Here is a 51749-nt window from a genome sequence, read left to right as displayed (position 1 = left end):
GCCGCCAGCGTTCAATCTGAGCCATGATCAAACTCTTCAATTTAAGATTTTGTTCGGCTCAATGAATACTGAACATTCCTTTCGCTAATAAATAGCAGAAGTAATGTTTGAATTGACTGTGCTGAATCTTTCGATTCAATGGTCACTTCGTATCATTGAAACCTAATTTGATACCGAAGTATCGAATTGGATTATCATCAACGAGTGCCCACACAGATTGATAGGTCTATATTGTTAAAGAGCAACTCTTCTTTGTGATTGACATCACTTCGGAAGAGGCGGCCATTCTAGCGAGATAATTTATTGTGTCAAACACTTTCTTCAAATTATTTCGTTTTTCTTTTCAGCCTTATCAACTTCGCTTAAACCCTTGTGAGCCCTTGCCCTGTCGACGAGGAGGCATTATAGAGATCGCGCTCACATTGGCAAGTGTTATTTTTCAAAAATTGCAAAAATAATGGTTAAACGATGAGTTTTCGATCAAACCTTTATTTATTCAACTTTACCCCAAACTCTCACACAACTTATCCACAGAGTTGTTCTTTGAGACGTATTTTTCAAGTACCATAAATAAAGAAAGCTGCTTTATTGCAGCTATCTTTATTAAACTTAACCTAAACTCTATTTAAAGAGCATTATGGCTATATGCCAGACCCATCTTGTTCAGAGCCATCATCTTCGTGTAGGCCACATTCTCGCTTTAAGCCAAAGAATCGAGTTTCTTCCTCTGACATTCCCGGCTCCCATTTACGAGTGGTATGTGTATCACCAACTGAAAGGTAACCTTCATCCCATAATGGGTGGTATTTAAGGCCGTGTTGTTCTAAGTAGTAATGAACGTCTTTATTAGTCCAATCAATTACTGGTAGAAATTTAAACACACCGTTCTGAATTGATAGAATCGGTAAACCTGCACGAGATTTACTTTGCTCTCGACGCAATCCAGAGAACCACGTTCCAACATTAAGCTCTTTTAACGCTCGACGCATCGGCTCAACTTTATTGAGCTTGTTGTATTTTTCAATTCCCTCTACACCCTGCTCCCATAATTTTCCATATCGAGCTTCTTGCCAATTCGCACTTTCTTTGGCTCGATAAACTTTTAAATTTAGGTTGAGAGCATCTGTCAGCTCATCGATAAATCGGTACGTCTCAGCAAACAGGTAACCAGTATCGGTTAGAATGACGGGGATGTCCGCTTTGGCGCGAGTAACTAAATGAAGCATAACCGCGGCTTGAATACCAAAACTAGAAGAAACCGCGAACTCGCCTTCTAGATTATCTAAAGCCCACGCTACTCTCTCTTGTGCTGAAAGCTTTTCGAGCTCGACATTAATTTGAGCAAGACGGAGGATTTGCTCCGTCTTTGTTAATGTCAGTAACTCTGTGAGCTCCAGCTTGGATGCTACAGAATCAAGCATGAAAGTCCCTCTTTGATACGAGCACTTCTTGGATAATGCCAGCACGAATAGTGAAATCGCCAAAGGCTTCGCCTTCTTCACGCTCTTTCGACCATCGAGCCACCAGCAGATCAATCTCTTCTAAGATTTGCTTATCCGTGATGTTCTCTTTATACATTTTTGGTACTCGAGTACCGGCACGGTTACCACCTAGGTGCAAGTTGTAACGACCCGGCGCTTTGCCAACTAGACCAATTTCAGCCAACATTGCGCGACCACAGCCATTTGGACACCCAGTTACACGCAAAATGATGTTGTCATTTTCTGGTAGGTTGTGCTTCTCCAGAATCCCCTCCACATCAGTAACAAACTGAGGAAGGAAACGTTCAGCTTCTGCCATCGCTAGCGGACAAGTTGGAAAAGCAACACAAGCCATTGAGTTCTTACGCTGTTCACTTACGCCGTCGTCCATTAAGCCATGTTCACGAGCGATCTTTTCAATCTTCGCTTTTTCGTTTTTAGGTACACCCGCAACAATTAGGTTTTGGTTTGCTGTCATGCGGAAATCGCCTTTGTGGATTTTGGCAATTTCAGCAACACCCGTCTTAAGTGGTTTACCTGGAAAGTCTAATAAGCGACCGTTTTCGATGAAAAGCGCTAGATGATATTTACCATCAATTCCTTCTACCCAGCCAATACGGTCACCACGTTCTGTGAATTCATATGGACGGCTTTGCTCAAACTTAACACCAGCACGTTTCTCGACTTCCGCTTTAAAGACATCGCTACCTACACGATCCAATGTGTATTTGGTTTTTGCGTTCTTACGGTTTGAACGGTTACCCCAGTCGCGCTGAGTTGTTACTACAGCTGCGGCAACATCAAGTGTCTTGTCCAGCGGAATAAAGCCAAAGTCGTCAGCGCGGCGCGGATAAGTTGATGTATCGCCATGCGTCATCGCTAAGCCGCCGCCGACCAGGACGTTAAAGCCTACCAGCTTACCGTTATCTGCAATCGCTACGAAGTTGAGATCGTTAGCGTGTACATCTACGTCATTTTGCGGTGGGATAACCACTGTAGTTTTAAACTTACGTGGTAAGTAGTTCTTGCCTAGAATCGGTTCGTCTTCTTCCGTGCTTTCTACTTTTTCACCGTCTAGCCAAATCTCTGCATAAGCGCGCGTCTTTGGTAATAGATGCTCACTGATCTTCTTCGCCCATTCGTAAGCTTCTTGGTGTAACTCTGACTCCACTGGGTTAGTGGTACACAACACGTTACGGTTTACATCACCCGCGGTTGCAATCGAATCAATGCCAATACTGTTGAGCGTTTGATGCATCAACTTAATATTCGGTTTTAATACCCCATGAAACTGGAACGTTTGGCGAGTCGTCAGACGAATACTTCCATATAAAGAGTGCTCCGTTGCGAACTTGTCGATCGCTAACCATTGCGTTGGCGTGATGATGCCTCCAGGCATACGAGCACGAAGCATCACATTATGTAATGGTTCCAGTTTTTGCTTTGTGCGTTCATTACGGATATCACGATCGTCTTGTTGATACATACCGTGGAAACGAATTAACTGGAAGTTGTCGGCAGTAAAGCCACCAGTAATACGGTCCTGTAAATCTTGCTCAATGGTGCCACGTAATAAGTTGCTTTCTCGCTTCAGGCGCTCGTTATCAGATAGCGGCCCTAACTCTTCACCTAATACAACCTGCTTATTATTGTCCGTAGAAAAAGTCATTAGTACACATCCCTCTGATAACGTTTCGCTTTACGTAGGTCATTAATAAATTGTTCTGCATCGTCACGCGGCATCTTGCCTTCTTGTTCAGCAACGATAACCAATGCGTCATGCACATCTTTTGCCATACGCGTTGCATCACCGCAGACATAGATATAAGCGCCTTCTTGGATCCACTGCCACACTTGAGCTGCGTTTTCTAAGATGCGATGTTGTACGTAAACCTTTTCTACTTGGTCACGACTAAAGGCAACATCCAATCGGCTTAGTACTCCTGACTTGAGATACTTTTGCCATTCCACTTGGTACAAGAAATCTTGAGTGAACGTGCGATCACCAAAGAACAACCAGTTTTTGCCTTCAGCATCGCGGTTTTCACGTTCCTGAATAAAGCTACGGAATGGTGCGATCCCTGTGCCAGGACCAACCATGATAATTGGAGTACTATCATCTTCCGGCAGTTTAAAGTTGTTGTTATGCTCAACAAATACTTTAACTTCATCTCCCTCTTCGAGACGCTGTGCTAAGAAACTAGACGCACCACCATATCGTTTTTCGTCGTTTTGTTCGTACTCAACCAAAGCAACCGTTAGGTGTACTTCTTCATCGACCTCTTCTTGGCTTGATGCAATAGAGTAAAGGCGTGGAGTAAGACGACGAAGCAAACCAATCAACTCATCTGCGGTTAACTTGGTTTTCTTTTCTGCCAGTACATCAACGATTTGAGTATTTGCAGAGTACTCGCGAAGCTTATCTTTATCTTCAACTAACTTTTGTAGCTTCTTGCTACCGGATAACTCGGCAAACTTTGTGATGAGCTGCGGGTTAGATGTTGTGATTTCATATTTACTCACAAGAGCACTGTGGATTGACAAGCTTTCACCATCAACGTCAACAGTCTCAACCCCAGACAAACCGACCTTACCAAGAATGGCATTTGCAAGTTCCGAGCTATTTTCAAACCACACACCTAGTGCATCACCTGGCTGATACGTTAAGCCCGAGCCTTCTAAGTCGATTTCTATATGACGAACGTCTTTTCCAGAGTCACGGCCCGTGATTTTTTGACTGGTCAGTAACGTCGCAGTGTACGGATTTTGTTTATTGTAAGGAGAGTGCGCAGTCGCAGCTTGACCCACAGGAAGTTGAACCACATCCGCTTCAGAGCCAGAAGAAAGTGTATCTTTTACCTTGTCTAACGCATTCTTACGCCATTCAGTTGCGCGGGCTTCATAATCCACATCGCAATCAAGACGCTCGATAAATGGAGTCGCGCCTAGCTTTGATAGGTAAGTGTCGAAGTCTTTACCGGTCTGACAGAAGAACTCGTAGCTAGAATCTCCCAATGCAATAACACCATATTGCAGGTTTGGCAGCTTAGGAGCCTTCTTCGATTGCAAAAACTCATGTAGCTCAATGGCATTGTCTGGCGCTTCGCCTTCGCCGTTAGTCGATGCCACAATAATGACATGCGTTTCTTTGGCTAAGTTTTTACCTTTGTAATCGCTTGCATCAAAAAGTTCGACTGCAATTCCTTCTGCTTTTGCTTCCTGTTCCAGAGCTTCAGCAACACCTTTAGCATTGCCCGTTTGGGAAGCAAAAATAATACTCAACTTACCTGCTGGCTTCGCTGATACGGCTGCCGTTGCTTGTGCAATTGGCGTTACCGCTGTGTTTGGTTGATTTTGAGCTAATCCCCAAAAATACCCACTGACCCAAGCAAGTTGCTGTGAAGACAACTCAGAGACAGTTTGTTGGAGTGAGCTAATTTGTTGGTCATTCAGAGGGCTTGCGATTGGAGGATTTCCTCCTTGCCCATTATTATCTTCAGACACATTCTTGTGAGAATACTCATTCTTTTGAAAAGACATTATCACGACATCCCTATTCATTGCGTGACGATAGAGTACCCACTCTCCTTAATAACAAGAAAGAATAGAAGTGAATGTTTTATAACTTTTTGGAAGTAAGAACGGCTTACTTTTTGCTCATCGATCTTCAATGCGGACTTGTTGAAAGCCTACTGCCATTGCCGATTTTGACGCAGTATCCAAATCTTCATAAAGACATTCTTCGCCGTGACTGTCCGTTAGAAAAACAAAACCACCGCGCGCATGTCTGAACTCTACAACCCAACCACCCTCTTGGATTGCAGGCTCAATAATCGCTTCGATAAGCTGATTTTCACGGAATAGATGTCTTAGTTCATTTATTGTCATCGCTATCCCTGCTTTAACTTTCACATTGCTCCTAGGTAAGCATGGTCTAAGTCAGCCAAATAGGGAGAAATTTCGATTAGATATAATGAAGTGATATAAAAAAACGCCGCTTATAAAGCGACGTTTTAAGTAAATCGAATATCTAACATGGCTGAATTTAGAACGCGTATTCCGCACTCACAAAGAAGCCGTTAGCAAAAATAAACTCTTTCCCTAGATCCGACATGAATTTATCGGACTCTAAATCAATCACACGGTAACCTCCACGAAAAGCCAGTCGAGCTTTTTCGAGCGGTACATTGTATTGAACACCTGCCATGAAATCGGTGCTTTTGATACCTTTGTTGTCACCAAAGTTTATCTCACCAATCACATCAAAGTTTGTATCCGGAACTTGAATTTCTGCGTAACCATACCAAGCCCAAATCAGCTCATCAAATTCTTCTACACGCCTGCTTGAGCCAGCATCAATGTATTTAGTGTCACTTAAATTACTGAACGTGAGACCCGCATCAAAGTGCAATAAATCATGCTCTAGAACGTGGTAATACAAGGTTAAATCGAGCTTATCGAACCCCATGTAATCCGCATCAACACTTGAGTAACGAAGGCGCGCATTAGGGACATATTTAACATCATGTTCAATCGCCGCGTAAAAAGTGCCTGCGGTACTGCTATCTCGTCTCACTTCATTAACTTTAGTGTCGGCAGCCCATACCTCTGCGCCGACTTTTGTCGATACAGAGTACTCTGCAAAAACAGGAAAAGATACTGCCAACGATAATGCCGTTAAAGCGATGTTCGCTTTATTTGTCATGTAGTATTTACTCCGAGATAGCTGATATTCACGTAGAGGACGTGAGAGGAAATATACCATATTCTCACGCCTCTCCATCAACTAAATGATGTTACTCATTATTTATAGCGGGGCTGAGCGACGTAATTCTTGAAGAACCAAATACCCAATGCAATCACGATTAACCATGGTAATAGTTTAAGTACCGCTCCAACCATTCCCAGTAAAAACATCACAACTAACGCAATACCAGTTGCTGCGAATACGGTCATCATTGTGATACCCGTAACCAACAAGGTCGCCGCGAAGACTAAAATAAAGATTAGCTCCAACATAATCACTTCTCCATTTGTTTTCAATAAACAGAGCAGTTTCCATACCAACTTACAGAAACGAAGTTAAGATTATGATTTTTAATAAGAAAAACAAAGCCAGAGGCATTTCTGCACTCTGGCTTTATCATTCTTTAGTTGGTAATTTTAGCCATTCACTGGCGAATTTTACACATTCAATTCTTTTGGAATCTTAGCTAGCGCGTCTTGCAATACTTCTAGACCAGAACCTGGTTTGTGCGCATTTTCACTGATATGACGACGCCATTGACGAGCACCGGGCATGCTTTGGAACAAACCTAACATGTGGCGGGTAATATGACCAAGGTACGCACCTTTCGCTAATTGCGCTTCAATGTATGGATACATCTCTTCAACAATTTCGCTGCGTTTCTTCACTGGAGCATTAGAGCCAAACAACTCTTGATCTACCGATGCCAGTAAATATGGGCTTTGGTATGCTTCACGACCAATCATCACACCGTCAAGATGCTGAAGATGTGCTTTTGCTTCTTCTAATGATTTCACGCCACCGTTAATCGCAATCGTTAGGTGTGAGAAGTCTTGCTTCAATTGGTAAGCGCGTGGGTAATCCAATGGTGGGATCTCACGGTTTTCTTTTGGGCTTAGACCACTTAACCATGCTTTACGTGCGTGGATAGTGAACTGCTCACAGCCACCCTTTTCTGAAACAATAGAAACGAAATCCGTTAGGAATTCGTAAGAGTCTTGATCATCAATACCAATGCGAGTCTTGACTGTTACAGGGATATCGACCACGTCTTTCATTGCTGCGACACAATCCGCAACTAACTGCGGTTCAGCCATTAGGCAAGCACCGAAGCGACCATTTTGTACGCGGTCAGATGGACACCCCACATTTAGGTTAATCTCATCGTAGCCACGCTCTTGCGCTAGCTTGGCACACGTAGCCAAATCTGCTGGGTTTGAACCACCAAGTTGAAGGGCTAACGGATGCTCTTCTTCGTTATAAGCCAGGAAATCTCCTTTTCCATGAATGATCGCACCTGTCGTCACCATTTCAGTGTACAGCAGGGTTTCTTTGGTCATTAAGCGATGGAAGTAGCGACAATGACGATCAGTCCAATCTAACATTGGTGCTACGGAGAGCCTGCAAGAATGAGTCATGATATAAACACCCGTTTTTATGTTGCCAAGGTCGAGCGCAGCAGTACGCTCAAAAAATAAGTCGGGTATTGTATACCCAAGCACCTCTGGGTGCTAGTTTCAGCGAGAATGATTTGGTTGGCTGACTAGCCAAGTGCTTAGGAATACGCAGAAGTAATACGAATCTGTCATTCGTTGATTCATTCTGTGATGATTATTCCGCCTTCACACCACCACCGACTTGCTTTAATTCATGATTTTCGTTCTGATAGTGGGTAAAATGAAGCATTTCTAAACGAACTTCGTATAGAAATGATTTATCATAGAGCACGTCCGATAGTTATGGTGAAAGGTTTGAACCCAACAATCATTGAACAAATTGAAAGTATCTGCGCAGAGCGTGGAGTACGACTGACTCCGCAACGCCGACGCGTATTTGAACTCATTTGTTCTAATCGCCGCGCCTCAAGTGCGTATGAGCTATTGGAGCAACTAAAAGAGAGTGAGCCTCAGGCTAAGCCGCCCACTGTTTATCGAGCATTAGATTTTCTCCTAGAGCAAGGCTTCATCCACCGAGTGGAATCGACAAATAGCTTTATTACTTGTTGTTCTTTCAATACTCAGCAGCACTTTTTCCAATTACTAATTTGCGATAAATGTGGTGATGTCGTTGAACTCGAAGATGAGACGCTGATATCCTTGTTAGCCGAAAACGCCGAGAAGCATGGATTCAAACTGACCAACCAAGTTATTGAAACTCATGGTGAATGCCAGGCCTGTTCCTCCGAGACGAAAGAAAAAGTATAGAAGAACGTTATGCGCGCTGAATTTGTAAACCCGTTTTTAGCTTCTTTAATGAACGTGCTAAAAACTATGGCTTCTCTTGAGCTGAAGCCACAAAAACCGCGAATCAAAAAAGATGAGATCGCACGAGGTGACGTTTCTGGTCTGATTGGTATGGTAGGCCCACAAACTCGTGGTTCAATGTCGATCACCTTTGATGAAGCACTCGCCCTAGAAATCATGCAGAACATGCTTGGTGAACGTCCAAATGGGCTCAATGAAGAAGTGACCGATATGGTGGGTGAGATCACCAACATGGTTACTGGTGGTGCGAAACGCATTCTGGCAGAAAGTGGTTTTGACTTTGATATGGCAACACCGGTTGTGGTTTCGGGCCGAGGTCATACGATTCGCCACAAGTGTGAAGGCTCAATTATTATCATGCCTTTCTCTTCCCAATGGGGAAATGCCTTTATCGAAATTTGCTTCGAATAAAAGAGAAAAATAGGTTGGCACTGGCCAACCTATTTTGTTTTTGCCTCAGGCAATAAAAAGGTCAGCATTTGCTGACCTTTTCTTTATCTATTCAAACATTAAGCTTTGAACGCTTTAAATGCGTTGATTAGACCGTTTGTTGAGCTGTCATGCGAGCTGATTTGAGACTCATCTGCAAGCTCAGGTAGGATTTGGTTAGCCAGTTGTTTACCTAGCTCCACGCCCCACTGGTCAAAGCTGAAGATATTCCAGATAACACCTTGTACGAAAATTTTGTGTTCGTACATTGCGATCAAGTTACCTAGCGTACGAGGCGTGATTTGCTTCACTAGAATAGAGTTTGTTGGACGGTTACCTTCAAACACTTTGAATGGCGCAATCGCTGCCACTTCTTCAGCATTCTTACCAACTTTCACCAACTCTTCTTTCACGGTTTCTTCATTTTTACCAAACGCTAGAGCTTCAGTTTGCGCGAAGAAGTTAGACATCAGTTTTTGGTGATGATCGCTAGCTGGGTTGTGGCTAATTGCAGGTGCAATGAAGTCACATGGGATAAGCTTAGTACCTTGGTGAATTAGCTGGTAGAACGCGTGCTGACCGTTGGTACCTGGTTCACCCCAAATGATTGGGCCAGTTTGGTAAGTTACAGCATTGCCGTCACGGTCAACGTATTTACCGTTTGATTCCATGTTGCCTTGCTGGAAGTATGCTGCAAAACGGTGCATGTATTGATCGTAAGGTAGGATAGCTTCTGACTCCGCACCGTGGAAGTTGTTGTACCAAATACCAATCAAAGCAAGAATCACTGGAATATTGCTTTCTAGATCTGTTGATACGAAGTGCTTGTCCATCTCGTGAGCACCATCAAGCAACTCAACAAAGTTGTCGAAACCTACTGCTAGTGCAATTGATAGACCGATCGCAGACCATAGTGAGTAACGGCCACCAACCCAGTCCCAGAATTCAAACATGTTCGCTGTATCGATACCAAATTCAGACACGGCTGTCGCGTTTGTTGAAAGCGCAGCAAAGTGCTTAGCCACATGAGCCTGATCACCCGCCGATTCTAGGAACCAATCACGAGCAGTGTGCGCGTTAGTCATGGTTTCTTGTGTTGTAAACGTCTTAGACGCGATCAAGAATAACGTCGTTTCTGGGTTAACTTTCTTCAACGTTTCAACGATGTGTGTACCATCAACGTTAGATACGAAGTGAAGGTTTAGATGATTTTTGTATGGCGCTAGAGCTTCCGTCACCATGTAAGGGCCAAGGTCAGAACCGCCGATACCGATGTTCACAATATCGGTAATTGCTTTGCCTGTGTAACCTTTCCATTCACCGCCGATAACGCGCTCAGTGAATGATTTCATTTTTTCTAGAACCGCGTTCACTGCTGGCATTACGTCTTCGCCATCTACCATAACTGGAGTATTAGCGCGGTTACGTAGTGCAGTGTGAAGAACAGCGCGACCTTCTGTTTGGTTGATCGCTTCACCACTGAACATCGCTTCAATTGCAGATTTCAGCTCGGTCTCTTTCGCAAGAGCAAACAGGTGCTTCAGAGTTTCCTCATTGATGAGGTTCTTTGAGTAATCGACTAGGATGTCTGAGCCGAAACGTGCAGAGTATTTGTCGAAACGCGCTGCGTCTTGAGCAAACAGCTCTTTAAGATCCATATCTTGTGCAGATTCGAAATGCGCCGTTAGCGCTTTCCAAGCTTGTGTTTGCGTTGGATTGATATTTTTCAACATGGTCTTTATCCCGATGTTACAGTAGGTTCCATTCCTTACAGTCTAGCGAAAACTGTGGAATCCCCGATTTAGCAAATAGAATATAAATTAGATGTTTGGGCAAATTGCCACAAAACAAGTCTTTGTAATTTTTTTTCAGGCGCCAATTATGACCGAGAGCTTTTACACTCACATTGAGTTAGGTCACGTTCCCTGCCCTGAAATTGAACATTCATTTACGATGACAAGAATCATATCATTTACTAATGACAGGCTCTAATTGGAATAGGATAGACGCCAATTTATAAATTTCCAAAGGAACACGTATGTGGGCACAAAAAACACTGCAATTAAAAGCGAGAAGCCGCGGTTTTCACCTGATAACTGATGAAATTGAACAACAATTACCACAAATAAACGAACTTTCAGTAGGTTTATTACACTTATTTATTCAGCACACCTCCGCCAGTTTGACCTTAAATGAGAATGCTGATCCAACCGTGCGTATGGACATGGAAGCGCACTTCAATAAGTTTGTGCCAGAGCGTGCTCCTTATTATCAGCACACCTATGAAGGTGACGACGACATGCCGGCACATATTAAAGCATCACTGCTGGGCAGTAGTGTGACGGTACCAATCCAAAATGGTCGATTAGCTTTAGGTACATGGCAGGGTATTTACTTGGGTGAGCATCGAGACTTTGGTGGCGGCCGCCGCGTTATTGCTACGATTAACGGTGAGTAGATAAAACAAAGGCTAACCTTGGGTTAGCCTTTCGTTGTTTATTTTGAGTATTCCATCTCGACGCGAGGCGTTAGCTTAGTCACGAGTTCATACGCAATCGTACCAATGTGACCCGCCACTTCTTCTACTGGGAGCTCTTTCCCCCAAAGAATCGCTTCGTCGCTGACTTTATCCGTTGCGTCTGGTCCCAAATCGACCGTCAGCATATCCATGGAAACTCGACCTGCAATAGGTACTTTACGGCCATTAACCCACACCGGCGTACCGTTTGGAGCACTTCTTGGGTAACCGTCGCCATACCCTACAGCGATGACACCAACTTTTGTATCTCGCTCACTGGTCCAAATACCACCGTAGCCAACACTTTCACCCTTCTTGACTTCACGTACCGCAATAAGGTGGGATTTAAGTGTCATAACAGGTTGATACCCAAGATCTTGCGCCGTTTTGTCATCGAATGGCGACACACCATACATGATAATACCCGGACGAACCCAATCTAAATGGCTTTGAGGCCATGCCAATAACCCCGCAGATGCCGCCAGTGAACGTTCCCCTTGGCAACCAGAAGTCAACGATTTAAACCGCTCAATCTGTTGTGGGGTAATATCGCTATCCAGCTCATCTGCACAGCCAAAGTGGCTCATGTAACGCAACGGTTTCGCTACATTTGGACACTCCTTCAGCCGCGTTACAAACTCGTCATATTGTTCAGGACGAACCCCAAGGCGGTGCATGCCACTGTCAATCTTCAGCCACACGACAACCGGAGTTTCAAGGTCTGCTTGCTCCAAGGCGATAAGCTGCTCTTCACAGTGCACCACAGTTTGGATGTTGTTCGTCACAAGAACAGGTAAGTCACCAGGAGAGTAAAAACCTTCTAGCAATAGAATCGGCTTTACTACTCCACAAGCGCGCAGTTGCAATGCTTCTTCAATACGAGCCACGCCAAACGCATCCGCATGGTTAGCATGTTTTGCGACATGACGTAATCCGTGACCATAACCATTGGCCTTGACGACAGCCATCACTTTACTTTGTGGCGCTTGAGCTTTTACGCGCTGTAAGTTGTGCTGCAACGCAGACAAATCAATGCACGCCTTGGCCGCTTTCATATAACTCATGGAATTACTCATCATCAATATCGAATGCAGGACCCGCGTAGTTGTCGAAACGCGAATGTTGACCTTGGAAAGTGAGGCGAACAGAGCCGATAGGACCGTTACGCTGTTTACCAATAATGATTTCGGCCGTACCTTTGTACGGACTATCTGGGTGATAAACCTCATCACGGTAGATGAACATGATCAAGTCGGCATCCTGCTCGATGGAACCGGATTCACGCAAGTCCGAGTTTACTGGTCGTTTATCCGCACGTTGCTCTAGGGAACGGTTTAGCTGCGACAGTGCCACAACAGGCACATTTAGCTCTTTTGCCAGCGCCTTAAGAGAGCGAGAGATCTCAGCAATCTCAAGAGTACGGTTATCGGTTAACGAAGGCACGCGCATCAACTGAAGGTAGTCGACCATGATCATCGATAGACCGCCATGTTCACGAGCGATACGGCGAGCGCGCGAACGCACTTCGGTCGGAGTTAGACCAGAGCTATCATCAATGTACATATTTTTCTTCTGCATCAGGATACCCATAGTAGAAGAAATACGCGCCCAATCTTCGTCATCTAGCTGACCCGTACGGATCTTGGTTTGGTCTACACGAGACAAAGAGGCCAACATACGCATCATCAACTGTTCAGCTGGCATCTCTAACGAGAAAATAAGTACGGGCTTTTCTTGTTGCATGGCCGCATTTTCACACAAGTTCATCGCAAAGGTCGTTTTACCCATCGATGGACGCGCTGCGACAATCACCAAATCAGAGCCTTGCAAACCTGCGGTTTTCTTATTGAGATCTGTGAAACCGGTATCGACCCCCGTAACACCATCTTGTGGCGTTTTATACAACAACTCGATACGTTCTAACGTCTTTTCGAGGATGTTGTCGACGTTTTGTGGTCCTTCGTTTTCACTAGTTCGAGACTCGGCGATAGCAAAAACTTTACTCTCCGCCATGTCTATTAAATCTTCAGAACTGCGACCTTGAGGGTCATAGCCCGCGTCCGCAATTTCATTCGCGACACCAATAAGGCCACGAACAATCGCACGCTCAGCGACAATATCAGCATACGCATTGATGTTAGCTGCACTTGGCGTATTCTTCGCCAAGTCAGCGAGGTAAGCAAAACCGCCTACATCTTCTAACAACTCGTGACGCTCTAGATATTCCGATAAAGTAATAAGATCGAGAGGTTTACCCGCTTCAAGAATGGTTTTTACACCTTCAAAAATCAGGCGGTGTGGACGACTATAGAAATCACTGCTCACAACACGTTCGGCAACGGTGTCCCAACGTTCATTATCCAGTAAAAGACCACCAATTACTGATTGCTCGGCTTCTAGTGAGTGAGGTGGCACTTTAATTGCGTCGACCTGACTGTCTGAAGGTTTGCGATTTCTGTTTTCCGCCATGACTTTGCTCGATAACTACTATTGACCCACGATTATAACCTTAACCTAACTGAGATGCTTCCCCGAAGCGACAATTACTTGTTAAGAAATCATCATGTGAACCACCCGGGTAATAGCCTGGTTCTTCCGCCTAGCTCTAATAAAAATTAACCTACCATTGACCCAACCAAATATCTGTATCAGTATCATGCCCCTCCTTTTTGATTACGTTCGAGGTTGATGTGTCCCGATACTGGTTACTTAGCTTTAGCCTACTGTGCGCTAGTGCATCGTATGCTGACGAATCAGTACAGCCAGAGCAAAATATTGATGTACCCGACCCACTAAAAACCGAGGTGGAGTTCGGCTATCAAGCTCACACAGGTAACACGGACTCTCGTTCCCTGAATGCTCGTTTGAGTGCTGAATATACGTCAGGTCGACACCGTTCTAATGGTGAATGGAAGTACTACAACTTGTACAAAGACGGTGAAGAAGACAAACGCTCATCCACCTACTCCCTACAGAGTGACTACAAGTTAGGCCCTAAGACATATTTGTATGGCAGCTTTAAAGGAGTGGATTCTCGCTACAGTGCTTATTTTAAAGACTATACGTTGTCAGGTGGTTTGGGTTACCAGTTCTCCTACACTGAGAACTTCATTTTAGAGGTAGAGGTAGGCCCTGGTTTTCGCTATCAAGAGCCAAACTTAGACGAAATAGATGATGACGATATTGTCTTTCCCGATATCGTTAGAGAAGGCATTTTTCGAGGAAATATCAACACAACTTGGCATGCGTTGGATAATTTAAGTTTCGCAGCTGATATTACGTTGGTAACAGGTAGAAGTAACACACGTACTGATAGTGAACTCAGTGTAACCAATGATATTACTGAAGATATTGCACTGAAACTGGCGCACTCTCGTCAGTATCACGATAAAGTGCCTGAAGGCTTAAGCAAAGCAGACAGCGTATTTTCCGTTAATTTACTTTTCGCTTTTTAACCCTTTTTCTCTCAGTTTTAGAAATAAAAAAAGCACCTCCAAGGAGGTGCTTTTTAGTATTTCGTCTTGATACTGAATTACTCAGCAGCAACAACTTGTAGGTTCACAGTTGCGAAAACTTCAGAGTGAAGTTGAACGCTGATCTCGAACTCACCAGTTGTACGTAGAGCACCTTCAGGAAGGCGAACTTCGCTCTTAGCAACTTCAACGCCTGCAGCTGTGATAGCGTCAGCGATGTCACGAGTACCGATAGAACCGAATAGTTTGCCTTCGTCACCAGCTTTAGAAGCGATAACTACAGCTTCTAGAGCGTTAACTTTCTCTGCGCGAGCTTCTGCAGCAGCTAGTTGCTCAGCAACTTTAGCTTCTAGTTCAGCACGACGAGCTTCAAACATTTCAACGTTAGCTTTAGTTGCCATAACTGCTTTACCTTGTGGGATAAGGAAGTTACGAGCGTAGCCAGATTTAACGTTTGCAGTATCGCCAAGACCACCTAGGTTACCAATTTTATCAAGTAGAATAACTTGCATTGCTTAATCCTCTTTCTTAATAAAATGAACCGATTACTGATGCTTGTCAGTGTACGGTAGTAGAGCTAGGTAGCGTGAACGCTTGATAGCACGTGCTAGTTGACGCTGGTACTTAGCGCTTGTACCAGTGATACGGCTAGGTACGATTTTACCAGCTTCAGTGATGTAGTTTTTAAGAGTTGCTACGTCTTTGTAATCAATCTCTTGTACGCCTTCTGCAGTGAAACGGCAGAATTTACGACGACGGAAGAAACGAGCCATGGGCTATCTCCTGATCTTAAATTTGAGTAATGTTGTCGGCGTGTAACACTAATTTTCCCACGCCATTTCGGCCGGTTTGATAAGTGACAAAACCACTTACCTTAATGTTACTGCCTTGAACTAAATTCTGAGTTAGTGCTTGTGACCCAAGCCCGCTGACGACTACCGGCATACGACAATAAACTTGTCGAGGTAAGTCAGCTTCGATAATAGTAGAGCGATGCTCCAGCCAAAACCGACAGTGTTCAATGCCACCAGGGCTTTTACTACGAATGGGCGGTTTGGCAATGGTGCCGCTCAGCTCCATTCGATTGGCCATAAGAAAACTTACTCAGCAGCTTCTGACTTAGCTTCAGGCTTAGCTTCAGAACGCTCTTCACGACGTGGAGCACGCTCTTCTTTTTGCTTAAGCATGATAGATTGCTCAGTGATCGCTGCTTTAGTACGCATGATCATGTTACGTAGAACTGCATCGTTGAAACGGAAAGCAGTTTCTAGCTCATCAATTACAGCTTGGTCAGCTTCAACGTTCATAAGAACGTAGTGAGCTTTGTGAAGCTTGTTGATTGGGTAAGCCAGTTGACGACGGCCCCAGTCTTCTAGACGGTGGATTTTACCGCCAGCTTCGGTGATTGAACCAGTGTAACGCTCGATCATGCCAGCAACTTGCTCGCTTTGATCTGGGTGCACCATGAATACGATTTCGTAATGACGCATTGGTTGCTCCTTACGGATTATTCAGCTTCCACAAATGGCTCAGTCGTCCAGAGGAAGCAAGGAACTAAAGATAATTGACTGAGTTTAAGGAGCACGAATAGTACAGAAAGGGCGTAAAATAGGCAAGTGATTATTTGCTCATCGCAGCGGATATTTAATTTCTTCTAATACTAGAAAACACAAAGGCTGCCAACAACATGGCAGCCTTTAAAATCAGTGTGTTATTGCGCTGGCTTATCGGTGCTTATTTAACTTCAGCCAGTTCAGCGCGCATTTGATCGATCACTTGTTTGTAATCTGGCTCACCGAAAATCGCCGAGCCTGCGACAAACATGTCTGCGCCCGCTTCTGCAATTTCACGAATGTTGTCAACCTTCACACCGCCATCGATTTCTAAGCGGATATCACGACCAGACTCGTCAATCATCTTACGAACGGCACGCAGTTTATCTAGTGTATGAGGAATGAATGATTGACCACCAAAACCAGGGTTTACCGACATCAGTAGAATCATGTCGACTTTATCCATAATAAACTCAAGACTTGCAAGTGGCGTTGCTGGGTTTAGTACCACACCAGCCTGACAGCCGTGCTCTTTAATTAACTGCAGTGTACGGTCTACATGATCAGAAGCTTCTACATGGAACGTAATCATCGACGCACCCGCTTTTGCGAAATCAGGAATAATACGGTCAACGGGTTTCACCATTAGGTGAACATCGATTGGCGCCGTGATGCCATAATCGCGTAGCGCTTTACACACAGGCGCACCAAAAGTCAGGTTTGGTACATAGTGGTTATCCATAACGTCGAAATGCACCACATCCGCACCCGCTGCGAGTACTTTTTCTACATCTTCACCGAGACGAGCAAAATCTGCCGATAAAATGGATGGAGCAATAAGAAAATCTTTCATACCTGACCTCAGTAGTAATGAGCAAACAATCTGCGCGCAATTCTACCGAAGCCAGTGGGGAGATCCACTATTTAGATATAATAGTGTGAGAATTAAGAGTTTGATTTATCCATGTCTGGGGCATGAAAAAGCGCAAGTAGCTCATCAACTTTATTACGACCGTTACCATTACGGCTAATGGTACGCTTTACTTTTACCACATTAAGATCCGCACCGTGATACAACCGACGTGTCAAGGTAGTGTCGTGGTTAGAAATCAACACAGGAATGCCACGTTCAGTCGCTGTTCTTTCAGCAATGTCGGCTAATGCAGCTTGGTCGTCCAACGTGAAACCATTACCTGCGTATGAGGTGAAATTTGCCGTATTTGAAAGCGGCGCATAAGGTGGATCGCAATACACGACGCTCCCTTTGCGCGCACGACGAAATGTTTCAGGATAACCTTCACAAACGAACGTAGCTTTTGTGGCTTTTTCTGCAAAAAACTCCAGTTCCGCCTCAGGGAAATACGGCTTTTTGTAAGAGCCAAACGGTACATTGAAGCCACCTTTTTTGTTGTAACGGCATAGGCCATTAAAACCAAAGCGGTTCATATACAAAAACGCTAAAGAGCGGTACATCACGTCATCGGTTTTATTAAATTCAGCGCGAATGTGTAGGTAGGCTTCTTTGCGGTTGTTCTCAGCGACAAACCAACGCTTCGCTTCAGAGATATACTCTTCAGGGCGTTCTTTCAGCAGGTTGTACAGATTGATCAAATCTGGATTGATATCTGCAAGTAGATAATGGTCATAATCGGTATTCAGAAACACTGAGCCCGCACCAACAAAAGGTTCAACTAGCTTTCGAGCCGGCGGCAAATGACGTTGGATGTCTTCAACCAGTCCGTATTTTCCTCCTGCCCATTTAAGAAAGGCTCGTTGCTTTTTCATCTACTGCTCTATCTATCGACCAAAAATTAAGGCTGCGGAATGTAACATATTTTTCAGGGAAGCTCAGGTTTATTTCACTCGTTCAATTTCACGGTGAACCTGACGGAGTGATTTTGCCCAAGGACTCACCGACTTAACCGAATCTGGCAAGCTTGCGACGGCATCACGAGCCATTTGAATTGTCGGATAATCTTGATATGTGATGATATACCACTCGGTGTCATTACGAACGGTAGGATAAATTCGCACTTGATTATTCAGTTGATGCTCATTGAGAAAGGATTGTACATCTTCCATTGAGGTCATAGCTGCGAGTTGTAAAGTATAAGCTCTTGGCGATAGCGCTTTTAGTTCTTCACGAGCAAATGAAAACTTCACAACAGGTTGGTTTGCCTCACCCTCTTCTGACTGAGCAGGTGCTTGCGTCATATCTTGATTCGGTTTTACGACTTTAATCAAAGGGGAGCTAGTTTCATCGGCGGTTTCTGTCTTCTCAGTACCTACGACATCATCAATCGCTTTTGTGTCTGCTGAATCAGCTTTACCTTCAAGCAATGCATCGACCACATTCGACTCAATCACCACTCTTTGTTGATTGTCATCACTGCCTACGCTCGCTACTTCTTCTGTCACAGCGGGCGGTAATGAATCAGAATCATCAACCGCACCAGACTTATCAAGACTGCTAGAGCCATCGGTTACAGGTTGCAGTGAAGACTGCGCTGCACTGACTCCTGACTCTTCAAAAGTTGGAATAGCCGTTTGCTCTAAACTGCCAGCAATTTGCTGCGCTTTATCATCAGGACTTGGTTGACTAAGCATCCACCAATAGCCACCAGCAGCAAGCAACAGTAAGACTAATACCACCAACGCAATATTCAGGGGTGAACCGACAATCGAGCGGATAATGATCCTTTTTTCCACTTTCATCTCTCCTAACGCCATGATGTCACCCGGTACTGGGTCGACTTTTTTAAATGCATCTCGAACCCGTTTCTCAGACTCATCATCGACGTAGCGCGCAACAAGTGACTCAAAGAAACGACGAGCTTCCACTTCGGACAACATATCAATATCAAGCTCAACAGGCTTTATCTCTTGTCCATAACTGAGACGTGCTAGCAAACCTTCTAAACGTCCAGACTGTGTAAACAGTAAGACATTGATGGTCCAATTTGGCTTATGGTGCGCCTCTAAGACCAGCATCCAAAGCTCAGAGATAAGTGTCTCACTCAATAAATGCGCATCATCTACAACAATTGCAATGTCACACGGCTCATCACCTAAAAGCCTTTCAAGGCTATCAAGTAAAGGCTCTTGCTGATTAAACAATGCGTCCGAAACTAGTTGACTCAAAATAAGGACGCGATGCTGCACATCGTCTTGATTAGAATGACAAAGTAACAAACATTGATTCTTGTTACTGGCACCCACTTCAAGGTATCGCTGCGCTAACCAAGATTTCCCGTACCCATCATGACCATTAATCGCAATGAGATTGGAACCAAAGTTAGTCAGTAGACCTAATCTATCAAGCAACTCGATTTGAGAACCTAATTCCAGTACGTGAGCAACACTCATCTAATAACCTTAATACACTACAAGAATGACGCCCAAAGGCGCCATTACAAGGTTAAATATCGCGACCGAAGTCTATTGCCTGTTTGAGTACGTCTTGTGTCGTATCAGCAATTACCTCGGCAGTGCCAATACCTGTAGGCAAAACCAATCGTAATTGACCAGAGAGGACTTTCTTATCTCGCATCATGTGCTTGATGAAGTCATCGAAATTCATACTGTCTGGAGTATGCACAGGCAGTTTTGCACGACGCAAAATCGCAACAATACGCTCAAATTGCTCTTCCGAGATCAGACCGCGTAGATGCGACGTTTTGGCCGCCATAACAGTGCCGGAAGATACCGCTTCACCATGCAGCCAATTGCCATAGCCAAGTTCCGCTTCAATCGCATGACCAAAGGTGTGACCTAAGTTAAGCAAAGCACGGATGCCCGACTCTTTCTCATCCTGAGCCACCACTTCCGCTTTTATTTCACAGCAACGTGCGATCGCATAAGTTAGTGCTTCTTCATCCAACGCATACAAGCGCTCAAGATTGTCTTCTAACCATACAAAAAAATCTGCATCGTAAATAATGCCGTACTTAATGACTTCGGCGATACCCGCAGCGAACTCACGTTCAGGCAACGTCGACAGGCAGTTGGTATCAATGATCACGGCTTTAGGTTGGTAAAACGCACCTATCATGTTCTTACCCAACGGATGGTTAACCGCGGTTTTTCCACCAACCGAAGAGTCCACTTGGGATAGTAATGTGGTCGGTATTTGAATAAAGTCGACCCCACGCTGGTAACAGGCAGACGCAAAACCCACAAGGTCGCCAATAACACCACCACCTAACGCGATGATCACAACATCACGAGCATAACTCCCTTCCAGTAAGAAGTTCATTACTTGATTAAATACATCCAAGTTTTTGTACTGTTCACCGTCAGGCAATTCTAACAAGGATGCACTACAACCGAGCTGCTCGAGTTGCTTTAAAATTTTGTCTGCATACAAAGGCGCCACTGTGACATTACTGATCACAACAACTTTTTGTTTTGCATTTTTGTTTGAGAGAACTTGAGAGAGGTACGCCGGGTCCTCAAATAACCCGGCGCCAATAGAGATTGGGTAGCTACGCTCAGCTAGGTTGACCGTAATCCGTTCCATCGGTTTGCTCCAATTAAAAAAAAGATAAAGACTTATCTCTCTTCTAGCATTTTTACGATCTGGTTGGCTACCACTTTTGCACTTTGATCGTCAGTGCGAACAGTGTAATCCGCTACTTCTTCATATAAAGGATTACGTTCTTCAGCTAATTGCTCCAATACTTCGCGAGGGTTATCCGTTTGAAGTAAAGGACGCTTCTTGTCGCGGTTTGTACGCGCAAGTTGCTTTTCAATCGTCGTTTCTAAGTAAACAACAACACCACGTGCCGAAAGACGATTGCGGTTTTCTTTGCTCTTAACAGAGCCACCGCCAGTCGCAAGCACGATGCCTTGCTCTTGTGTTAGGTCTTCAAGTACCGCTTCTTCACGCTTGCGGAAGCCTTCTTCACCTTCTACATCAAAAACCCAAGAGATGTCTGCACCAGTGCGTTCTTCGATCACTGTATCGGAGTCAACAAACTCCATATGCAGTTGCTGTGCTAGATGTCTACCAATTGTACTTTTGCCGGCGCCCATTGGGCCAACAAGGAAAATATTACGTTTCTCAGCCATGTTTAGCAGTAATTTACAACATTGATTCAATAAGATCGCCACAAGAAAACACAGCTAAACTGCTGTTCTACAAGGCTTGTGGCACCAGTTCCTCACAGATAATTCGTGATAAGACCCGAAATTATCCAAGCATGGTGCCACTATTGCAACTTTATTTTTGATTTAATCAGTTTTTCCCGAGACAGAACTACTGAATCACCACCTTAGGCGTGACGAAAATTAACAGCTCACTTTTGCCAACATTCTCATAACTTCGACGAAAAAGAGCACCTAATAGCGGCAGGTCGCCCAACAAAGGCACTTTGTCCACCGAGTTAGTAATGCTGTGCTGAAAAATACCACCAAGAACGACCGTTTCACCGTTATTCACTAACACTTGCGTCCCGATACGTTGAGTATCAATCGCAACAGCTTCACCAGTGCCGGTCTTCACTACTTGTCCAGGTCTATCTTGCGTGACACTTAAATCCAATACTAAGCGGTTATCCGGTGTGATTTGCGGGGTTACCTTCAAACTTAATACCGCCTTTTTGAACGTCACCGTCGTTGCACCACTTGATGATGACTCTAGGTAAGGAATCTCTGTACCTTGTTCGATATAGGCAGGTTTCTTATTGGTAGTGATCAAACGTGGGCTCGAGATAATCTCAGCTTTAGACTCTTGTTGCAGAGCAGAAAGCTCAAGATCCAACAAGGTGTCTGAACCTAACTTTGCGACCTGAAAAGCAATGCTGGTCGCATTCGGACTGGTTGCAGCTAAGTTTACATTTAGGAAGTCATCGATCCCCACTCCATCACCGTCACCACCGTCGTCGCCCCCTTCTCCATTATAGAGACCGATCGTGGCAAGGTTGTTCTCAATAGAACCGCCCACTGTATTACTGCCATTAATAGACGTAAAACCCCAACGAATCCCTAACTCATCCATGTTACCTTCATTGATGGTCACAATACGCGCCTCAATTTGAACCTGTTTAACTGGAATATCCAAAGACTCAATAATTTCTCGAATCACCTCGATGTTTTCAGGTAACTCTCTAATCAATAACGAGTTAGTTCGCTCATCAATGGTCATACTGCCGCGCTCTGACAGCATGCTGATATTTCCTTCACCATTGATCATCTCCGCAATGTCTGATGCTTTAGCAAAATTAACTTTGATGATTTCAGATGAAAGCTCTCCCATTTCTTCCGTCAGTTTTTGTTTTTCTAACTGCTGCTTCTCACGCAAGTCCAGCTCATCAGTCGGAGCAACTAAAATCACGTTGCCATCAACACGCTTATCTAACCCCTTAACTTGCAATATAATATCCAGCACTTGCTGCCAAGGGACACCATCAAGACGAAGCGTGAGGTTGCCTTCCACAGAGTCGGAGACAACCAAATTGAATTGGTTGTAATCAGCAATAAGCTGCAAGACGTTTCGCACAGGAATATCTTGGAAGTTAATCGAAATAAGCTTACCTTCTCTTTCTAAAATGCTTTTATCTGGGGCTTTCTCATTAGGTTTGATCTTCGCTACTTTGATTTCCAAAAAACGCCCCGTTAAACGGTAATCATGCTTGTATTCTTCATTGATGTGCGCAACCAAGCGCGTCGTCGAGGTGTCGCGAAACACTTCTACGCTCTCAACCACAGTCGAAAAGTCTTTCACGTCTAGGAGATACAATTGCTCGTCTTTTACTGAAGTGTTAAGCAAATCGATACTTAACCCTTCCTGTACACGCTTGATATCTACAATCGCGGCCGGTGACGCCAATTCGACGACAATCACCGCGTCTTTATCTTTATTAGTTCGAAAGTCGATACTTTTTAGGGCATTGGACGAAACTTCTTCAGCTGCCGCTAAAGGGGCTAAAAATACAAACAACCATAAGGAGAAGAGCCCAGTAAGTATCCTTGGTGTACGTGTTAATCCTTGTCTCATTTTCATTACTCAATATCAAAAATAAATGGGGCTATCTCAAAGCCAACTTAACTTTACGTTTTTGCCAACATCCTAAGCCGTCGGGCAACGTTTCATTAATCAACAAGTAGGAGTGGCTGACATGGGTCACTTTGCCATTATTGCGTCCGAGGTATTGACCCGGCTTAACTTTATAGACGGTGCCATTGGGAGCCTGAACAAGGCCAGAAACCGTGTTATCCATGCCCATGACACCTTTCAAACGTAATTGGCTTAATGGGAATTTTTCTAATTTACCAGTTCGCCTTCTTGAGGGCGGTTGCCAACAATCTTTTCTTGCAACTGGCTGAGTCGCGATAGTGGCTTCTTTGGGTAATTCAAAGGGTGCACGCTGTACTTCCGGTGCGTACGTGACTGCAACATATTTGTCTGCGGGCTTAAGCTTCTCGACCTCTCGACGCGCCTGTGTTTCCACTCCTCGAATAAAATCCGTCAATGATTCATCATTCGCCTGGCAACCCATCAATAGAGAACCCATCAGTACCAGCAACAAAGACTTACTTGTCATTTTTCGTCTCCTCCGGCTTAAACTGATAGGTGTTAGCGCGCACCCGAAAGTGCAGGGTTTCACTCTCTTGGCTGACACGTTGCCAAGTCACATCTTTAAACGTGATGATTCGAGGTAGCGTCGCTATCGCCTGAGAAAAATGGCCGATGTCATGAAAGTCGCCCGTTAACTCTATGTTTAAAGGAAGACGATAAAGGAAGTGCTCTGATTGTTTTTCGCCCCAGTCGATTCGGGTGAAAGTCAGCTTATTGTCGATGCCAAGCTCATTCACTGAAGCGAGCATTGTAGCCAGCTCTTTTTGCGCAGGCAGTTGTTGCAGTAATAACTCGTAACGAGTGGTAAGTTCATCCAATTGAGATTGAAGCTGAGGCAACGCTGCCACTTTGTTCGCTTTGATCTTCAATGCCACCTTGAGTGTCTGCTCCTGCTGGATCAAGTGATTCAACTGTTCTTCTTTCGGTTTAAGGTAAAACCAATAACCTAAGCCTTGAATCGCCATGATCAGAAGCGCGATTACTACAATCTGGGGCAACAATGGCCACTCGGCCATTTCATCTATTTCGAGATCCTGCCAATCAACCACGTTGAGCCTCCAATTTCTTCTCCGTTACTTTGAACATGAAAGACACTTTGAATGTTTGAAACTCTTTCCCAAAACGGGCTTTGCCGTGAACGATGGAATGCATTTCTACGTCGTTCAACTTGGCCGAGCGCTCCATGTTGTCCAGCATCGTGGCAAGTTTTGGAGTGCTATCTGAGATCCCAGAGATCTCAATTTCCAGATCATTCATTTTGATCTTGTCGACATATACACCTTCAGGGATAACGGCAGGCATTAAGTTCATGAACTCGGTCGTTTTGTTTCGTCCGTTTTGTAAACCTTCAACGACCTTTAGACGTTCGAGGATTTTGCTGTGCTCTTGCTCTGCAATTTTCATTGCTTCAATACGCTGGTCGAGTTCGGCAATGTAGTGAGTGAGGTAATCGAGCCGATCCTGTTGTTGATCTTGTTGGTACTCAAAAAACTTTCCAATACCCCACTGGATGCCAACAGCGACCAACATGCCTAATGCGACCAAACTGATGAAACGACGTCGGTGCTCTTCTCTTTGATTCTCTCGCCAAGGAAGTAAATTAATGCGATAAAGCACGGGCGCCTCCTAGCCAATGAATGCCACGAACGGCCAGTCCGGCTGCTGTTGAGAAATGCTGCCAATCCACAGCACGACGCTTACGCTTAGACACCTTCATCTCAAATAGCCCTAGCGGATTTAGCAATTCACACTCTAACGACAATTGTTGAGACAACTCCTCTGCGAGCATGGGAGTGGAGGCCCCTTCCCCTGATAACCAGATACCCTTGATGTTTTGTGAGCCATTGATTGAGGTATAGAGCTGCATCTGGCGCTTTACTCGCTCTATGATTTGACGGTTAAACAGCTCTGTTTTCTCCTGAGCATCATCGGACAGAAAATCGACTGGAGAAGCGCTGTTTGCTCCGCGTGTGCCGTAAGCAAACTCTTTGTGAAACAGTTCACCTTGTTCGGTAAACATGGTGAAGGAGCTCGATAAGGTGCCAATATCGAGTAAGCAGTATTTGTTTTTGTCAGGAAAGCGATCGGCGGTGAGCTTCCAGATATGACCAAGGCTTTGCGAATGCACGTCCACTAAAACAGGTTTTAGTCCGGACTTTTGTAATGCATCGACTCGGCCTTCTACCACATCTTTTCTTGTCGCAAACACTTGATAGCTATCACTGCCACTCTGCCCGCCCTCAGCGCGAAGACGAACGAAGTCTAAACTCAGCTCTTCGACAGGGAATGGCGATTGATGAGAAAAGGCTTGTATCACTGCAAACTCAACTTCACTCTCTTCAAGATTTTGTTCTATTTGCAGTTTCTTGCTAATTACCGAGTTATCAGGAACTGAAATCGCAACTTTTTTAGCGCCAAAAGGCAGTTCTTTTTTTATCTGCTTGAGGGTCTTTACAATTTCTTGATGATTTATGGTGTTATTTTCAGCGACAATACCTTCCTTTAGTAATATTTCTTTGTAACCCAACAGAGCGTAATTGTTGCCTGTGGGTTTAAGTACTACGGCTTTGAGGCTGTTATGGCCTATATCGATGCCGGTAACGATTAGCTTATCCATCTCTTACTCTCGCTCCGAAATTTCTTCGTGCAAAGGTTGTTATTAGCATCCAAATAAGAGTTAATATCTCTTATGTGCTAAATTTTTGACCTAAGAGTACAAGGGTTTGCCGTTACACAGCCTCAACCAATCAGGGATTCTCCGGTGAAGTTCATAAAGCGTTTATTATTTTTAACATTGATTTGCATAATTCTTGGAGTCACCACAATATTTGGCTTCTATCAGTACGTGAAGCCTGAATTGCCAGATGTTGCAACTCTAAAAGACGTTGAATTACAAACACCTATGAAGGTGTTTAGTCAAGACGGGAAGCTGATCGCACAGTTCGGTGAAAAGCGTCGTATTCCTGTTACTTATGACGAAATTCCTCAAGACTTAATTCACGCGCTCATCGCAACCGAAGATAGCCGTTTCTACGAGCATCCCGGTATCGACCCTATCGGCATCACTCGTGCAGCTGTTGTTGTTGCGGTTTCAGGCTCGGCTAAACAGGGTGCAAGTACGATTACGCAACAGCTAGCTCGTAACTTCTTCTTATCTAATGAGAAGAAGATCATGCGTAAGATTAAAGAGATTTTTATTGCTATCCATATTGAGCAGCTTTTAAGTAAGCAAGAAATCATGGAGCTTTATGTCAATAAAATCTTCCTTGGTTACCGCTCATATGGCTTTGGTGCTGCCGCTCAAGTGTATTTTGGCAAGAGCCTTGATGAATTGACGTTAAGTGAGATTGCAACACTCGCAGGTATGCCAAAAGCGCCATCAACCATGAACCCAATTTACTCTCTTGAGCGCGCAACAAAACGCCGTAACGTTGTATTAATGCGAATGCTTGATGAGAAATACATTACACAAGAGCAGTATGACGAAGCACGCAATGAGCCTATTGTGGCGCGTTATCATAGCGCTGAGATTGAGCTTTCCGCACCTTACGTAGCAGAGTTGGCTCGTGCATGGGCAGTAAAAGAATACGGTGAAGAAGAAGCTTACACCTCTGGCTTGAATATCTACATGACTGTGGATTCTAAACTGCAAGATGCTGCAAATACGTCTGCGGTAAATAACCTCTTGTCATACGATGAACGTCATGGCTACCGTGGTGCAGAAAGTGTGCTTTGGAAAGAAGGGGAAGCGGCCTGGGACAATGAGCAAATAGAAAAGCACCTGAAGAAACAGCCAACTTATGGTGACCTTTACCCTGCGGTTGTGACGAAAGTCGATGATAAGACCGCGCAAGTATGGGTTAAGAACCATGAAGAGCAAACCATCCCTTGGACTGGAATGCACTGGGCGCGTAAGTACATTACCGATAACCGCCAAGGCTCAACACCAAAGTCAGCGCATGATGTGCTAGCGACAGGTCAACAAGTTTGGGTTCGCGAAGTAAGTGAAACCGATGAAGATGACAACAAAACACTGAGCTGGAAACTGAGCCAAGTGCCGACAGCAAACACCGCGTTTGTTGCGATGAACCCAGAAAATGGCGCGATATTGTCGCTGGTTGGTGGTTTCAACTTTGTTCACAGCAAGTTTAACCGTGCAACCATGTCAGTGCGTCAGGTTGGTTCAAGTATCAAGCCTTTCATCTACTCGGCAGCAATTGACAAAGGACTGACTCTAGCCACTTTGATTAACGATGCGCCGATTAACAAGTGGGATGCAGGTTCTGGTTCAGCTTGGCGACCAAAAAACTCACCACCAACTTATGGTGGTCCAACACGTCTTCGCCTCGGCTTAGCTCAATCAAAAAACGTCATGGCAGTGCGTACACTCCGTGAAGTTGGCCTCGAGGAGACACGTCAGTACCTTACTCGTTTCGGTTTTGATATTAACCAAGTACCACGCTCTGAGACCATCGCACTCGGAGCTGGCAGCTTAACACCAATGAAAGTGGCACAAGGTTACTCTGTGTTTGCGAACGGTGGTTATTACGTTGAACCATTCTATGTAGAACGCGTGGAAGATGCATTCGGTGAAGTACTGTTTAAAGCCAATCCAAAGAGTGTTTGTCATAAGGATTGTCCGCAAATGAGCGAGCAGCCAGAAAATCGCTACGCTGATGAATTTGGCGAACAAGACGTCGCGATTGATGGCCTTGCAACAGACAATGCCCTTGAAAATGATGAACCTCAATATGCACCGCAAGTTATCTCTGAACAGAATGCATTCTTAATGCGTGAGATGATGTACAGCAACATTTGGGGTGGCGGTAACTGGCGTGAAGGCACAGGTTGGAATGGTACAGGCTGGCGCGCGCAAAAACTTGGTCGTCGTGATATCGGGGGTAAAACGGGTACAACGAATGATTCCAAGGATGCTTGGTACAATGGCTATGGACCTGGTGTCGTTGCCATAGCTTGGGTTGGCTTTGATGATCACTCACGTGCACTTGGCCGCACCACCGTTAACAGCAACCTAGGGCAAGGCCAAATTTCTGGTGCCGAGTCGGGTGCGAAAACCGCAGAGCCTGCTTGGATTGACTTCATGCGTGTTGCGCTAGAAGGGACGCCGGAGCAAAGTAAAAATATTCCAGAGGATATTATTCGAGTTCGTATTGATCGCAACAGCGGTATGCTAACGCACAAGGTAGATAGCACATCAATGTTCGAATACTTTGAAAAAGGCACGGAGCCTACCGAATACGCTGGCGACCGTTTAGAAGATAGTATTTATTCTTCAGGTTCTGGCGCAGAAGAACTGTTCTAAATCACAAAAGCACAAGGGAGAGCATCAAGCTCTCCCTTTTTATTTCTGCTTTTTATGCTGCAGCATTCAATGATGGATAAGAAGCCAACACCTCTTTAATCTTCGCTGCTAAAGCTTCAAACCTAGCTCGTAATGGTGAGCCCGGACGGTATACGAGCACGATATTACGCGAGGGGGTTGGGTTAACAGCTGGTACGTAGCATACGCCATCTTTTTGCTTCTCATTAGGGATAGAAAGCTGAGGCAATAACGTAATCCCCGCACCGGCAGCAACCATGTTGCGTAACGTCTCCAAGCTGGTGGCTTTAAAACGCTCATCGTCTTTTGCACCAGCGGCAAAACAAAAACCTAACGCTTGATCTCGCAGACAGTGGCCGTCTCCCAACGCTAAAACGGTTTTACCATTCAGCTCCAACATATCAACATGGTCGAGAGAGGCCCACTCGTGGTCACATGGCACTGCGACACTTAATGGCTCTTGATACACTTCGATCTCTTTAAATGGCGCAGTTTCATCAACCGAAGCTAAAACTAAGCAATCTAGTTTGCCTTCTTCCAATTGACGCACTAATTGATGTGTTTGAGCTTCGTGCAGAAATAGTTCCAACTCAGGAAATGCTTCTTTTATCTGCGGCAGAATTTTGGGTAGTAGATAAGGCCCAACCGTCGGGATGAAACCAATATGCATCGGTCCAGTCATAGCTCCGCTTTGACCGCTTGCCATATCTCTGAAGGTTTTCACTTCACTTAAGATGCGTTTAGCCTGCTCCACCAGCTGTAACCCTGAATCGGTAAACAAAACACGTCGGCTGCTTCGCTCTAAAAGCGTGGTCCCGAGTTCATCCTCTAGTTTACGAATTTGCCCACTCAATGTTGGCTGGCTAACAAAACATGCCTCTGCCGCTTTACGAAAGTGCTTATGTTCCGCAAGTGCAACTAAGTACTCAAAATCTCGAATATTCATAATTCACGCTTCGCTTCTTTAACAATAGCTAATACCTATCAAAACCATAACACCAAACGATTAGAGCTATCAAAGGATTTTTACAATAATGGGCTCAATAAAACGAAACAGAGCGACGAAAAACGCTAAGCTCTATACGCATAGTTTAAAATAGTTAAAGGAAATCATTATGTTTGTATCTAAAGAAGGTCAACAAGTCCCTCAAGTTACTTTTCCAGTTCGTCAAGGTGACTCTTGGGTGAATGTAACGACCGATGAGCTATTTAAAGGTAAGACCGTTATCGTATTTAGCTTACCGGGTGCATTTACTCCAACCTGTTCATCAAGCCATCTACCTCGTTACAACGAATTGTTCCCTGTATTTAAAGAGCACGGAGTGGATGAGATTATTTGTGTCTCGGTCAATGATACGTTCGTGATGAATGCATGGAAACAAGACCAAGAAGCAGAAAACATTACCTTCATCCCGGATGGTAATGGTGAATTCACCGATGGCATGGGTATGTTAGTGGATAAAAACGACATCGGCTTTGGCAAACGTTCATGGCGTTACAGCATGCTAGTAAAAGATGGCGTAGTGGAAAAAATGTTCATTGAGCCAAACGAACCAGGCGACCCATTCAAGGTGTCAGACGCAGATACGATGCTGAACTACATAGCGCCTGACTACAAAACGCAAGAATCCATCACGGTGTTCACTAAACCAGGCTGCCCTTTCTGTATGAAAGCGAAACAAAATCTGATTGACCACGGTCTTCAATATGAAGAAGTGATTCTGGGTAAAGACGCAACAACAGTTAGTCTACGAGCTATATCTGGTCGCACGACTGTTCCACAAGTCTTTATCGGTGGCAAGCATATCGGCGGTAGCGAAGAGCTAGAAGCGTATCTAGGCTAAGCTGTCCATAGCCTACACCCTCGGTCTCCGGTGCCTTTTGGCTCGGAGGCCAACCCTAAACCACTTCTTCTACTAGTCTAGATAAGTAGTCATCTGCCAATAAGGTGACTACTTATCCAGATTCAACTATCCAATTCACTCTCCAAGCTCAATGTAGCTAGCTTGGCTTAAAACAAAAGCGAGAGTTCACGATGAAACAAGTTAATGTCGACGTAGCGATTATTGGTGGCGGGACGGCTGGTCTTGGTGCTTATCGAGCAGCAAAAGCTCATACCAACAGCGTGGTAATCATTGAGGGCGGTCCCTACGGAACAACCTGTGCTCGTGTCGGATGCATGCCGTCTAAGCTGTTAATTGCGGCAGCAGAAAGTGTTCATCAAATCGAAAAAGCACCTGGATTTGGGATACACCCGCAAGGTGAAGTACGAATTAACGGACGAGAAGTGATGGATCGTGTAAAGCGCGAACGCGATCGTTTTGTTGGCTTTGTGCTTGAAAGTGTCGATGATATTCCCGCTGAAGACAAACTATCGGGCTACGCGAAGTTTGCCGATGACCACACTCTCATCATAGATGATCATACTCAGGTCACCGCACAGCGCATTGTTATTGCGACAGGATCTCGTCCAGCATATCCGGCAGCTTGGAATGAACTGGGTGATCGCCTAGTGATTAACGATGATGTATTTGACTGGGATGACTTACCAGAGTCCGTGACAGTATTTGGCCCAGGAGTCATCGGCCTTGAATTGGGTCAGGCTTTACACCGCCTAGGGGTGAACGTGAAGCTCTTTGGCCTTGGAGGACAAGTGGGCCCACTGACAGACCCAGAGGTGATGGCGTATGCAGATAAAGCCTTTAAGGAAGAGTTCTACCTTGATGCAGATGTAAAAGTCGAAAGCATGAAACGCATTGCTTCATCAGACAATGACGGCGAAGACAAGGTCGAAATCCAATTCATCAACCATGATGGTGAATTAGAAACTTTCGTTGTCGATTACGTATTGGCCGCAACGGGTCGTCGTCCAAACGTCGATAAGCTGGCGATCGAGAACACCAATGTGGCTCTCGATGAACGTGGCGTACCAACGGCGGATCACTATACATTGCAAACTTCGGTAGAGAGCATCTTCATCGCAGGTGATGCAAGTAACCAAATTCCACTGTTGCACGAAGCCGCTGACCAAGGCCGTATTGCTGGAGACAACGCAGGCCGTTTCCCAGATATTCGTGCGGGTCTGCGTCGTTCACCAATTTCAGCCGTGTTCTCCGACCCTCAAATTGCTATGGTTGGAGAAACATATAAGCAACTAGAAACACGTCTAGGCACATGTGGATGTTTCGCAACCGGTGAAGTCTCGTTTGAAAATCAAGGACGTTCGCGCGTCATGCTTCGTAATAAAGGCATTCTGCATGTCTACGGAGAGCAAGGCACTGGACGTTTTTTAGGTGCAGAAATGATGGGCCCGAATGCAGAGCATCTTGCTCACCTTTTAGCGTGGGCGCACCAAAATAGGATGACGATTTCTGAGATGTTAGATATGCCCTTCTATCACCCAGTGATTGAAGAAGGCGTCCGCACCGCTCTACGTGATTTGAATTCAAAACTACACTTAGGGCCAGAAATGGTGAAACATTGTCTTGACTGCGGCCCAGGCTGCTAACGCTTTCGGGCTTCTATCTAAATATAAAGCAAAGCCTCGTCATCAACGAGGCTTTGCTTTACTACTTTGGCGCAATGAAATCTCTCTTACGCTGCCATCATTGCATAGCGACTGACCATACAAATCGCGACAACACCGATCATAAAGAACCCACCAGCGATACTTAGCGCAAGTTTCAACTCTGTCGACATCATTATATTTCCTGTTAAAGACTGACAGCGCACCATACATCAATTACGTGCCACAAAGCTTTTACAAAGCTAACTTTCCATTTTTGGTTGTGTCATAGCGCTCTAAGTCCGGTACAAGAAACGCTTTCCACCATTTAGTTAGATATATAATCTGAAGCAACACTAATGGTTTGGAAAACACTATGACTTGTCGCCGCTGCGAGGAACATTGGTTTTGGAAAAAACTTGGACGTTGCCAACGATGCTTGGATCAATTGACGGTGCTTTCTGTACTGTGTTGGATTGTGTGGTGGTTTACGCTCAAAGATGATCCACAAAGCATCGAGTCGATCGCTTTGATCTTTGCCGGCTTCGCTTTCAACGTTTTGTTGTTTCTACACTTATGGATGCGTTTTGTCATCTTGCCTTGGCAGCGTCGAAAGGGACAAAAAAAGGCGAATAAAAAAGAGAAAAGTGACAGATAGAAAAAAGCCCCAAAACCAATGTCAGTTCTGGGGCTCTCTTAGATTCTTCTAAGAAAAAGCAGTGGTACTTTAATAGACCGGGCTTCCTCTCAAAGGTTCCAAATTTTTTCGATTTTTTTAGCGAATACTGATGTAAGTAAACAGGAAAATGACTATGTCATTGAATGCTAATAAAATCACTCCACAACTTCAGTTCATGCCACATGCGTTTTTTGGATCACTTGCTCCATTAAATTGATCTCAAGCGCTACCTCATCACATGCATGTTGACGTGGGCACTGATCGCAATCTTTCAGAACTTTCTCCGGCAGTAATGACTTCGATGTAGGTAAAAAGCTTTGCTTCATAAAGAACTCAGGCGTTCGCGTTAGAACAAAGACTTTCTTGATCGCCATCTGGCGCGCTTTCTCAACCAAATAGTTCACAATCGCACTGCCCTGCCCTTGGCCTTGCCAGCCCGCTTCGATACCAAGAGAGCGTATTTCTGCCAACCCTGAGTCATACACATATAGAGAAGCGCAACCCGTCACTTCACCATGATGCTCAGCCACCGCAAAAGAGCCAATATCTCTCACGAGCTCATTACGAGAGCGCGGAAGATTCTCACCAAGGTTCGCCCAGTAAGCAACCATACCTTCCAACGTTTCAATGTCCGTCAAACGTGCAGGACGCACTTTCACCGCCGAGCTGTCACGCTGGCTCAGGCGCTTATCCGCTTGTTCTACCGCGTAAGCGACCTGGTGAGGCGAAACACCCCCCAAAGCACAACGCTTTTCCAAACACGAATCGATAGTCAGAATGTCATACACATCCGCTTCAATGACTTCTGAGAAGGCTTTTAACTCTTCGATAGACAGCTCTTCTAGCGCACAACCTTTAGCAATAGCACCAACGACCGCGACACCGACGATGTGGTGAGCTTCACGGAATGGGATGCCTTTCGCCACTAGGTAATCAGCTAACTCCGTCGAGTTTGCGTAACCTTGTTTCGCCGCTTCTAGTGTGCGCTCGCCATTCACTTTAATACCGTCAAAACACAGAGCTGCCATTTCCATGCAGTCGTTCCATGTATCTAAAGCGTCAAACAACCCTTCTTTATCTTCCTGCATGTCTTTGTTGTACGCCAATGGCAAAGCTTTAACTGTCATCATCATGCTCGATAATGCGCCATAGACACGCCCTGTCTTACCACGGATCAACTCAAGTGCATCTGGGTTTTTCTTCTGTGGCATTAATGACGAACCAGATGTCACCGTATCCGCTAACTCAATGAAGTTTGACTCGCCTGAATTGTAGAAGATCATATCTTCTGCAAGACGAGAAAGGTGAAGCATAGAAATCGACGCCACCGACATCAGTTCCATCACATGATCACGATCTGAAACCGAATCTAGTGAATTACGCGTAGCACGGTGGAAACCGAGATTATGTGCTAATTGTTCGCGATCAATCGGATAAGCCGTTCCCGCTAAAGCACCCGAGCCAAGTGGACAAGTGTCGAGACGCTGTAAGGCATCATTCAGACGAGAGTAGTCACGCTCGAACATTTCAACATAAGCCAAGCACCAGTGAGCAAAGGTTACAGGTTGAGCACGCTGAAGATGAGTATAGCCTGGCAATACGGTGCCTTGGTGCTGTTTAGCAACATGGACCATTTGTGCTTGTAGGCGATCTAAAGCAATCAACAATTGCTGACCTTGCTGACGACACCAAAGTTTCAAGTCTGTGGCGACTTGGTCATTACGAGAACGCCCAGTGTGGAGTTTTTTACCTAAATCTCCCACTTTACTGATTAGCTGCTGTTCAACCCAAGAGTGGATATCTTCTGCATCAGAGCGAAGAATTTGGTGAGGGTCTTCCATCACTTCTAACTTCAGCTCATTTAAAGCAAGTTCCAGTTTTTGCTGTTCTTCTGCCGATAGCACATCAACAGAAAGCAGAGCTTTAGACCATGCGATTGAACCTACGATGTCTTGCTCAGCCAATCGGTAGTCAAAACGCAACGAATCATTGAACTCTTTAAATCTGGTGTCTGCCGCTTGGGTAAATCTTCCGCCCCATAATGCCATTGCGTCTCTCCTGATGACTATTGCTTACTCTAACGTTCTCGAATGAGTAGTAACCAATTTGATGGTCATTTGCTCACTTTTTCTTATGTGTGAACGTTACGGCAATTTCGATAAAAAATAAAGTATAAATTCAATATTTTTACATACATATTCAAGCCAAATTTAGGTACCCGCTTTTAGAAACCAAAAGACCCGCCTATAAATGGCGGGTCTTTATTCAATCCAAGATGGATGTTAAGGGATTATTTCTTCTGGCTGTTCAATGCACGAATACGGCTTGATAGCGAGTAAAGACGGATGAACCCACCTGCATGGCTTTGGTCGTACACTTCATCTTCACCAAAAGTCGCGAACTCTTCTGAATACAAGCTGTTGTCAGAACGTTTTTGCGTGACTGTCGCTTGACCTTTGTAAAGCTTAACAACCACTTCACCGTTAACGTCTTGCGCTAGCTCTTCTGAAGCAGCAAGGATCGATTTACATAGTGGCGTAAACCAACGGCCATCGTATACAAGGTGAGACGCTTTTAGACCTAGCTCCTCACGGAATTCGAATGATGATTTGTCTAGCACAAGCTGCTCTACAGCGCGCAGCGCTTCCATCATGATGGTGCCTCCCGGTGTTTCATAGCAACCACGAGACTTCATTCCAACAAGACGGTTTTCCACGATATCGATACGGCCAACACCGTGCTTAGCGCCCTTCTCGTTTAGGTAAACCAGTGCGTTGTATGGTGTCATCGCTTCACCATCAACTTCGACCACTTCACCTTTTTCTACTTTCAGCGTGACGTACTCCGCTTCATTTGGCGCTTGCTCTGGGTCGACAGTCCACACCCAGCAGTCTTCGTTTGGTGCGTTCCAAGTATCTTCTAAAACGCCGCCTTCCGTCGAAATGTGCCATGCGTTTGCATCACGTGAATAGATCTTAGTAAGAGACGCAGAGCAAGGAATATTACGCTCAGCGAGGTAATCCAAACACTCTTCACGGCTCACTAGGTCCCACTCACGCCAAGGTGCAATCACTTGTAAGTCCGGTGCTAGTGCTGCGAATGCACCTTCGAAACGCACTTGGTCGTTACCTTTACCTGTACAGCCATGACACAGTGCGTCCGCGCCCACTTTACGTGCCACTTCAACCTGCGCTTTAGCAATGATTGGACGCGCCATTGATGTACCTAGCAGGTACTTACCTTCGTAGTACGCGCCGGTTTTTAGCGTTGGGTAAATGTAGTCTGCGACCATTTCTTCTTTCAGGTCAGCGATGTAGCATTCAGAAGCACCGGAGGCTTTTGCTTTCGCTTCAATGCCTTCTAGCTCTTCGGCACCTTGACCAACATCGGCAACGAAAGCCACTACTTCACAGTCGTAGTTCTCTTTTAGCCACGGGATAATTACTGAAGTATCTAGACCGCCTGAGTATGCGACTACCACTTTATTTACGTTCACTTTGCTCATGTTTTTTCTCCAAACTTAACTGGCGCTGCGCTCGGCGGTCAGTGCCAACTACGACTTCCTAATATTGAATTCTTTTGCTGATGCTTATTGAGGCAAGAATTGAGTACCAATACTTTCACCAGCGAATAACTGTGCTAATTTTTCTGGGTAACGCCAGGTCGCGACTTCAATTGGACGGCCAAGATCATTGGCGGCCTCCAAAGCGGCTTTAACTTTGACGATCATGCCATCGGTGATCACATGTCCATCGATCAACGAGTTAGCTTGCTGCTCTGACAGGGTTTTGATCAAATGGCCTTTTCCATCTAATACACCACTCACGTCTGATAACAGGACTAACTCCGCATCTAATGCGCCCGCAACCGCGACTGCTGCTTGATCAGCATTCACATTCATCATCTGGCCATCTTTGGTTAAACCAATTGAACTGATGATCGGCAGTGCACCTGTGTTTAGCACCGCTTGTAATAGTGCTGAGTCACCCGGTGATGCTTTGCCTACCGCGCCGAGTTCTGGGTCAAGTTCTTCAACAAGACACAAACCACCATCCGCAAGGCTAAGGCCCACAGCGTTAAGACCGTCCGCAATCGCTTGACCTTGAAGTAACTTATTCGCAGTGCCTGCAAGCGCGCCTGCAATCACAGGAATTTGATCGTAAGGCGTTACGCGTAAACCGTTTTTCTTAACGGTTTCAAGCTGAAGCTTTGCCATCAACTCATCAACTAGGTAGCCACCGCCATGAACGATGGCGATTTGTCGCTGTGCCGATTTTTGGTAAGCCGCAATGGCACCAAAAAGTTGGCTTAAGGTTTGAGTGCATGATAGAGCTGCACCACCTAGCTTAATGACTAAAGGAGCTTGATTGGTTTGCGTCATCGCATTTCCCTCTTTCAACGACTACAGCAACGCTGTCAGTTCTGGGTAACCGTAATGAATATTGAGACATTGCATCGCTTGACTCGATGCACCTTTAAGTAGGTTGTCGATAGCTGAAATCACAATGATGTGTTCGCCTTGTACCTTCCAGCCGATATCGCAGAAAGGGGTATTTTCGACATCCTGAATACGTGGAATACCGTCGCCTTTAAGACGCACCGCAGGCTTGCCTTGATAAGCTTGTTCAAACGCCTGTGCCACTTGTGCTTCTGTCACACCTTGCGCAAGCTTCATGGTGATAGTGGCAAGAATGCCGCGTTTAAAGTTGCCGAGGTGCGGAGTAAAAATCACATCGCAACCCAAGTGCTGAGCAATCTCTGGCTGGTGACGATGGTTAAATACACCATAAGGTTGCAAGCTCACTTCACAGAAGCTGTTAACCATGGAGGCTTTACGCCCTGCACCTGATACACCACTGGTTGCGTTGATCACTGGCCATTGGTTGGTATCGAGCAACGCATGTTCTAATAAAGGTTTGATTGCAAGCTGTGAAGCGGTTGGGTAGCAACCTGCTACTGCAATCAAAGGAGTGGTTTTTATTGATTCTTGGTTCCACTCTGCTAAGCCGTATGCTGCTTTATCTAGCCAGTTGTTATGTTGATGTTCGAAGCCATAAAAAGTGTCGTAAAAGCCTTCACTTTTCACACGGAATGCACCCGATAAATCGAATACCTGACAGCCTGCCTCCAAGAAAGTTGGGGCTAAATCATGGCTGACTTCGTGAGCCGTTGCCAAAAACACCACGTCCGATTCTTGAGCGATTTGCAGTGGATCCGTTAGTGGTAAAACTGGCATATCAATGATGCCCGCTAGCTTACCGTGCAGCTGCGCGATGCTCTTTCCCGCATCAACACTGTTGGCGGAAACGTATAAACCTGATAGCGTGAGTTGTGGGTGTTTATTAACCATTAACGCTAACTCTGCGCCGGTGTAACCGCTGGCTCCAATAATCGTGGTTTTTAGCATTGTGTAACATCCATATACTTAAAGGCTCAAATGACTATTCATATTTAATTTTTGCTTTATTTTGATTTTTTATTCATTAAATATGATTTAATATGTGTTTTACATTTTTGTGGTCTGTCTGTCAACAGGAGATTTGAAGAATCCATGCAATTACCAACTTTTCTAGAGGTCTATGAAGGACTCATCAGCACCTCTTCTATCAGCTCCACGGATCCGAGCTGGGATCAGGGCAATGCAAAAGTCATCGAAAAACTCGCATCTTGGTTTAAAGATCTGGGTTTTAGCGTTGAAGTGATCGAAGTCGAGCCAGGCAAGCACAATATGATCGCACGTATGGGTGAGGGTGAAGGTGGCCTTTTACTTGCTGGCCATAGCGATACCGTGCCATTCGATCAAGGGCGATGGAATTTTGATCCGCATAAACTGACGGAAAAAGACAACCGCTTCTACGGTTTAGGCACAGCAGACATGAAAGGCTTTTTCGCCTTTATTTATGAAGCAGTGAAGAAAGTCGATTGGAGCAAGCAGAGCAAACCACTTTACGTATTAGCCACTTGTGACGAAGAGACCACCATGTTGGGCGCGCGACATTTCACAGCAAACGCCCCATTTAAGCCGGATTACTGCATCATTGGTGAACCCACCAGCCTTGTACCAATTCGAGGTCATAAAGGGCATGTGGCAAATGCCATTCGCGTAACAGGCAAGTCCGGTCACTCATCGGACCCAGCGCTTGGCGTTAACGCTATTGAGATCATGCATGAAGTCATGTTCGCCATGATGCAACTGCGTGACAAATTGATTAAAGAATATCACCATCCGGGTTTTGCCATTCCAAGCCCTACCCTAAATCTTGGACACATTCACGGTGGTGACAGCGCTAACCGTATTTGTGGTTGCTGTGAGCTGCATTACGACGTGCGTCCTCTTCCCGGCATTAGCCTTGATGGTTTAGAGAACATGTTGCGCGGAGCATTAAAAGAAGTCGAAGCGAAATGGCCTGGGAGACTGGAGATTATTCCATTGCATGAGCCTATTCCGGGTTACGAATGCCAACATGACCACCCATTTATTGGTGGTGTTGAAGAGATCTGCCAAACCAGTTCAGAAACCGTGAACTACTGTACTGAAGCACCATTTCTACAACAGTTGTGTCCAACCTTGGTGCTCGGCCCTGGGTCAATCGACCAAGCCCATCAACCGGATGAGTTTCTATCCTTCGACTTTATCGACCCCACAATTGATGTGCTTTCAAAGGCAATGGTCAAGTACTGCTGTTAATACGCGTTTAAGCTCAAAAGTCTGTGCAGCTCGATTGAGCTGCATCTTTTTATCTTCACAATTTAGCGCTAGTCTTAACACTTATTTAACTTGTTATTTTGTAATTAATTTTCACTTCTTACTCTATGGCTGCCGTAAATTTGCTCTAAATCAGGAGACAGCGGAATAATTGCAAACTTAGTCTGCTTTATTTGACTATAACTGGTGCTTTTCGCTAGATTGGAGTCTTAACAAGGACAATGGATGTAGTTTTTTTACGAGGCAGGACGACAATGAACGAGAAATACGCCGCACTCAAAAGTAATGTGCGCATGTTAGGCCACTTATTGGGTAACACCATTCGCGATGCCCATGGCGAAGAAATCTTCGAGAAAGTGGAAACCATTCGTAAATTATCCAAATCAGCTCAAGCAGGGAATCAAGCAGACAGGGACAGCTTGATCGAAGAAATCAAACATCTACCTGATGAGCAGCTAACGCCCGTTACTCGCGCGTTTAACCAATTTCTAAACCTCACCAATATCGCTGAGCAATACCACACGATTTCACGCCATTGTGAAGAGCACATTTGTGAACCAGACGCGATTAACTCGCTATTTTCTAAACTGGTACAAAACGATGTGAGCAAACTGGACACTGCCCAAGCGGTTCGTGATCTAAATATTGAATTGGTATTGACGGCTCACCCAACAGAAATTACGCGCCGTACGATGATCAACAAACTGGTCAAGATAAACGAGTGCTTATCAAAGTTGGAGCTAAGCGATCTTTCTTCTAAAGAGCGCAGAAAAACCGAACGCCGCCTAGAGCAACTGATTGCCCAAGGCTGGCATTCAGACGTGATTCGACAACAACGCCCTACTCCGTTGGATGAAGCAAAGTGGGGCTTTGCGGTCGTTGAAAACTCTCTATGGGAAGCAGTACCGGACTTCCTACGTGAGATGAATGACCGTCTAAAATCTTACCTTGGAGAAGGTTTACCCATTGATGCTCGCCCAGTGCACTTCTCCTCTTGGATGGGCGGTGACCGTGACGGTAACCCGTTTGTTACTCACAACGTTACGCGTGAAGTCTTACTATTGTCTCGTTGGAAAGCCGCCGATCTTTATCTCAATGACATCAACGAGTTGATCAGCGAGCTGTCTATGACAGTTTCAAACGATCAAGTCCGTGAACTTGCTGGCGAAGATCAGCACGAACCATACCGTGCGATCCTGAAGCAATTACGCACTCTGCTCAATGAAACCAAAGATATTCTCGATGCTAAGATCCACGGTCAAAAACTGGCCGTTAAAGCCCCACTGCAAAAAGTCGAGCAACTTTGGGAACCACTGTATGCCTGCTACCAGTCACTAAAGGAATGTGGCATGGGTGTAATAGCCAACGGCTCACTACTGGATACACTACGCCGCGTAAAAGCATTTGGTATCCATCTTGTACGTCTTGATATCCGCCAAGAGAGCACGCGTCACTCAGATGTCTTGTCTGAACTAACTCGCTACTTAGGTATTGGTGATTACGAACAATGGAGTGAGCAAGATAAGATTGCTTTTCTAACTAACGAGCTGGCATCTAAACGTCCGCTTCTCCCTCGTGATTGGGAACCGTCTGAACCCGTCAAAGAGGTTTTGGATACCTGTAAGATTGTTGCAGCACAACCGCGTGAAGCGTTTGGCGCTTACGTTATTTCAATGGCACGTACCGCCTCTGACGTACTCGCCGTTCATCTACTGCTACAAGAAGCAGGTTGCCCTTACCGCATGGATGTGTGTCCTCTGTTCGAAACGCTAGACGATTTGAACAACGCAGAATCGGTCATCAAGCAGCTTATGGGGATTGACCTTTACCGTGGTTTTATCCAAAACCACCAGATGGTCATGATTGGTTACTCTGACTCAGCGAAAGATGCAGGTGTTATGTCTGCTGGTTGGGCTCAGTATCATGCGATGGAATCGTTAGTTAAAGTGGCTGAAGAAGAAGGCGTTGAGCTAACTCTATTCCATGGTCGTGGGGGCACAGTCGGTCGCGGTGGCGCACCTGCGCATGCTGCGCTTTTGTCGCAACCACCAAAAAGCTTGAAAGGCGGTTTACGTGTAACAGAGCAAGGCGAAATGATCCGCTTTAAACTGGGACTCCCAGATGTCGCAGTAAACAGCTTTAACCTATATGCAAGTGCGATTCTGGAAGCCAACTTGTTACCGCCACCAGAGCCAAAACAAGAATGGCGCGACTTGATGGAAGTGCTATCAGAAGTAAGCTGTGAGTCTTACCGAAATGTGGTTCGTGGCGAGCCAGATTTCGTGCCTTACTTCCGCCAAGCAACACCAGAACTCGAACTCGGCAAGTTGCCACTTGGTTCTCGTCCTGCAAAACGCAACCCTAAGGGCGGAGTAGAAAGCTTACGTGCAATCCCGTGGATCTTCTCATGGAGTCAAAACCGTTTGGTACTTCCTGCATGGCTAGGCGCAGGTGAAGCGATTCAATACTCGATCGATAAAGGCCACCAAGCATTGCTCGAAGAGATGTGCCGCGAATGGCCATTTTTCTCAACTCGTCTCGGCATGCTGGAAATGGTGTACTCGAAGTGTAATATTGATATCTCTCGCTACTACGATGAGCGATTGGTGGATGAGTCGCTCCGTCCACTCGGTGAAAAGCTTCGTGCTCAGCTTCAAGAAGACATCAAAGCGGTACTGAATGTAGAGAACAATGAAAACTTGATGCAGCATGACCCTTGGGGACTCGAGTCTATTCGCTTACGCAATATCTACGTTGAGCCATTGAATATGCTACAAGCAGAGCTGCTATACCGCACGCGTCAAACCGAAGAAGCTTCTGCAAACTTGGAAGAAGCGTTGATGGTGACGATTGCTGGTATTGCTGCAGGTATGCGCAACACAGGCTAATCGTTTCATTTTTAATAGAAAGCTGGGCAAATGCTCAGCTTTTTTTTATCACAGGATAATCGCACCAAAACAAAGGCAGTTAAATACACCACTAGAGGCCCAAAAAATACCAAAATAAAAGAATAAAAAACCACAAGTTAACACTATTGATTATTATGTTAGTTTTTTAGGGTAATTTTGTCCTACTATTCCACTTCATGCTTATTATTTATATACTACTTGCCTGCTGAGAGCTCATAAATCCAATCATACCTGCTCCAGCCTTGATGGGACTCCCCATCTCTCTAGGTGATAAACGGCTTTAAGGTGACAGGACCAACATTGTTGGTGCTACTTATACATTAAAAAACTCAAGTGCCAGTAAGAGCGCAGCTGAAAGTATAAGTAGCTTGTTTACAAGTTTATTGACCATTTGGATTGAAGACATGTCATTACCACACGTAATCTTAACTGTTCTTAGCACTCGCGACGCAACCGGTTACGATATCACTAAAGAATTCTCTGCTAGCATCGGTTACTTCTGGAAAGCAAGCCACCAACAGGTGTACCGTGAACTCAACAAAATGGCTGAGAAAGAACTGGTTACTTGCGTATTAGAACCCCAAGAAGGCAAACCAGACCGCAAGGTTTACTCCATTACAGACGCTGGTCGCAGCGCTTTAGGAGAGTGGTTTGATCAACCAACTGCACACCCAACAGTTCGTGATGAGTTTTCAGCGAAATTGATGGCATGTGCCGTTCAACCAGCGGCTCCATTCCGTGACCAACTCGCCGAGCTAGTTGAAGAGTCTCGCAAACTGGTTTCTCACTACAAAGAAATTGAAGCGGCTTACTACGCAACGCCGTCAACTTTAGATAAACAAGCTCGCCTAGAACGTCTAACGCTTCGCCGTAACCTACTGTTACGTGAAACTTGGATCACTTGGGCAGAAGAAGTTCTAACTGAACTTGAAGTGATTGGTTAAACTCCTTTTGCTTTGATAAAACGAAAAAGGCTTGCCACTTGGCAAGCCTTTTATCTTTTTGAAACTAGGTTTACGCACCGACTACTGCGCGAGGACGAACACCCAACGTATGGCATAACGCGTAAGTCATCTCTGCACGGTTTAGTGTGTAGAAGTGAAAATCCTTAACCCCTTCACGACTCAGTACACGCACCATATCAATAGCTTGGCTAGCTCCTACAAGCTGGCGAGTCACCGGATCATCATCCAAGCCATCGAATTGTTTGCTCATCCATCCTGGTACTTTCACATTGTTCTGTGCCGCAAAGCGAGAAGCTTGCTTAAAGTTCGATACAGGCAAAATTCCTGGCACAATCTCTACGTCAATTCCTGCTGCGACACAACGGTCACGGAATCGCAGGTAAGACTCAACGTCAAAAAAGAACTGAGTAATAGCACGGTTTGCACCTGCATCTACCTTACGTTTTAGGTTCAATAAGTCAGACTGTGCGCTTTTAGCTTCAGGGTGAACCTCAGGGAATGCTGCAACGGAGATATCGAAATCGTGGCGTGATTTCAGCAGCTCAACCAAATCCGAGGCATACATATCAGGCGCACCGCCACCTGGAGGAATATCACCACGCAGAGCGACGATATTTTCAATACCATTGTTCCAATAATCATCGGCAATATTAATCAACTCTTCACGAGTCGCATCAATACAAGTGAGATGGGGAGCGGCAACCAATCCGGTTGTGGCTTTAATTTCTTTAATGATGGAGTGTGTTCTGTCACGCTCGCCGGAGTTCGCACCGTAAGTCACAGAAACAAATTTAGGTTGAAGCGTTTTAAGACGGTGCACTGAATTCCAAAGTGTTTCTTCCATCTTAGCGCTGCTTGGCGGAAAAAACTCAAACGATACATTGATGTTATCTGATAACTCAGCAATATTCTGGTTCAAGGCGTCGATATGGCCTGCGTGCGTATATCCCATCTTACTCTCCCTGCGGCACTCCGCCACGAAAACAAATCCTTAAAATCGACGTTTAGACGTCTATATGTCTACAGAATGTATTGAATACGATTTAATGTCAACCTTGTAATTATGAATTTTTCTCAAGTTAATAATGAAGATAGTTCAAGTTTCTACTTGAGCATCATCTCACCATTTTGCACGGGTTATGACTTCAGTATGGCACTGATAGGGGAATAAAAAACCCTGGATTAATTCCAGGGTTTTTAGGTCAATCGCAACTTTAAAATAAACCAGCCAATCGGTTGAGGTCGGATTGAATAGCGCCGGCTGTCACTTCTCTGCCAGCGCCTGGTCCTCGAATGACCAGAGGGTTATCTTTGTACCACTTGCTCTCTATGGCAAAAATGTTATCGCATGGCAATAAGTTGGCGAGCGCGTGCTCACGAGATAACGCTTCGACTCCCACCGTTGCTTTACCATTTTTTTCTAAACGCGCCACATAGCGAAGCACTTGATCGTTTCTCTGTGCTTTTGTCAGACGCTCTTGAAGTATTTCACTCAACAACGCTCCATTATCGAAGAAATCATCTAAGCTCAGTTCTCTTAATTCTTCTGGCACCAAAGACTCAACTTTAACGCTGTCTGGTTCTATATCTAGGCCCGACTCTCGAGCCAAGATGACTAACTTGCGCATTACATCGGAGCCATCTAAATCAGAACGAGGATCAGGTTCGGTTAAACCTTGCTGCCAAGCAAGATCGACTAAATCATTAAATGGCACAGAACCATCAAACTGTTGGAACAGCCATGATAGCGTCCCCGAGAAAATACCCGATAGAGCGACGATTTCATCCCCACTTTCACGAAGATCTCGCACGGTATGGTTTATCGGTAACCCAGCACCAACCGTTGCGTTGTATAGCCAATGACGACCAATTTTAGCGAATGCATCTTGAACCTGATGGTAGTACTGGCTATCTGCGGAACCGGCAACTTTGTTAGCGGAAATCAAATGAATGCCTTGCTGTGCGATTTCTACGTAGCGCTGAGCCAACTCTTTACTTGCGGTAACATCAAGCACGACGGCTTCATCGTAGCTTTTAAGCGCTCCCAAACGTGCCAGCCAATCCCCATTGTTTGCTATGCTTTCATCATCAAATCGTTCAGCAACACTCGCCGCCTCAATACCTTGCTCATCGAACCAATAGGTTTGGCTATCCACAACCGCGACAAGATCAAAGCTCATACCATGACGTTTTTCGAGCTCACTTTTTTGCGTCGCAAATAAATTTAACCAACTAGAACCAATATTACCCTTGCCACATAAAGCCACTGCCACGCGTTTTTGCGCTTGGAACAACTGGCTATGAATCGTTTGAACCAACGCCTCAGTATCAGTACGGCGCAAAACAGCGACTAGGCTCAGCCCTGAGTCTGTTTCAGAGATAAATTCTACCGGAGAGTGCTTTAGCTTCTGATAAAAGCCAAAGCAATGATTGGCGTTTTTCGTAACGCCTGCACCTACCGCAGCTAAGAGCGAGTAACCTTCTTTTAGCTTAATTTCAGCCTCTACCGCAAGCTCTTGCAAGTGTTTCAATGCACCACCGGCGATTTCTGCGGTGTAAGCCAAGCGTAGCGTGTGCTGATCGGATTGAGCTTCAAATGCCAGTGGCTCTAATTGCGCGCGCTGCAACGCTTGTAATACATCACTCTGTGTTTTTTCGAAGTCGTGCCCATGCATGAAAGACAACTGCACCAATAAAACATCATCCAGTGAAGTAATAATTTTAGCGCCACGACCAGATGCCAATACACGCTCAATACGAGTAGAACCCGACTCTGGCAGATAGCTACACTTGAGATTAAGGTCCATGGTACTTTGCGCCACAGGCTGAAGCGTGCGACTGTGTAGCACTGGGGCAGCTAAGCGAGCAAGTTCACTGGCTTCATCCAATCGAAGTAACGGTAATAAACAAGCGTCAGACACCAAACGTGGATCGGCACTATAGACACCAGCAACATCACTCCAAATCGTGACAGTACTGACTTCAGCAAGCGCGCCTATGACCGTTGCAGAATAGTCAGAGCCGTTACGACCAAGTAGAATGGTTTCTCCTGCCTCGTTCTGAGCCATAAAGCCAGTAATTACCACACGTTTATGGTTATGCTGCGCGAGGATCTCTTTAATTAAAGGGTATGAACGAGCGCGATCAACCTCTGGTTGAGTTCCCGCTTCTGCACGTAAAAACGCTCGTGCATCTTGTGCAACCGCAGGGATAGAACGTTGAGATAATAACGCGGCCAATAGGCGAGCAGACCATACTTCTCCGTGCCCCAGTACCGCGGCTTTTTGCGCATTAGTGAGTGGTGCAGTCAGCTCCGAGAGAGTACTGAACTCATCATGTAATAAAGCTAACAGCTCTTCTTTTGCTTCACTCTCCAACAAGCTTTCTATTAGCTCAGTTTGAAACTGTCTTAAGCTTTGAAGCGCCTCATGCGCAATTCGGCCATCTTTATTTAACCCTTCCAAAAACTCAATCAAGCGGTTAGTGGTTTTTCCTGCAGCAGAGACGACCACCAGATCATTTTCTGTCGAATACTCCTTGAGAATACCCACAACGCGTAAGTAGCATTCTGGGTTTGCTAAGCTACTGCCACCAAACTTATGCAGCTGACGTTGTACAGTCATTGTTATCGTCTCCTATTACTGGGTAGCTTTAGCGAACGCTTGTTCTAAATCTGTGATGAGGTCTTGTGCATCTTCCAAACCGACAGACAAACGCAATAGTTGATGAGAGACCCCAGCCTCCGCCAGCGCCTCCTCACCCATTGCACGGTGCGTCATGGATGCTGGGTGGCAAATCAAACTTTCTACACCACCTAATGACTCTGCTAATGAAAACAGTTGGAGCTCTTTCACAAACACCTTTAACTGTTCAAACGAACCAGCAAACTCAAAACTCAACATAGAGCCAAAGCCCGTTTGCTGCTTTTTAGCAATGTCGTGACCTGGATGTTCCGGCAGGCTTGGATGATAGATAGTTTTAACTAACGCTTGTTTCTGTAGGTAAGCTAGTACCTGCTGTGAGCTCTCTTCATGTACTCTCATACGAGCACCAAGCGTACGAATACCTCGCAGTGTCATGTAACTATCGAAAGGTGTGCCCGTTGCACCAATACAATTGCCCCACCATGCAAGCTCTTCTGCATGCGCTTCTGTGTTGGTGATGATTACCCCACCAATTACGTCCGAATGACCGTTGATGTACTTTGTTGTGGAGTGGATAACAAAATCCGCACCTAGCTCTAAAGGTTTTTGGTACACGGGTGTCAAAAAGGTATTGTCCACCGCAACTAACGCGCCGACTTGTTTCGCTTTTTCACAAGTAGCTGCAATATCCACTACGCGAACCAGAGGGTTTGACGGAGTTTCTAGCAAAATGAGTTTTGGTTTTTGTGCCAATGCAGCATCTAAAGCCTGTTCGTCTGATTGATCGACAAACTGAACCTTAAAATCGCCTTTGTTAGCTCGGGTATTAAAAAGACGATAGGTACCACCATAACAATCGTGAGGAGCAATAATGAGATCATCTGGGCCGAGAAAAGCGGAAACCCATAAATTTAATGCCGACGTACCGCAATTAGTAACAACCGCTCCTTTTCCAGACTCGAGTTCAGATAGCGCACTTTCCAACAGTCCGCGGTTTGGATTACCAGATCGTGTGTAATCATACTTGGGCACTTCACCAAAAGCAGGAAAACCATAGTTAGTGGAAAGATAAATAGGTGGAACGACAGCATGATATTGGCTGTCTGATTCAATACCAGTGCGTACTGCAATGGTCGCAGGTTTGCGAGTGCTCATGGGTGTATCCTTTCACGGGTAATGACTTCTAAATAGGAATGCGCTATATCTAATGTGTAACATAAAGTGATCAACACGCTTCCTTTGCTGTTATGTTCACTTTACTCGTCAAAAAATGAGACGTCAACACTTCTAGACGTCTATATGTCTTTGCTTATGGCGGTAAATGCAGCTAAAATCAGCACCTAAATTATTTTTAACCGATTACATAAATGAAGGTGTGCAATGGCTGACTGGAATGGCGAATACATTAGCCCATATGCAGAGCACGGCAAAAAAAGCGAACAAGTAAAAAAAATTACCGTCTCTATCCCGCTAAAAGTTTTAAAGGTGCTAACTGATGAGCGTACTCGCCGTCAGATCAATAACTTACGCCATGCAACCAATAGCGAATTGCTATGCGAGGCATTTTTGCACGCGTACACAGGTCAGCCACTTCCGACAGATGAAGACCTTCGTAAAGACCGTCCTGATGATATTCCAACAGAAGTAAAAGCGCTGATGACGGAAATGGGCATCGAATTTGAGTCATTCGACGAAGAATAAAAAAGCCTGATAAGAGGTTTCAGGTAATAACTCTTGCCTCGAGCCAAATGAATGACATAAAAATGGGACGCAATAGCGTCCCATTTTTGTGTATCACATCTGAAAGATATATTACTCTGCCATGTAGTTTTCAGGCATCTCGATACGAGCTACACCTGAATTAACCGCCGCCTGAGCAACCGCTTTTGCAACACGTGGTAGCAAACGTGAATCCATTGGTTTTGGAATAATATAGTCCGCACCAAACTCTAGCTTATCAACACCTGCAGCCTTCAATACGGCTTCAGGTACAGGCTCTTTTGCTAGCTCACGAATCGCCTCAACGGCTGCAAGTTTCATTTCATCATTGATTTCACTTGCACGCACATCAAGAGCACCGCGGAAAATGAATGGGAAACACAATACGTTGTTAACTTGGTTAGGATAATCACTACGGCCAGTGCCCATGATCAAGTCATCACGAACTGCGTGAGCAAGTTCCGGCTTGATTTCAGGATCCGGGTTAGAACATGCGAATACGATTGGCTTATCTGCCATCAACTTCAACGCTTCCGCTGGCAATAGGTTTGGACCAGATACACCTAGGAACAGATCTGCACCTTCAATCACGTCTTCTAGTGTGCGCTTATCTGTATTGTTCGCAAATAGCTGCTTATATTCATTAAGATCATCACGACGAGTGTGAATCACACCTTTGCGATCTAGCATGTAGATTTTTTCGCGCATTGCGCCGCATTTGATCAGAAGCTCCATACACGCTACAGCGGCAGCGCCAGCGCCAAGACAAACAATTGTTGAATCTTCAAGTTTCTTACCTTGAAGTTCGATTGCATTCAGCATACCCGCTGCCGTTACAATAGCAGTACCATGTTGATCATCGTGGAATACTGGTACATCACAACGTTCAATCAGACGCTTTTCAATCTCAAAACAGTCTGGTGCTTTAATATCTTCAAGGTTAATACCGCCAAAAGTGTCTGCAATGCTCGCAACAGTATCAACAAATTCATCGATCGTGCGGTGCTTAACTTCAATATCAATAGAGTCAAGACCTGCAAAACGCTTAAACAGTAACGCTTTACCTTCCATCACTGGCTTAGATGCAAGTGGACCTAGGTTACCTAGACCTAGAATAGCGGTACCGTTAGAAATAACAGCAACCATGTTCCCTTTTGCAGTGTACTTGTACACGTTATCCGGGTTTTGTGCGATTTCACGCACTGGCTCTGCAACTCCTGGGCTGTATGCAAGGGCAAGATCACCCGCCGTTTCCGCAGGCTTTGTAAGTTCGACAGCAATCTTTCCTGGAGTTGGATAAGCATGGTAATCCAATGCTTTTTGGCGATGTTCTTCTTCTGGAGTGGCTGCTTGGTGGTTGTCTTCAGACATGGACGTTTCTCTTTTTTATTTTTAGGTAAGGGGGCATAAATTCTATCGGATAGAAATCAAACTTCATAGGCAAGATTGCGAGCAATATCCTTAAAAAGCCGATAATAAAAGAGATTAGACCAGATAACGGGGTTAAGCACCTGATTTTCGAGTCAGGTGCTCTTTCTTCTTACTATTATTGGAGTATGCAAACTCAGAAAGTATCGTTACTCTTCGTCCACGTATTGCGCTTGGAGATAATTCTCAATACCAGACATTTCAATCAAGCCAAGTTGCGTCTCTAGCCAATCAACATGTTCTTCTTCATCTTCAAGAATATCTTGGAAGAGATCTCGAGACACATAATCTCGAATGTCTTCAGCGTAGGCAATCGCATCTTTTAAATCTGGAATAGCCGCCATTTCAAGCTTTAAGTCACACTCGAACATTTCCTTGGTATCTTCACCAATCATCAACTTACCTAAATCTTGTAGGTTCGGTAGGCCTTCAAGGAACAAAATACGCTCAATTAGATGATCGGCATGCTTCATCTCATCGATAGATTCGTGATATTCCTTGTCTGCTAGGTGCTTTAAGCCCCAGTCTTTATACATTCGGGCGTGAAGAAAATACTGATTAATAGCGACGAGCTCGTTACCGAGCACTTTATTGAGATGTTGAATGATGATTGGATCGCCTTTCATGACAAAACCCTCCTCTTTGGCTTCATTTAAATGTAGAAGCAAATGAGAAGGTGTCAAAATGTAAGGCAAATAATTACTGCATACTTACAGCAATTAGCTGGCTTGTTTAAATTCCGTGTAACTAGTTTCCGCTAAAATTTCCTTGGCCTGTCTGATGCACTTACCACATTGGCTGCCCAATGCCGTGCACTTTTTGATTCCTTTAATATCTGTTACGCCTTCATCTATCGCCAACTTCCTAATTTTTTTGTCGGAGACACCATGGCAAAGACAAACGTACATACTCAAAAAACCTATAAAACTAATCTGTGACAAACAATATAAACAAGAATAGTTCTTGTTACCAGTCGCATTATGGTGTCCGCTCAGAATATTTGGTTATAAAGATTTTACCGCTGCAGGAAAAGATCAAAGGGTTAAGAGGGGTGAGTAAAAGCGTTAAGAAACAAAGCCGGTAAAACTCTGTTTTTAAATCGAAAAAGTGACGTCTTTTATTTCAACACTTATAACTAAATGTAATCTAGAAATGAAAAAGGGAAGCCTAAGCTTCCCTTTTCGATGCGCTTTCTTCAAAAAGAAGAACAGTGCAAGATTTCGTTTAATTCGTTATGAATTAGTCGAAGATCTTAGCAACAACACCAGCACCTACTGTACGGCCACCTTCACGGATCGCGAAACGTAGAC

Annotated in this window: 47 protein-coding genes and 1 pseudogene; 12 read left to right on the top strand and 36 right to left on the bottom strand. The window is 45.0% G+C overall.

Going from position 1 to position 51749, the window contains the following annotated elements:
* Positions 1 to 641: 641 nt before the first annotated feature.
* The 7 genes from R7070_RS21850 to dusA form a co-directional block, all read right to left on the bottom strand.
* Positions 642 to 1421 carry a phosphoadenylyl-sulfate reductase gene (locus tag R7070_RS21850; protein ID WP_005382748.1) on the bottom strand — a complete coding sequence of 260 codons (780 nt, stop codon included), beginning with the start codon at positions 1419 to 1421 and terminating at the stop codon, positions 642 to 644.
* Positions 1414 to 3150 (bottom strand): assimilatory sulfite reductase (NADPH) hemoprotein subunit, encoded by a 1737-nt coding sequence (gene cysI, locus R7070_RS21845; RefSeq protein ID WP_005382750.1) that lies wholly within the window; start codon positions 3148 to 3150, stop codon positions 1414 to 1416. The genes R7070_RS21850 and cysI overlap by 8 nt, the downstream gene beginning before the upstream one ends.
* Positions 3150 to 5021, bottom strand: a complete 1872-nt coding sequence (locus R7070_RS21840; RefSeq protein ID WP_017633538.1) for an assimilatory sulfite reductase (NADPH) flavoprotein subunit — start codon at positions 5019 to 5021, stop codon at positions 3150 to 3152. Before R7070_RS21840 ends, cysI begins: the two co-directional genes overlap by 1 nt.
* A 117-nt stretch (positions 5022 to 5138) precedes the next feature.
* Entirely contained in the window at positions 5139 to 5369 is a 231-nt protein-coding gene (locus R7070_RS21835) for a hypothetical protein (RefSeq protein WP_005381264.1), read from the bottom strand.
* 157 nt (positions 5370 to 5526) lie between these two features.
* Positions 5527 to 6186, bottom strand: a complete 660-nt coding sequence (locus tag R7070_RS21830) for a TIGR04219 family outer membrane beta-barrel protein (RefSeq protein ID WP_005381265.1) — start codon at positions 6184 to 6186, stop codon at positions 5527 to 5529.
* A 98-nt stretch (positions 6187 to 6284) separates the two neighbouring features.
* A complete protein-coding gene (gene pspG, locus R7070_RS21825; protein ID WP_005381266.1) occupies positions 6285 to 6500 on the bottom strand; it encodes an envelope stress response protein PspG in 216 nt (71 codons plus the stop codon).
* A gap of 165 nt (positions 6501 to 6665) precedes the next feature.
* Positions 6666 to 7646: a tRNA dihydrouridine(20/20a) synthase DusA gene (gene dusA, locus R7070_RS21820; protein WP_017821727.1), complete on the bottom strand. Its 981-nt coding sequence runs from the start codon at positions 7644 to 7646 to the stop codon at positions 6666 to 6668.
* 321 nt (positions 7647 to 7967) lie between these two features.
* Between dusA and zur the strand changes: the two genes are divergently transcribed.
* A complete protein-coding gene (zur, locus tag R7070_RS21815; RefSeq protein WP_005381268.1) occupies positions 7968 to 8432 on the top strand; it encodes a zinc uptake transcriptional repressor Zur in 465 nt (154 codons plus the stop codon).
* A gap of 9 nt (positions 8433 to 8441) precedes the next feature.
* The gene (locus tag R7070_RS21810) at positions 8442 to 8903 is read left to right on the top strand and encodes a chemotaxis protein CheX (RefSeq protein ID WP_005381269.1); all 462 of its coding nucleotides are present in this window, start codon (positions 8442 to 8444) and stop codon (positions 8901 to 8903) included.
* 98 nt (positions 8904 to 9001) lie between these two features.
* On the opposite strand, the gene pgi is transcribed toward R7070_RS21810, so the two are convergent.
* On the bottom strand, positions 9002 to 10654 hold the full coding sequence (gene pgi / locus R7070_RS21805; RefSeq protein WP_005381270.1) for a glucose-6-phosphate isomerase: 1653 nt from the start codon (positions 10652 to 10654) through the stop codon (positions 9002 to 9004).
* A gap of 305 nt (positions 10655 to 10959) precedes the next feature.
* On the opposite strand from pgi, the gene R7070_RS21800 reads away from it, so the two are divergent.
* Entirely contained in the window at positions 10960 to 11379 is a 420-nt protein-coding gene (locus R7070_RS21800) for a secondary thiamine-phosphate synthase enzyme YjbQ (protein ID WP_005381271.1), read from the top strand.
* Between the two features lie 38 nt (positions 11380 to 11417).
* Here R7070_RS21800 and alr read toward each other — a convergent pair whose 3' ends face one another.
* Positions 11418 to 12494 carry an alanine racemase gene (gene alr / locus R7070_RS21795; RefSeq protein ID WP_031780779.1) on the bottom strand — a complete coding sequence of 359 codons (1077 nt, stop codon included), beginning with the start codon at positions 12492 to 12494 and terminating at the stop codon, positions 11418 to 11420.
* A gap of 13 nt (positions 12495 to 12507) precedes the next feature.
* Positions 12508 to 13908, bottom strand: a complete 1401-nt coding sequence (locus tag R7070_RS21790) for a replicative DNA helicase (RefSeq protein ID WP_005382759.1) — start codon at positions 13906 to 13908, stop codon at positions 12508 to 12510.
* A 221-nt stretch (positions 13909 to 14129) separates the two neighbouring features.
* Between R7070_RS21790 and R7070_RS21785 the strand changes: the two genes are divergently transcribed.
* Positions 14130 to 14894 (top strand): DUF481 domain-containing protein, encoded by a 765-nt coding sequence (locus R7070_RS21785; RefSeq protein ID WP_005381276.1) that lies wholly within the window; start codon positions 14130 to 14132, stop codon positions 14892 to 14894.
* Positions 14895 to 14971: 77 nt separating this feature from the next.
* On the opposite strand, the gene rplI is transcribed toward R7070_RS21785, so the two are convergent.
* The 14 genes from rplI to pilM all read right to left on the bottom strand — a co-directional run bounded on the left by rplI (position 14972) and on the right by pilM (position 26160).
* Positions 14972 to 15424 (bottom strand): 50S ribosomal protein L9, encoded by a 453-nt coding sequence (rplI, locus tag R7070_RS21780; protein ID WP_005381278.1) that lies wholly within the window; start codon positions 15422 to 15424, stop codon positions 14972 to 14974.
* A 33-nt stretch (positions 15425 to 15457) separates the two neighbouring features.
* Entirely contained in the window at positions 15458 to 15685 is a 228-nt protein-coding gene (gene rpsR, locus R7070_RS21775; protein WP_000090472.1) for a 30S ribosomal protein S18, read from the bottom strand.
* A 16-nt stretch (positions 15686 to 15701) separates the two neighbouring features.
* Positions 15702 to 16004 (bottom strand): primosomal replication protein N, encoded by a 303-nt coding sequence (priB, locus tag R7070_RS21770; protein ID WP_005381298.1) that lies wholly within the window; start codon positions 16002 to 16004, stop codon positions 15702 to 15704.
* Positions 16005 to 16012: 8 nt separating this feature from the next.
* Positions 16013 to 16402, bottom strand: coding sequence for a 30S ribosomal protein S6 (gene rpsF / locus R7070_RS21765; protein ID WP_005381299.1), 390 nt, complete (start codon positions 16400 to 16402; stop codon positions 16013 to 16015).
* A 244-nt stretch (positions 16403 to 16646) separates the two neighbouring features.
* A complete protein-coding gene (gene rpe, locus R7070_RS21760) occupies positions 16647 to 17318 on the bottom strand; it encodes a ribulose-phosphate 3-epimerase (RefSeq protein WP_005381300.1) in 672 nt (223 codons plus the stop codon).
* 92 nt (positions 17319 to 17410) lie between these two features.
* A complete protein-coding gene (locus R7070_RS21755; RefSeq protein ID WP_213904140.1) occupies positions 17411 to 18250 on the bottom strand; it encodes a Dam family site-specific DNA-(adenine-N6)-methyltransferase in 840 nt (279 codons plus the stop codon).
* A gap of 69 nt (positions 18251 to 18319) precedes the next feature.
* Positions 18320 to 19831 carry an SPOR domain-containing protein gene (locus R7070_RS21750; RefSeq protein ID WP_256900719.1) on the bottom strand — a complete coding sequence of 504 codons (1512 nt, stop codon included), beginning with the start codon at positions 19829 to 19831 and terminating at the stop codon, positions 18320 to 18322.
* 52 nt (positions 19832 to 19883) lie between these two features.
* The gene (gene aroB, locus R7070_RS21745) at positions 19884 to 20984 is read right to left on the bottom strand and encodes a 3-dehydroquinate synthase (RefSeq protein ID WP_005381318.1); all 1101 of its coding nucleotides are present in this window, start codon (positions 20982 to 20984) and stop codon (positions 19884 to 19886) included.
* A 32-nt stretch (positions 20985 to 21016) separates the two neighbouring features.
* Entirely contained in the window at positions 21017 to 21535 is a 519-nt protein-coding gene (gene aroK, locus R7070_RS21740; RefSeq protein ID WP_005381319.1) for a shikimate kinase AroK, read from the bottom strand.
* A gap of 187 nt (positions 21536 to 21722) precedes the next feature.
* Complete coding sequence (locus R7070_RS21735) at positions 21723 to 23468, bottom strand: type IV pilus secretin PilQ (RefSeq protein WP_053307551.1); 1746 nt, start codon at positions 23466 to 23468, stop codon at positions 21723 to 21725.
* 25 nt (positions 23469 to 23493) lie between these two features.
* Entirely contained in the window at positions 23494 to 24009 is a 516-nt protein-coding gene (locus R7070_RS21730) for a pilus assembly protein PilP (protein WP_005382766.1), read from the bottom strand.
* Positions 23999 to 24592: a type 4a pilus biogenesis protein PilO gene (locus R7070_RS21725; protein WP_033907305.1), complete on the bottom strand. Its 594-nt coding sequence runs from the start codon at positions 24590 to 24592 to the stop codon at positions 23999 to 24001. The genes R7070_RS21730 and R7070_RS21725 overlap by 11 nt, the downstream gene beginning before the upstream one ends.
* Positions 24585 to 25160: a PilN domain-containing protein gene (locus R7070_RS21720; protein ID WP_054577259.1), complete on the bottom strand. Its 576-nt coding sequence runs from the start codon at positions 25158 to 25160 to the stop codon at positions 24585 to 24587. The genes R7070_RS21725 and R7070_RS21720 overlap by 8 nt, the downstream gene beginning before the upstream one ends.
* Positions 25144 to 26160, bottom strand: a complete 1017-nt coding sequence (gene pilM, locus R7070_RS21715) for a type IV pilus biogenesis protein PilM (RefSeq protein ID WP_017821733.1) — start codon at positions 26158 to 26160, stop codon at positions 25144 to 25146. Before pilM ends, R7070_RS21720 begins: the two co-directional genes overlap by 17 nt.
* Before the next feature lie 144 nt (positions 26161 to 26304).
* Between pilM and R7070_RS21710 the strand changes: the two genes are divergently transcribed.
* On the top strand, positions 26305 to 28866 hold the full coding sequence (locus tag R7070_RS21710) for a penicillin-binding protein 1A (RefSeq protein ID WP_085570127.1): 2562 nt from the start codon (positions 26305 to 26307) through the stop codon (positions 28864 to 28866).
* Between the two features lie 52 nt (positions 28867 to 28918).
* Here the strand turns inward: R7070_RS21710 and oxyR are convergent, their stop codons facing one another.
* Complete coding sequence (oxyR, locus tag R7070_RS21705; RefSeq protein WP_005381326.1) at positions 28919 to 29830, bottom strand: DNA-binding transcriptional regulator OxyR; 912 nt, start codon at positions 29828 to 29830, stop codon at positions 28919 to 28921.
* A gap of 169 nt (positions 29831 to 29999) precedes the next feature.
* On the opposite strand from oxyR, the gene R7070_RS21700 reads away from it, so the two are divergent.
* The 3 genes from R7070_RS21700 (at position 30000) to R7070_RS21690 (ending at position 33047) form a co-directional block, all read left to right on the top strand.
* On the top strand, positions 30000 to 30728 hold the full coding sequence (locus R7070_RS21700) for a redoxin family protein (protein WP_005382781.1): 729 nt from the start codon (positions 30000 to 30002) through the stop codon (positions 30726 to 30728).
* A 191-nt stretch (positions 30729 to 30919) separates the two neighbouring features.
* Complete coding sequence (locus R7070_RS21695) at positions 30920 to 32392, top strand: dihydrolipoyl dehydrogenase (RefSeq protein WP_256900718.1); 1473 nt, start codon at positions 30920 to 30922, stop codon at positions 32390 to 32392.
* Positions 32393 to 32765: 373 nt separating this feature from the next.
* The gene (locus R7070_RS21690) at positions 32766 to 33047 is read left to right on the top strand and encodes a DUF3624 domain-containing protein (RefSeq protein ID WP_025768083.1); all 282 of its coding nucleotides are present in this window, start codon (positions 32766 to 32768) and stop codon (positions 33045 to 33047) included.
* Positions 33048 to 33241: 194 nt separating this feature from the next.
* Here R7070_RS21690 and argH read toward each other — a convergent pair whose 3' ends face one another.
* From argH to argC, 4 genes are all read right to left on the bottom strand, one after another.
* Complete coding sequence (gene argH, locus R7070_RS21685; protein ID WP_005381331.1) at positions 33242 to 35116, bottom strand: argininosuccinate lyase; 1875 nt, start codon at positions 35114 to 35116, stop codon at positions 33242 to 33244.
* 242 nt (positions 35117 to 35358) lie between these two features.
* Positions 35359 to 36573, bottom strand: a complete 1215-nt coding sequence (locus R7070_RS21680; RefSeq protein ID WP_017821738.1) for an argininosuccinate synthase — start codon at positions 36571 to 36573, stop codon at positions 35359 to 35361.
* 84 nt (positions 36574 to 36657) lie between these two features.
* A complete protein-coding gene (gene argB / locus R7070_RS21675; RefSeq protein WP_005381333.1) occupies positions 36658 to 37449 on the bottom strand; it encodes an acetylglutamate kinase in 792 nt (263 codons plus the stop codon).
* Between the two features lie 21 nt (positions 37450 to 37470).
* A complete protein-coding gene (argC, locus tag R7070_RS21670; protein ID WP_005382790.1) occupies positions 37471 to 38475 on the bottom strand; it encodes an N-acetyl-gamma-glutamyl-phosphate reductase in 1005 nt (334 codons plus the stop codon).
* Positions 38476 to 38619: 144 nt separating this feature from the next.
* Between argC and argE the strand changes: the two genes are divergently transcribed.
* The 3 genes from argE to R7070_RS21655 all read left to right on the top strand — a co-directional run bounded on the left by argE (position 38620) and on the right by R7070_RS21655 (position 43627).
* Positions 38620 to 39756, top strand: coding sequence for an acetylornithine deacetylase (gene argE / locus R7070_RS21665; protein ID WP_005381335.1), 1137 nt, complete (start codon positions 38620 to 38622; stop codon positions 39754 to 39756).
* Between the two features lie 272 nt (positions 39757 to 40028).
* The gene (gene ppc, locus R7070_RS21660; RefSeq protein ID WP_256900717.1) at positions 40029 to 42662 is read left to right on the top strand and encodes a phosphoenolpyruvate carboxylase; all 2634 of its coding nucleotides are present in this window, start codon (positions 40029 to 40031) and stop codon (positions 42660 to 42662) included.
* Between the two features lie 425 nt (positions 42663 to 43087).
* A complete protein-coding gene (locus R7070_RS21655; RefSeq protein ID WP_005382791.1) occupies positions 43088 to 43627 on the top strand; it encodes a PadR family transcriptional regulator in 540 nt (179 codons plus the stop codon).
* Positions 43628 to 43697: 70 nt separating this feature from the next.
* Here R7070_RS21655 and metF read toward each other — a convergent pair whose 3' ends face one another.
* From metF to R7070_RS21640, 3 genes are all read right to left on the bottom strand, one after another.
* Positions 43698 to 44600, bottom strand: a complete 903-nt coding sequence (metF, locus tag R7070_RS21650) for a methylenetetrahydrofolate reductase (protein ID WP_005381345.1) — start codon at positions 44598 to 44600, stop codon at positions 43698 to 43700.
* Between the two features lie 262 nt (positions 44601 to 44862).
* Positions 44863 to 47271: a bifunctional aspartate kinase/homoserine dehydrogenase II gene (locus R7070_RS21645; protein WP_017633523.1), complete on the bottom strand. Its 2409-nt coding sequence runs from the start codon at positions 47269 to 47271 to the stop codon at positions 44863 to 44865.
* Positions 47272 to 47286: 15 nt separating this feature from the next.
* The gene (locus tag R7070_RS21640) at positions 47287 to 48447 is read right to left on the bottom strand and encodes an O-succinylhomoserine (thiol)-lyase (protein ID WP_017633522.1); all 1161 of its coding nucleotides are present in this window, start codon (positions 48445 to 48447) and stop codon (positions 47287 to 47289) included.
* Positions 48448 to 48672: 225 nt separating this feature from the next.
* Between R7070_RS21640 and metJ the strand changes: the two genes are divergently transcribed.
* Entirely contained in the window at positions 48673 to 48993 is a 321-nt protein-coding gene (gene metJ, locus R7070_RS21635; protein WP_005381353.1) for a met regulon transcriptional regulator MetJ, read from the top strand.
* A gap of 111 nt (positions 48994 to 49104) precedes the next feature.
* Here the strand turns inward: metJ and R7070_RS21630 are convergent, their stop codons facing one another.
* The 4 genes and pseudogenes from R7070_RS21630 to R7070_RS21615 all read right to left on the bottom strand — a co-directional run.
* Positions 49105 to 50382 carry a malic enzyme-like NAD(P)-binding protein gene (locus tag R7070_RS21630; RefSeq protein ID WP_005381358.1) on the bottom strand — a complete coding sequence of 426 codons (1278 nt, stop codon included), beginning with the start codon at positions 50380 to 50382 and terminating at the stop codon, positions 49105 to 49107.
* Positions 50383 to 50588: 206 nt separating this feature from the next.
* Complete coding sequence (gene bfr, locus R7070_RS21625) at positions 50589 to 51065, bottom strand: bacterioferritin (protein ID WP_213962143.1); 477 nt, start codon at positions 51063 to 51065, stop codon at positions 50589 to 50591.
* Positions 51066 to 51158: 93 nt separating this feature from the next.
* Positions 51159 to 51347 carry a (2Fe-2S)-binding protein gene (locus R7070_RS21620; RefSeq protein ID WP_005381360.1) on the bottom strand — a complete coding sequence of 63 codons (189 nt, stop codon included), beginning with the start codon at positions 51345 to 51347 and terminating at the stop codon, positions 51159 to 51161.
* 331 nt (positions 51348 to 51678) lie between these two features.
* Positions 51679 to 51749: pseudogene (locus R7070_RS21615) on the bottom strand (elongation factor Tu); the annotation flags it as partial.

The organism is Vibrio sp. 1557 (assembly GCF_033340175.1).
Classification (GTDB): domain Bacteria; phylum Pseudomonadota; class Gammaproteobacteria; order Enterobacterales; family Vibrionaceae; genus Vibrio; species Vibrio alginolyticus.
Note: the sequence above shows the minus strand (reverse complement) of the source record. Positions and strands in the feature narration are given on the sequence as shown.

Bases quoted from the DNA above. Each gene is read 5' to 3' on its own strand.
- R7070_RS21640 (WP_017633522.1), bottom strand. From the start codon at position 48,447: ATGAGCACTCGCAAACCTGCGACCATTGCAGTACGCACTGGTATTGAA.
- argE (WP_005381335.1), top strand. From the start codon at position 38,620: ATGCAATTACCAACTTTTCTAGAGGTCTATGAAGGACTCATCAGCACC.
- bfr (WP_213962143.1), bottom strand. From the start codon at position 51,065: ATGAAAGGCGATCCAATCATCATTCAACATCTCAATAAAGTGCTCGGT.
- rpsF (WP_005381299.1), bottom strand. From the start codon at position 16,402: ATGCGTCATTACGAAATCGTATTCATGGTGCACCCAGATCAAAGCGAG.
- R7070_RS21630 (WP_005381358.1), bottom strand. From the start codon at position 50,382: ATGTCTGAAGACAACCACCAAGCAGCCACTCCAGAAGAAGAACATCGC.
- R7070_RS21680 (WP_017821738.1), bottom strand. From the start codon at position 36,573: ATGAGCAAAGTGAACGTAAATAAAGTGGTAGTCGCATACTCAGGCGGT.
- cysI (WP_005382750.1), bottom strand. From the start codon at position 3,150: ATGACTTTTTCTACGGACAATAATAAGCAGGTTGTATTAGGTGAAGAG.
- R7070_RS21755 (WP_213904140.1), bottom strand. From the start codon at position 18,250: ATGAAAAAGCAACGAGCCTTTCTTAAATGGGCAGGAGGAAAATACGGA.
- R7070_RS21620 (WP_005381360.1), bottom strand. From the start codon at position 51,347: ATGTACGTTTGTCTTTGCCATGGTGTCTCCGACAAAAAAATTAGGAAG.
- R7070_RS21695 (WP_256900718.1), top strand. From the start codon at position 30,920: ATGAAACAAGTTAATGTCGACGTAGCGATTATTGGTGGCGGGACGGCT.
- argC (WP_005382790.1), bottom strand. From the start codon at position 38,475: ATGCTAAAAACCACGATTATTGGAGCCAGCGGTTACACCGGCGCAGAG.
- metF (WP_005381345.1), bottom strand. From the start codon at position 44,600: ATGGGATATACGCACGCAGGCCATATCGACGCCTTGAACCAGAATATT.
- R7070_RS21735 (WP_053307551.1), bottom strand. From the start codon at position 23,468: ATGAAAATGAGACAAGGATTAACACGTACACCAAGGATACTTACTGGG.
- alr (WP_031780779.1), bottom strand. From the start codon at position 12,494: ATGAAAGCGGCCAAGGCGTGCATTGATTTGTCTGCGTTGCAGCACAAC.
- aroB (WP_005381318.1), bottom strand. From the start codon at position 20,984: ATGGAACGGATTACGGTCAACCTAGCTGAGCGTAGCTACCCAATCTCT.
- dusA (WP_017821727.1), bottom strand. From the start codon at position 7,646: ATGACTCATTCTTGCAGGCTCTCCGTAGCACCAATGTTAGATTGGACT.
- oxyR (WP_005381326.1), bottom strand. From the start codon at position 29,830: ATGAATATTCGAGATTTTGAGTACTTAGTTGCACTTGCGGAACATAAG.
- pspG (WP_005381266.1), bottom strand. From the start codon at position 6,500: ATGTTGGAGCTAATCTTTATTTTAGTCTTCGCGGCGACCTTGTTGGTT.
- rpsR (WP_000090472.1), bottom strand. From the start codon at position 15,685: ATGGCTCGTTTCTTCCGTCGTCGTAAATTCTGCCGTTTCACTGCAGAA.
- ppc (WP_256900717.1), top strand. From the start codon at position 40,029: ATGAACGAGAAATACGCCGCACTCAAAAGTAATGTGCGCATGTTAGGC.
- pgi (WP_005381270.1), bottom strand. From the start codon at position 10,654: ATGTTGAAAAATATCAATCCAACGCAAACACAAGCTTGGAAAGCGCTA.
- R7070_RS21730 (WP_005382766.1), bottom strand. From the start codon at position 24,009: ATGACAAGTAAGTCTTTGTTGCTGGTACTGATGGGTTCTCTATTGATG.
- R7070_RS21840 (WP_017633538.1), bottom strand. From the start codon at position 5,021: ATGTCTTTTCAAAAGAATGAGTATTCTCACAAGAATGTGTCTGAAGAT.
- R7070_RS21835 (WP_005381264.1), bottom strand. From the start codon at position 5,369: ATGACAATAAATGAACTAAGACATCTATTCCGTGAAAATCAGCTTATC.
- R7070_RS21830 (WP_005381265.1), bottom strand. From the start codon at position 6,186: ATGACAAATAAAGCGAACATCGCTTTAACGGCATTATCGTTGGCAGTA.
- R7070_RS21800 (WP_005381271.1), top strand. From the start codon at position 10,960: ATGTGGGCACAAAAAACACTGCAATTAAAAGCGAGAAGCCGCGGTTTT.
- metJ (WP_005381353.1), top strand. From the start codon at position 48,673: ATGGCTGACTGGAATGGCGAATACATTAGCCCATATGCAGAGCACGGC.
- rplI (WP_005381278.1), bottom strand. From the start codon at position 15,424: ATGCAAGTTATTCTACTTGATAAAATTGGTAACCTAGGTGGTCTTGGC.
- R7070_RS21645 (WP_017633523.1), bottom strand. From the start codon at position 47,271: ATGACTGTACAACGTCAGCTGCATAAGTTTGGTGGCAGTAGCTTAGCA.
- priB (WP_005381298.1), bottom strand. From the start codon at position 16,004: ATGGCCAATCGAATGGAGCTGAGCGGCACCATTGCCAAACCGCCCATT.
- rpe (WP_005381300.1), bottom strand. From the start codon at position 17,318: ATGAAAGATTTTCTTATTGCTCCATCCATTTTATCGGCAGATTTTGCT.
- aroK (WP_005381319.1), bottom strand. From the start codon at position 21,535: ATGGCTGAGAAACGTAATATTTTCCTTGTTGGCCCAATGGGCGCCGGC.
- R7070_RS21690 (WP_025768083.1), top strand. From the start codon at position 32,766: ATGACTTGTCGCCGCTGCGAGGAACATTGGTTTTGGAAAAAACTTGGA.
- pilM (WP_017821733.1), bottom strand. From the start codon at position 26,160: ATGGATAAGCTAATCGTTACCGGCATCGATATAGGCCATAACAGCCTC.
- R7070_RS21790 (WP_005382759.1), bottom strand. From the start codon at position 13,908: ATGGCGGAAAACAGAAATCGCAAACCTTCAGACAGTCAGGTCGACGCA.
- R7070_RS21750 (WP_256900719.1), bottom strand. From the start codon at position 19,831: ATGAGTGTTGCTCACGTACTGGAATTAGGTTCTCAAATCGAGTTGCTT.
- R7070_RS21850 (WP_005382748.1), bottom strand. From the start codon at position 1,421: ATGCTTGATTCTGTAGCATCCAAGCTGGAGCTCACAGAGTTACTGACA.
- zur (WP_005381268.1), top strand. From the start codon at position 7,968: ATGGTGAAAGGTTTGAACCCAACAATCATTGAACAAATTGAAAGTATC.
- R7070_RS21700 (WP_005382781.1), top strand. From the start codon at position 30,000: ATGTTTGTATCTAAAGAAGGTCAACAAGTCCCTCAAGTTACTTTTCCA.
- argB (WP_005381333.1), bottom strand. From the start codon at position 37,449: ATGACGCAAACCAATCAAGCTCCTTTAGTCATTAAGCTAGGTGGTGCA.
- argH (WP_005381331.1), bottom strand. From the start codon at position 35,116: ATGGCATTATGGGGCGGAAGATTTACCCAAGCGGCAGACACCAGATTT.
- R7070_RS21655 (WP_005382791.1), top strand. From the start codon at position 43,088: ATGTCATTACCACACGTAATCTTAACTGTTCTTAGCACTCGCGACGCA.
- R7070_RS21810 (WP_005381269.1), top strand. From the start codon at position 8,442: ATGCGCGCTGAATTTGTAAACCCGTTTTTAGCTTCTTTAATGAACGTG.